Annotated in this window: 57 protein-coding genes and 1 tRNA gene (1 of these 58 only partly in view); 50 read left to right on the top strand and 8 right to left on the bottom strand. The window is 63.3% G+C overall.

Translation table 11 applies throughout. The features are described 5' to 3' along the window. The 41 genes from ACODSD_RS20510 to ACODSD_RS20310 form a co-directional block, all read left to right on the top strand. Window positions 1–543 carry the 3' portion of a flagellar hook-basal body protein gene (locus ACODSD_RS20510; RefSeq protein ID WP_488878178.1) on the top strand. The gene continues 138 nt to the left of window position 1, outside the view, so the window shows 543 of its 681 coding nt (coding positions 139–681); the start codon falls outside the window, past its left edge; it ends in the stop codon at window positions 541–543. 15 nt (window positions 544–558) lie between these two features. Next, a complete protein-coding gene (flgG, locus tag ACODSD_RS20505) occupies window positions 559–1,338 on the top strand; it encodes a flagellar basal-body rod protein FlgG (protein ID WP_166451307.1) in 780 nt (259 codons plus the stop codon). Then, on the top strand, window positions 1,338–2,261 hold the full coding sequence (flgA, locus tag ACODSD_RS20500) for a flagellar basal body P-ring formation chaperone FlgA (protein ID WP_488878177.1): 924 nt from the start codon (window positions 1,338–1,340) through the stop codon (window positions 2,259–2,261). Before flgG ends, flgA begins: the two co-directional genes overlap by 1 nt. 30 nt (window positions 2,262–2,291) lie before the next feature. After that, a complete protein-coding gene (locus ACODSD_RS20495; protein ID WP_486636608.1) occupies window positions 2,292–3,416 on the top strand; it encodes a flagellar basal body P-ring protein FlgI in 1,125 nt (374 codons plus the stop codon). A 14-nt stretch (window positions 3,417–3,430) separates the two neighbouring features. Continuing rightward, the gene (locus ACODSD_RS20490) at window positions 3,431–3,772 is read left to right on the top strand and encodes a flagellar basal body rod protein FlgB (protein ID WP_166451304.1); all 342 of its coding nucleotides are present in this window, start codon (window positions 3,431–3,433) and stop codon (window positions 3,770–3,772) included. Beyond that, on the top strand, window positions 3,773–4,216 hold the full coding sequence (locus ACODSD_RS20485; protein WP_488878176.1) for a flagellar basal body rod protein FlgC: 444 nt from the start codon (window positions 3,773–3,775) through the stop codon (window positions 4,214–4,216). Continuing rightward, window positions 4,213–4,491: a flagellar hook-basal body complex protein FliE gene (fliE, locus tag ACODSD_RS20480; RefSeq protein WP_488878175.1), complete on the top strand. Its 279-nt coding sequence runs from the start codon at window positions 4,213–4,215 to the stop codon at window positions 4,489–4,491. The genes ACODSD_RS20485 and fliE overlap by 4 nt, the downstream gene beginning before the upstream one ends. Before the next feature lie 180 nt (window positions 4,492–4,671). After that, on the top strand, window positions 4,672–6,054 hold the full coding sequence (gene fliF, locus ACODSD_RS20475; RefSeq protein ID WP_253314311.1) for a flagellar basal-body MS-ring/collar protein FliF: 1,383 nt from the start codon (window positions 4,672–4,674) through the stop codon (window positions 6,052–6,054). Beyond that, window positions 6,054–6,593: a hypothetical protein gene (locus tag ACODSD_RS20470; protein ID WP_488878174.1), complete on the top strand. Its 540-nt coding sequence runs from the start codon at window positions 6,054–6,056 to the stop codon at window positions 6,591–6,593. Before fliF ends, ACODSD_RS20470 begins: the two co-directional genes overlap by 1 nt. Continuing rightward, window positions 6,586–7,269, top strand: coding sequence for a FliH/SctL family protein (locus tag ACODSD_RS20465; RefSeq protein ID WP_488878173.1), 684 nt, complete (start codon window positions 6,586–6,588; stop codon window positions 7,267–7,269). Before ACODSD_RS20470 ends, ACODSD_RS20465 begins: the two co-directional genes overlap by 8 nt. Next, entirely contained in the window at window positions 7,266–8,588 is a 1,323-nt protein-coding gene (locus ACODSD_RS20460; protein WP_488878172.1) for a FliI/YscN family ATPase, read from the top strand. The genes ACODSD_RS20465 and ACODSD_RS20460 overlap by 4 nt, the downstream gene beginning before the upstream one ends. Beyond that, window positions 8,589–9,026, top strand: coding sequence for a flagellar FliJ family protein (locus ACODSD_RS20455; protein ID WP_488878171.1), 438 nt, complete (start codon window positions 8,589–8,591; stop codon window positions 9,024–9,026). It abuts the gene before it with no gap. Next, a complete protein-coding gene (locus ACODSD_RS20450; RefSeq protein WP_488878170.1) occupies window positions 9,023–9,700 on the top strand; it encodes a hypothetical protein in 678 nt (225 codons plus the stop codon). The genes ACODSD_RS20455 and ACODSD_RS20450 overlap by 4 nt, the downstream gene beginning before the upstream one ends. 2 nt (window positions 9,701–9,702) lie before the next feature. Beyond that, window positions 9,703–10,119, top strand: a complete 417-nt coding sequence (locus ACODSD_RS20445) for a flagellar hook assembly protein FlgD (RefSeq protein WP_166451295.1) — start codon at window positions 9,703–9,705, stop codon at window positions 10,117–10,119. Then, window positions 10,116–11,309: a flagellar hook-basal body complex protein gene (locus ACODSD_RS20440; protein WP_253314305.1), complete on the top strand. Its 1,194-nt coding sequence runs from the start codon at window positions 10,116–10,118 to the stop codon at window positions 11,307–11,309. Before ACODSD_RS20445 ends, ACODSD_RS20440 begins: the two co-directional genes overlap by 4 nt. Beyond that, complete coding sequence (locus ACODSD_RS20435) at window positions 11,306–12,091, top strand: FliM/FliN family flagellar motor switch protein (protein ID WP_488878169.1); 786 nt, start codon at window positions 11,306–11,308, stop codon at window positions 12,089–12,091. The genes ACODSD_RS20440 and ACODSD_RS20435 overlap by 4 nt, the downstream gene beginning before the upstream one ends. Beyond that, window positions 12,088–12,405 carry a FliM/FliN family flagellar motor switch protein gene (locus ACODSD_RS20430; protein ID WP_253314303.1) on the top strand — a complete coding sequence of 106 codons (318 nt, stop codon included), beginning with the start codon at window positions 12,088–12,090 and terminating at the stop codon, window positions 12,403–12,405. The genes ACODSD_RS20435 and ACODSD_RS20430 overlap by 4 nt, the downstream gene beginning before the upstream one ends. A gap of 5 nt (window positions 12,406–12,410) precedes the next feature. Next, a complete protein-coding gene (locus tag ACODSD_RS20425) occupies window positions 12,411–12,824 on the top strand; it encodes a flagellar biosynthetic protein FliO (protein WP_488878168.1) in 414 nt (137 codons plus the stop codon). 5 nt (window positions 12,825–12,829) lie between these two features. Then, window positions 12,830–13,543 carry a flagellar type III secretion system pore protein FliP gene (fliP, locus tag ACODSD_RS20420; protein WP_235084191.1) on the top strand — a complete coding sequence of 238 codons (714 nt, stop codon included), beginning with the start codon at window positions 12,830–12,832 and terminating at the stop codon, window positions 13,541–13,543. Window positions 13,544–13,549: 6 nt separating this feature from the next. Then, a complete protein-coding gene (locus ACODSD_RS20415) occupies window positions 13,550–14,266 on the top strand; it encodes a sigma-70 family RNA polymerase sigma factor (RefSeq protein WP_253314301.1) in 717 nt (238 codons plus the stop codon). A gap of 257 nt (window positions 14,267–14,523) precedes the next feature. Continuing rightward, on the top strand, window positions 14,524–15,105 hold the full coding sequence (locus ACODSD_RS20410; protein ID WP_474455801.1) for a flagellar basal body L-ring protein FlgH: 582 nt from the start codon (window positions 14,524–14,526) through the stop codon (window positions 15,103–15,105). A gap of 28 nt (window positions 15,106–15,133) precedes the next feature. After that, window positions 15,134–15,727 carry a hypothetical protein gene (locus ACODSD_RS20405; RefSeq protein WP_486636618.1) on the top strand — a complete coding sequence of 198 codons (594 nt, stop codon included), beginning with the start codon at window positions 15,134–15,136 and terminating at the stop codon, window positions 15,725–15,727. A 27-nt stretch (window positions 15,728–15,754) separates the two neighbouring features. After that, window positions 15,755–16,132 carry a hypothetical protein gene (locus ACODSD_RS20400; protein WP_488878167.1) on the top strand — a complete coding sequence of 126 codons (378 nt, stop codon included), beginning with the start codon at window positions 15,755–15,757 and terminating at the stop codon, window positions 16,130–16,132. Next, the gene (locus ACODSD_RS20395) at window positions 16,132–17,271 is read left to right on the top strand and encodes a tetratricopeptide repeat protein (protein ID WP_253314298.1); all 1,140 of its coding nucleotides are present in this window, start codon (window positions 16,132–16,134) and stop codon (window positions 17,269–17,271) included. The genes ACODSD_RS20400 and ACODSD_RS20395 overlap by 1 nt, the downstream gene beginning before the upstream one ends. Before the next feature lie 726 nt (window positions 17,272–17,997). Next, a complete protein-coding gene (locus tag ACODSD_RS20390; RefSeq protein WP_488878166.1) occupies window positions 17,998–18,522 on the top strand; it encodes a fimbrial protein in 525 nt (174 codons plus the stop codon). Next, on the top strand, window positions 18,503–19,297 hold the full coding sequence (locus ACODSD_RS20385) for a fimbrial biogenesis chaperone (RefSeq protein ID WP_488878165.1): 795 nt from the start codon (window positions 18,503–18,505) through the stop codon (window positions 19,295–19,297). Before ACODSD_RS20390 ends, ACODSD_RS20385 begins: the two co-directional genes overlap by 20 nt. A gap of 10 nt (window positions 19,298–19,307) precedes the next feature. Further along, complete coding sequence (locus ACODSD_RS20380; RefSeq protein ID WP_488878164.1) at window positions 19,308–21,884, top strand: fimbria/pilus outer membrane usher protein; 2,577 nt, start codon at window positions 19,308–19,310, stop codon at window positions 21,882–21,884. Beyond that, entirely contained in the window at window positions 21,860–23,308 is a 1,449-nt protein-coding gene (locus ACODSD_RS20375; protein WP_488878163.1) for a fimbrial protein, read from the top strand. The genes ACODSD_RS20380 and ACODSD_RS20375 overlap by 25 nt, the downstream gene beginning before the upstream one ends. Next, window positions 23,298–24,065, top strand: a complete 768-nt coding sequence (locus ACODSD_RS20370; RefSeq protein ID WP_253314294.1) for a fimbrial biogenesis chaperone — start codon at window positions 23,298–23,300, stop codon at window positions 24,063–24,065. The genes ACODSD_RS20375 and ACODSD_RS20370 overlap by 11 nt, the downstream gene beginning before the upstream one ends. A 112-nt stretch (window positions 24,066–24,177) precedes the next feature. Further along, complete coding sequence (locus tag ACODSD_RS20365; protein ID WP_227107123.1) at window positions 24,178–24,780, top strand: HD domain-containing protein; 603 nt, start codon at window positions 24,178–24,180, stop codon at window positions 24,778–24,780. A gap of 111 nt (window positions 24,781–24,891) precedes the next feature. Further along, on the top strand, window positions 24,892–26,226 hold the full coding sequence (gene hemG, locus ACODSD_RS20360) for a protoporphyrinogen oxidase (protein WP_488878162.1): 1,335 nt from the start codon (window positions 24,892–24,894) through the stop codon (window positions 26,224–26,226). Window positions 26,227–26,263: 37 nt separating this feature from the next. Then, complete coding sequence (locus tag ACODSD_RS20355) at window positions 26,264–26,998, top strand: substrate-binding periplasmic protein (protein WP_488878161.1); 735 nt, start codon at window positions 26,264–26,266, stop codon at window positions 26,996–26,998. A 137-nt stretch (window positions 26,999–27,135) separates the two neighbouring features. After that, the gene (gene glyQ / locus ACODSD_RS20350) at window positions 27,136–28,026 is read left to right on the top strand and encodes a glycine--tRNA ligase subunit alpha (protein ID WP_107798300.1); all 891 of its coding nucleotides are present in this window, start codon (window positions 27,136–27,138) and stop codon (window positions 28,024–28,026) included. Window positions 28,027–28,070: 44 nt separating this feature from the next. Next, complete coding sequence (locus tag ACODSD_RS20345; protein ID WP_227107127.1) at window positions 28,071–28,496, top strand: surface-adhesin E family protein; 426 nt, start codon at window positions 28,071–28,073, stop codon at window positions 28,494–28,496. A gap of 14 nt (window positions 28,497–28,510) precedes the next feature. Then, window positions 28,511–30,571, top strand: a complete 2,061-nt coding sequence (gene glyS, locus ACODSD_RS20340) for a glycine--tRNA ligase subunit beta (RefSeq protein WP_488878160.1) — start codon at window positions 28,511–28,513, stop codon at window positions 30,569–30,571. 48 nt (window positions 30,572–30,619) lie between these two features. Continuing rightward, window positions 30,620–31,165 (top strand): D-glycero-beta-D-manno-heptose 1,7-bisphosphate 7-phosphatase, encoded by a 546-nt coding sequence (gene gmhB, locus ACODSD_RS20335; RefSeq protein WP_019103520.1) that lies wholly within the window; start codon window positions 30,620–30,622, stop codon window positions 31,163–31,165. 26 nt (window positions 31,166–31,191) lie between these two features. Beyond that, window positions 31,192–31,968: a lysophospholipid acyltransferase family protein gene (locus tag ACODSD_RS20330; RefSeq protein ID WP_107798303.1), complete on the top strand. Its 777-nt coding sequence runs from the start codon at window positions 31,192–31,194 to the stop codon at window positions 31,966–31,968. Next, the gene (locus ACODSD_RS20325; RefSeq protein WP_227107131.1) at window positions 31,928–32,638 is read left to right on the top strand and encodes a M48 family metallopeptidase; all 711 of its coding nucleotides are present in this window, start codon (window positions 31,928–31,930) and stop codon (window positions 32,636–32,638) included. The genes ACODSD_RS20330 and ACODSD_RS20325 overlap by 41 nt, the downstream gene beginning before the upstream one ends. Before the next feature lie 19 nt (window positions 32,639–32,657). Next, window positions 32,658–33,038, top strand: a complete 381-nt coding sequence (gloA, locus tag ACODSD_RS20320) for a lactoylglutathione lyase (protein ID WP_107801660.1) — start codon at window positions 32,658–32,660, stop codon at window positions 33,036–33,038. Between the two features lie 114 nt (window positions 33,039–33,152). Further along, on the top strand, window positions 33,153–33,401 hold the full coding sequence (locus ACODSD_RS20315) for a hypothetical protein (RefSeq protein WP_253314291.1): 249 nt from the start codon (window positions 33,153–33,155) through the stop codon (window positions 33,399–33,401). Beyond that, window positions 33,402–34,811 carry a sodium:proton antiporter gene (locus tag ACODSD_RS20310; protein WP_107798304.1) on the top strand — a complete coding sequence of 470 codons (1,410 nt, stop codon included), beginning with the start codon at window positions 33,402–33,404 and terminating at the stop codon, window positions 34,809–34,811. Between the two features lie 58 nt (window positions 34,812–34,869). Here the strand turns inward: ACODSD_RS20310 and ACODSD_RS20305 are convergent, their stop codons facing one another. Further along, window positions 34,870–36,972 carry a multicopper oxidase family protein gene (locus tag ACODSD_RS20305; protein ID WP_488878159.1) on the bottom strand — a complete coding sequence of 701 codons (2,103 nt, stop codon included), beginning with the start codon at window positions 36,970–36,972 and terminating at the stop codon, window positions 34,870–34,872. A gap of 225 nt (window positions 36,973–37,197) precedes the next feature. On the opposite strand from ACODSD_RS20305, the gene mpl reads away from it, so the two are divergent. Next, window positions 37,198–38,586 carry a UDP-N-acetylmuramate:L-alanyl-gamma-D-glutamyl-meso-diaminopimelate ligase gene (mpl, locus tag ACODSD_RS20300; protein ID WP_488878158.1) on the top strand — a complete coding sequence of 463 codons (1,389 nt, stop codon included), beginning with the start codon at window positions 37,198–37,200 and terminating at the stop codon, window positions 38,584–38,586. 127 nt (window positions 38,587–38,713) lie between these two features. On the opposite strand, the gene ACODSD_RS20295 is transcribed toward mpl, so the two are convergent. Continuing rightward, window positions 38,714–39,625: a LysR family transcriptional regulator gene (locus tag ACODSD_RS20295; RefSeq protein ID WP_488878157.1), complete on the bottom strand. Its 912-nt coding sequence runs from the start codon at window positions 39,623–39,625 to the stop codon at window positions 38,714–38,716. A 94-nt stretch (window positions 39,626–39,719) separates the two neighbouring features. On the opposite strand from ACODSD_RS20295, the gene ACODSD_RS20290 reads away from it, so the two are divergent. Continuing rightward, complete coding sequence (locus tag ACODSD_RS20290) at window positions 39,720–40,697, top strand: MBL fold metallo-hydrolase (protein WP_488878156.1); 978 nt, start codon at window positions 39,720–39,722, stop codon at window positions 40,695–40,697. A gap of 275 nt (window positions 40,698–40,972) precedes the next feature. On the opposite strand, the gene ACODSD_RS20285 is transcribed toward ACODSD_RS20290, so the two are convergent. The 3 genes from ACODSD_RS20285 to aceA all read right to left on the bottom strand — a co-directional run bounded on the left by ACODSD_RS20285 (window position 40,973) and on the right by aceA (window position 44,875). Then, window positions 40,973–41,527, bottom strand: coding sequence for a flavodoxin family protein (locus ACODSD_RS20285; protein ID WP_107798306.1), 555 nt, complete (start codon window positions 41,525–41,527; stop codon window positions 40,973–40,975). Between the two features lie 121 nt (window positions 41,528–41,648). Continuing rightward, window positions 41,649–43,322 (bottom strand): 2-isopropylmalate synthase, encoded by a 1,674-nt coding sequence (leuA, locus tag ACODSD_RS20280; protein ID WP_488878155.1) that lies wholly within the window; start codon window positions 43,320–43,322, stop codon window positions 41,649–41,651. 254 nt (window positions 43,323–43,576) lie between these two features. Then, window positions 43,577–44,875 (bottom strand): isocitrate lyase, encoded by a 1,299-nt coding sequence (gene aceA / locus ACODSD_RS20275; RefSeq protein ID WP_488878154.1) that lies wholly within the window; start codon window positions 44,873–44,875, stop codon window positions 43,577–43,579. 462 nt (window positions 44,876–45,337) lie between these two features. On the opposite strand from aceA, the gene grpE reads away from it, so the two are divergent. From grpE to ACODSD_RS20245, 6 genes are all read left to right on the top strand, one after another. Then, window positions 45,338–45,886 (top strand): nucleotide exchange factor GrpE, encoded by a 549-nt coding sequence (grpE, locus tag ACODSD_RS20270; protein WP_107798307.1) that lies wholly within the window; start codon window positions 45,338–45,340, stop codon window positions 45,884–45,886. Between the two features lie 116 nt (window positions 45,887–46,002). After that, window positions 46,003–47,934 (top strand): molecular chaperone DnaK, encoded by a 1,932-nt coding sequence (gene dnaK, locus ACODSD_RS20265; RefSeq protein WP_107798308.1) that lies wholly within the window; start codon window positions 46,003–46,005, stop codon window positions 47,932–47,934. 143 nt (window positions 47,935–48,077) lie between these two features. Beyond that, window positions 48,078–49,208 (top strand): molecular chaperone DnaJ, encoded by a 1,131-nt coding sequence (gene dnaJ / locus ACODSD_RS20260; protein WP_488878153.1) that lies wholly within the window; start codon window positions 48,078–48,080, stop codon window positions 49,206–49,208. Window positions 49,209–49,483: 275 nt separating this feature from the next. Then, on the top strand, window positions 49,484–50,995 hold the full coding sequence (locus ACODSD_RS20255; protein WP_488878152.1) for an alanine/glycine:cation symporter family protein: 1,512 nt from the start codon (window positions 49,484–49,486) through the stop codon (window positions 50,993–50,995). A 153-nt stretch (window positions 50,996–51,148) separates the two neighbouring features. Beyond that, complete coding sequence (gene hemB, locus ACODSD_RS20250; RefSeq protein WP_107798311.1) at window positions 51,149–52,153, top strand: porphobilinogen synthase; 1,005 nt, start codon at window positions 51,149–51,151, stop codon at window positions 52,151–52,153. Window positions 52,154–52,214: 61 nt separating this feature from the next. Continuing rightward, window positions 52,215–52,406 (top strand): hypothetical protein, encoded by a 192-nt coding sequence (locus ACODSD_RS20245; RefSeq protein ID WP_488878151.1) that lies wholly within the window; start codon window positions 52,215–52,217, stop codon window positions 52,404–52,406. On the opposite strand, the gene ACODSD_RS20240 is transcribed toward ACODSD_RS20245, so the two are convergent. From ACODSD_RS20240 to ACODSD_RS20230, 3 genes are all read right to left on the bottom strand, one after another. Then, a complete protein-coding gene (locus ACODSD_RS20240; RefSeq protein ID WP_488878150.1) occupies window positions 52,403–53,182 on the bottom strand; it encodes a DODA-type extradiol aromatic ring-opening family dioxygenase in 780 nt (259 codons plus the stop codon). The two genes, ACODSD_RS20245 and ACODSD_RS20240, sit on opposite strands and share 4 nt — an antisense overlap. Window positions 53,183–53,329: 147 nt before the next feature. Beyond that, window positions 53,330–53,470 (bottom strand): hypothetical protein, encoded by a 141-nt coding sequence (locus ACODSD_RS20235; RefSeq protein ID WP_158274229.1) that lies wholly within the window; start codon window positions 53,468–53,470, stop codon window positions 53,330–53,332. Window positions 53,471–54,029: 559 nt separating this feature from the next. Beyond that, the gene (locus tag ACODSD_RS20230; RefSeq protein WP_488878149.1) at window positions 54,030–55,013 is read right to left on the bottom strand and encodes a recombination-associated protein RdgC; all 984 of its coding nucleotides are present in this window, start codon (window positions 55,011–55,013) and stop codon (window positions 54,030–54,032) included. Between the two features lie 94 nt (window positions 55,014–55,107). Here ACODSD_RS20230 and ACODSD_RS20225 point away from each other — a divergent pair. Then, window positions 55,108–55,184: transfer RNA gene (locus ACODSD_RS20225), tRNA-Pro, on the top strand. Window positions 55,185–55,320: the final 136 nt, after the last annotated feature.

The raw sequence follows: 55,320 nt of genomic DNA, 5'->3' as shown, positions 1-55,320 counted from the left end.
GGTGCGCTGGCGGATGGGCGGCAAGGCGCGATGAGCCGTACGGGTTCCGATTTGGATCTGGCGATAGAGGGTCCCGGTTATTTCTCCGCGCAGGATAACGGTGGCGCTTACCTCAGCCGCGGCGGCGCGTTGCGGCTGGACAGCCGAGGCAGGCTGGTGCTGGCCCAATCCGGCATGCCGCTGGAGGGGGAGCAGGGGGAGATCTTTCTGCAGCCGGGCGCTTTTCGCGTGGCTGACGATGGTCAGGTTTTCCAGAAGGAGCTGGCGGTGGCCCGCATCAAGCTGGTTTACCCGGCCAAGGACGCGCGGCTGGAGGCCGCCGGCAACGGCTTGTACCGGGTCAGCGGAGCCATGGTCGATCCCAAGGACTTGGGCGGCCCGGGCCGTTTGCGACAGGGTTTTCTGGAAATGTCCAATGTGAACTCCACGCGGGAAATGGTGGAGTTGATGGAGGCGACCCGCCATTTCGAATCGGTGCAGAAGGCGGTGCAAGGCATGGACGCGGTGTGGGACAAGGCGCTGCGCAGCTTGGGCGAGTTTTAAGACGAGGACGGAATCGTGATTGATGCATTGTATGTGGGCGCCACCGGCATGGCGGCGCAGCAAGGCGGTTTGGAGGCGGTGGCCAATAATCTGGCCAATATGAACACGCCGGCTTACAAGCGTTCGCAAGCGGTGTTCGAGGATCTGGTCTACCGCGAATCCGCGCGGCAGACGCCGGCTCAGGGCGAAACCGCCGGCGCGGCCTATTTGGGCCTGGGCACGCGGCTGAGCGCGGTGGAAAAAGTGTTCAGCCAGGGGGATTTGCGGCCGTCGGAGTCGGAGTTCGACGTTGCGCTCAATGGCGAGGGTTTTGTCGCCGTCGGCAACCCGGACGGCAGCCAGCTGTTCAGCCGCTTGGGTTCGTTGCGGGTGGGCGAGGACGGTTTGTTGCAGCTGCGCAGCGGTCAGCCGCTGGAGCCCGCCATTACGCTGCCGCGAGACGCCCGCGGCCTGCGGGTGGCCGAGGACGGCCGGGTTTCCGCGTTGACCGAGGACGGCAAGACGCTGGACGTCGGCCGGATCGAGTTGGCCATGTTCAATAATCCGGCCGGGCTCAAGCCGGTGGGAGAGGGCCTGTATCAGGCGACCGAGCAGTCCGGCGCCGCGCAGATGGGGCTGGCCGGGGAAGAGGGGCGCGGCAAGTTGGCGCAGAAATACCTGGAAGGCTCCAATGTGAAGATGGCGGACGAACTGGTCAGCATGATGCTGGCCCAGCGCGCGTTTGAAGCCAATTCCCGCATTATCCAGGCCGCGGACGAGATGCAGTCCATCGTCAACAATTTGCGGCGCGGCTGATGAAGCGAGCCGCGCTGCTGGCGGTGTGGGCGGCGTCGATTCCGGCTCAGCCGCTAACGGCGCGGAGCGCGCTTGAAGTGGAGGGCCGCAGCGTCAACCTGGCTCAGGCGTTGGAGGGGGAGGTTCCCGCTGCGTTGCGGCGCGCGCTGGAGGCGCGGCCGCTGGCCACCGGCCTGAAGGCCGGAGAAACCCGGACGCTGGGGCGCGCGCAGTTGTTGAGCGCGTGGCGGATGGCGCTGGGAGTGGAGGCGGAGCGCTGGCCGGTACGGTTGCCCGAGCGGCTGACGGTTACGCGCGCGGGCGGAGAACCGGCGGCGCCTGCGCTGGCCAAGGAGGCGGAGCAGGCTTTGCGCGCTGGGTTGGCCGGCGAGTGCGAGCGTTTGGAGCTTCAGCCTGAGCGGAACGAGATCAAAGCGCAGCTGCCGGCTCAAGGCGTCCGCCTAGCAGCGCGTTTGCCCGCCGAGCCCGCTCTGGCGAGACGGATGGCGGTGTGGCTGGATGTGTTTGAAGGACCCGAGTTGTACGGCAGTTGGCCGGTTTGGTTTCAGGTGAGTTGTTTGCGGCCGGTGTATCGCGCCAGCCGGGCGGTGGCGAAAGGCGAAGCCTTGTCCGCGGCCAATGCCGAGCAAACGCTGGCGGACTGGACGGAAGCAAGGCCGCTGTCCTCTTTGCAGGGCATGGCCGCCGCCAGGGACCTGGCAGCGGGAACGGTGCTGCGGCTGGCGGACGCCAGGCCGGCGGCGCGGGTGCGCAAGGGAGAGCGGGTGTTGGCTCGTTTGAGCAGCGGGGCGATCCGTTTGGAAGTGGGCGCGGAAGCCTTGGGCGACGGCGCCATCGGGCAGCTGGTTTACGTCAGACGGGAGCGGGATCAATCCGTGTTCAAGGCCATCGTCGTGGCTGACGGCGTGGTGGATGTGTTGTGACAACAGGCGGCCTGGCAGGGTCGAGCGGAAATGAATAAGAGAACATGGTGCTTGCGGGTGTTGCAAGGCGGCGCGTTGCTGGCGCTGACCGTTGCGCTGGCCCAGGCGGGCGAGCGTATCAAGGACTTGGGCCGCTTCAATGGCTGGCGTGACAACCAGTTGATCGGCTATGGCCTGGTGACGGGCCTGGCGGGGAGCGGCGACAGCGCGCGCAGCCAGATGACCCAGCAATCGCTGGCCAACCTGCTCAAGCAGTTCGAGGTCAATCTAGGGCCGGACCAGGTCAATAGCCGCAACGCGGCGGCGGTGATGGTCACCGCCAATATGCCGCCCTTGCTGGAGCCCGGCGCGCGAGTGGACGTCACCGTGACGTCCATCGGCGATGCCCGCAGCTTATTGGGCGGCAGTTTGCTGCAGACGCCGCTGAAGGGCGGCGATGGCCAGGTCTACGTGCTGGCGCAGGGGGCGCTGTCGGTTGGCGGCTACCGTTACGACAGCAATGGCAACCGGGTGCAGAAAAATCATCCCACGGTAGGACAGATTCCAGCCGGCGGCATTGTGGAGCAGGCTGTGGCCACCCGCTTCATCCGCAACGGCATGGCCGAATTTCTGCTGTCCGCGCCGGACTTCACCACGGCCGAGCGCATTGCGCGGGCGATCAATCAGAAGCTGGGCGGCAATCTCGCCAGCCCGCTGGGGGCCGGCAAGGTGGGGATTCGGGTGGACGCGGCTTCGGCGGCGGGCACGACCAGCCTTTTGAGCCGGATCGAAGCGATCGAGGTGACGCCGGACGACCGCGCGCGGGTGGTGGTGAACGAACGCACCGGCACTGTGGTGGCGGGCGGCAATGTGATGCTCTCCGCCGTCACCGTGGTACATGGCGACTTGAAAATATCGGTGGAAACCGATTATCTGGTGTCGCAACCGCCTTCGCTGTTTGGCTCCGCGCGCGACGTGCGGACAACGGTGGTGCCGCAGACCCGCGTCGCGGTCCAGGAAAAGCCCTTGCCGGGGATCAGCCTGAAAGGCAATTCCACCATCGCCGATCTGGTTGCGGCGCTCAATCGCATTCAAGCCAGTCCGCGCGACGTGATCGCGGTGTTGCAGGCGGTCAGAACCGCCGGCGCGCTGCGCGCGGAACTGGTCATTCAATAAGGGAGGAAGGGGCAATGCAAATCGCTTCGCTTGGCGAAACCGTCTCGCGCTCACTGGACGGCCTGGTGCTGCGGCAGCAGGTCATCGCGCAGAACATCGCGAATCTCAATACCCCCGGTTATACGCCGCTGCGCGTGGACTTCGAATCCGCCTTGCAAGGCGCGGAGGGCGCCGGGCCGCGCATTCTGCCGGATCGGCGTCCCGCGATTGCTCCCGGAGCGGCGGGTTCCGCCGCGGAGTTGAGCCACCAGGTGTCGCAGCTGGCGGATACCACGCTGCGTTACCAGACCCTGATCAAGGGCATCAATAAGCAACTGGCCATCATGCAGTTGGCGATTTCGGACGGGAGGCGCTAAGTGGCCGGGCTTTGGGAGTCGCTGGCGATCAGCCAGAGCGGCATGGACGTGGAGCAGCTGCGGGCGGAAGTAGCTGCGCGCAATATCGCCAACGCCAATGTGGCGGCGGCGCCGGGCGCGCCGCTGGCCAAGCCCTTGCGGGTGATGACCCAGCCGGTGGGCGCGCAGTTTGGCCAGGCGCTGGCGCGGGCGGAGGCCGGCTTGCCTCCGCCTGGGGGCATCCGCGCCGTGGTGGTGGAGTCCGACGCGCCGGCCCGCAAGGTGTTGGAGCCGTCCAGCCCCCTGGCCGACGCGCAAGGCTATGTGCAATACGCCGGCGTGAACACTTTGGAAGAGATGTTTACGCTGACCATGGCGGTTCGGTCTTATGAAGCGAATGTGACCGCGTTCAACGCGGGGCGCTCGATGATGCAGAAGGCGCTGGAAATTGGAGGCAAACAATGATTGAGGCCATTGCCGGCAGCGTGCTGGCGGATTCTCTGTCCGTCGCGACGGCCAAGCCCTTGGCGCCGACCGGATTTGAAAAAGTGCTGACCCAGTTGGAGAAGTCCGAAAACAGCCTGGGCGGCTTGCTCAACGATGTGGCGACCGGCCAGGCGGGCAGCTTGCACCAGGTGATGTTGCGGATGGAGGAGACCCGCATGCAGTTCGAGCTGTTCATGCAGGCGCGCAACAAGGTGCTGGACGCTTATCAGGAAGTGATGAGGATGCAGGTGTGACGAGCGGTTTAGGACCGATACGATCTGCTGCGCGTCGTCTTAACGTTGCGCGGTGAATACATCTTCGGAGTGTTCATTGATTTGATGTCAACTCCGCTTCCTCTGCTGTTTTCGCCTGGTCTCGCTCAAGTTCGCGAGATCGTAAACAGCGATATGGATATTTGATTGGATAGGCGAGAGATGGTCGATTTTTTCAAGGCGCTGTGGCAGCGCTCTTCGGGCGCGGGGCGCGCCCTCCTGGTGGCGGGCGCGCTGGCGGCGGTGGCGTTGCCGGCCGGTGCGTTCTGGTGGTCCGGGCGCGTCGATTACCAGGTGTTGTTTGCCGATCTGGACGCGCGCGACGCGGCCAGCGTGGTGGCTGCGCTGGAAAAGCAGAAAACGCCCTATCAGCTGACGGATGAAGGCAAGACCGTCCAGGTGGAAAAGGATTTGTTGTACAAGACCCGGATGAAGCTGCTGGGCGGCGGCCTGGATCTGAAGAGCTCGGTGGGCTTCGAGCTGTTCAACAATGCGGAGTTCGGCGTGACCGAGTTTGCGCAAAAGATCAATTATCTGCGCGCGCTGCAGGGCGAGTTGGCGCGCACCATCATGGGCTTCGACGAAGTTCAGAATGCGCGCGTTCACCTGGTGTTGCCGGAGGGCGGAATGTTGCGCAAGCGTGGCGCCAAGGCCAAGTCTTCGGTCTGGGTGACGCTGAAAGGCGGCAAGAGCCTGCAGCAGGAGCAGGTCAGCGGCATCCAGCGGCTGGTCGCGGCTTCGGTGCCGGACCTTGACGCCGCCGCGGTGACGGTGCTGGACCAGCGCGGCGTGGCCTTGTCGGCGCGCGCGCAGGACGAAGAAGGCGTGGCGGGCATAGACGCCGGCTTGCAGTTGAAAAAGGAAACCGAAGCTTATTTGGCCGACAAAGTGAGCCGCATTCTGGATACGGCGCTTGGGCAGAACCAGGCGGCGGTCAGCGTGGATGTGGCCTTGGATCTCTCCTCGCACAAGCTGACGCGCGAGTCGGTGATCGGCGATGGTTCGGACAAGGGCATCCTGGTTCGCCGGAAAGAGCAATGGCAGGACGGCGATGCTTCGCGGCTGGCGCCGTCGTCGGCCGGGGGCAATAAATCCCTGGACGCGGAATACCAGGTTGGCCGCGAGTTGCGGCAGACCAGCAGCGGCGGCGGGGCGGTCAAGCATATCAGCGTCGGCATCGTGACCAATACCAGCTTGTCCGACGCCACGGTGGAGCGGCTGCGCGAAGTGATCTCCATGGCGGTGGGACTGGATAGCGGCCGCGGCGACGGCATCGCTTTTTCCGTGATGGACAATGTGACCCCGGTGGCGGCGACGCAGGCGGCGGAGGCCGTGCCGGCTTCGCCCGCCCGCCAAAAAGAGCAAGGCGTCGGCGAATGGGTCTTGTGGGGCGGCGCGGCCATACTGTTGGCGCTGGGCTTGATCGGCGGCGGTTTGCTGCGACGCAGAACGACTGCGCGCACGCTGACGGAGTCCGAGCGCGAACGCTTGCTGCGGCAGGTGCAGCGCTGGCTGGCGGCGGAGCAGGCCGGAGGCGGCAAGTGATGGGGCAGGAGAGTTTGCGGGCCGCCTTGGCGGTGTCCGCGCTGCGGCCCGAAGAGCGGACTTGGCTCGAATCCCGGTTGACGGAGGAGGAGCGCGTTTTGCTCGGCCAGGCGCTGGAGCAATTGGACGATAGGCCGTTGACCGAACAGGCGGATGAACTGGAGCCGCCGGCGTCTTCTGCCGGCGCGGATCTGTTGAACCGCGGCGCGGAGCCCTTGCTGGAGGTTCTGCTGGCCGAGCCGGTGTGGATGCTGGCGGCGCTTGGGCATGCGCTGGGCGCGGAGCAGCGCGGCAAGCTTCTGAACGCGGCTCAGGATGCGGAAGCCTGGCGCGGGCGCATTGACAGCCTGCGCCGTGAGTGGTCCGGCGGAGAGACGCAAGCGGCGCCGGCTTTGCGTGAAGCCATGCGGGAGCGCTTGCAAGCGTTGACGGCGGCGGTGCCGGAGCGGCCTTCGGTGCGTTCGGCCGGCATGGAGCAGGCTCCGACCGGCTTGGGTTTGAGGCTGCGGGCCTGGTTGGGGAGGCTGCGCCATGAGTGAGATCCTCCGTAATCCCGGCATTCGAGAAAGCGCGGATTCGGCCGCCGCCCCTGAGCGGCCGCGTGCGGATTCGGCGCCTTCCCAGGCGGCTCGGCAGCCGGCGCTAGAAGAGATCCAGGCCATGCGCGAGCGCGCGACGGCGGAAATCGACGCCGCGCGCGCCAAATGCCAGGCCGAGTGCGAAGAGCTGCGCGCCGCGGCGCGCCAGAAAGGGTATCGAGAGGGCATGGCGCAGGCCGAGGCCGAATCGCTCCGCGTGCGCGAGGCGCTGGGCGCTCAGGGCAAGGCCTTGCTGGCCGCCTTGGGCGGCGTCCGCGAAGCGGTGCACGAGGAGGTGGAGTGCATGCTGTCGCCGCTGCTGCTGGAGGCGCTGGCGCGCATGATAGGCGAGATGCCGCTGTCCGCCGAGCTGGCGCGTTCCTGCGTGCGTAACGCCTTGAGCGAGGCGGCGGGACGCGAACCGGTGCGAGTGCGCCTCCATCCGGCCGATGCGGCCTTGCTTGCGGGCGACGATGCGGCGTTGAGCGAGGTGGGCCGAGAGGTGAGCGTGGTGGCGGACGCCAGTCTGGACGGGGGCGGCTGCATCGTTGAAACCCTGCATGGCGATATCGATGCACGCATGACCACGCAGATGGAGCGTTTGCGCCGGAGCCTGCAAGAGGCCAGAGCGCGATGACGCCCGGACTTGAGCAATTGCGAGCGGCGATCCACGCCTCCGATCTGGTGGAACGCGTGGGCTACGTCAGCCGTAAAGTCGGTCTGTTGGTGGAGTCTTGCGGACCCGCCGGCATTGGCTTGGGCGATCTGTGCCATATCGAGCTGGCCGGCGACAGACCGGCGGTGTTGGCCGAAGTGGCCGGCCTGGATCGGGACCGCTTGCAGTTGCTGCCCTACGGCCCGGTGGACGGCCTGCTGCTGGGCGCTCGAGTGGTGTCCGCCGGACACGCGTTTTCGGTGCCGGTGGGCGATGCGCTGCTGGGGCGGGTGGTGGATGCGTTTTGCCGGCCGCTGGACGGCAAGGGAGAGATCGAGTTTGCCGGGCGAAGGCCGGTGCGCAGCGCGCCGATTCCGGCGTTGGGCCGCAGCCGGATCAACCGGGTGATGGAAACCGGCGTCCGGGCGATAGACAGCATGCTGACCATAGGCTACGGGCAGCGGCTTTCCATCATGGCGGGCAGCGGCGTGGGCAAAAGCACGCTGCTGGGTATGCTGGTTCGCAATTGCGCGGCCGACGTGGTGGTGGTGGGCCTGATTGGCGAGCGCGGCCGCGAAGTGCTGGAGTTTATCGAGGAAAGCCTGGGCGAGTCCGGGCTGGCGCGTTCGGTGCTGGTGGTCGCCACCGCCGACGAGCCCGCGCTAGTGCGCGAGGCGGCGGCCTTGAGCGCGGTGACGGTGGCCGAGCATTTTCGCGATCAGGGCCGCTCGGTGCTGTTGATCGTGGACTCGCTGACCCGCTATGCGATGGCCCGCCGGGAAGTGGGCCTGGCCATTGGCGAACCAGCCACCTCGCGCGGTTACACCCCATCGGTGTTCTCCGAGCTGGCCGGCATGCTGGAGCGCTGCGGCACGCGCAAGGAGGGCGGCTCGATCACCGGCTTGTTCACCGTTTTGGTGGAGGGCGACGATATTCACGATCCGGTGGCCGATAGCGTCCGCGGCATTGTGGACGGCCACATTGTGTTGTCGCGCGAACTGGCCAATGCCGGACATTTTCCGGCGATCGACGTGTTGGGCAGCGTCAGCCGTCTGTCGTCGGCGCTGGCCTCGGAGGACGAGCAAGACGTTATGAAGGCTTGCCGCAAAACGCTGAGCGTGCTGGCGGCGAGCAAGGACTTGCTGGAGTTGGGCGCCTATCGTCCTGGCGGCAATCCGGAGCTGGATCAGGCTTTGGAGCGCAAAAGCGGCTTGGAGGCTTTTTTGCAACAGGATACTCGGCAGCGCGAGGGCAGAGCGGTGGCGCTGACGAGTTTGGCCGCTGTGCTGCAAGGAGGCTAAATGACGGGTTTTCCTTACCGCCTGGAACCCTTGCTGGGCTTTCGTCAGTCATCATTGCAACTGGCGCGTCAGGCCTTGTCGGCGGCCGAGAGCCGTCTGGAGGCCGCTCGTCAGATTCTGAGTCGGGCGCAGGAGGACATGCGCGTTTGCGAACAGACCTTGGGCGTGTTGGCGGGCAACCCGCCCCTGTATTTGTCCGCCTTGAATTTCTTGCGGGAGCAGCGGCTGCGTTGCCAAGCGCTGTCGCAGGACGTGAGCGAGGCAGAGCGGGATTGGGTGCAGGCGCGGGCCGTTTTGCAGCATGCGCGCACGGAACTGAGGCAGGTGGAAAAACATAAAGAGCGTCATCGGCTGGCCGCGCGCGAGCGGGAGCAACGCAAAGTGTTCCGCGAGCAGGACGAGGCTTGGCTGCAACGCCGCAGGCAAGGAGGCGCATGAGCGTCATCGTGTTGGATGGAGAGCCGGCCGGCGCGCCGGCGCGTTCACGGCGCGAGGCGCCGGAGCCGCAGGCGGGCCGGCAATGGCAAAGACAGCTGGAGGCCGAACTGGCCAAGCACAGCGTGTGCCGGGCGATACGGCTGGGCGATGGGATGGACGCGAGCGCCGAATTGGCTGTCGAGGGCCGGCCAGGCTCCTTGCCAAATGAGGCCGAAGCCTTGCCTTGGATCGCCCCGCGCGGCGCCGAACCGGCCCCGAAGGGCCTACGCGTCGTGGACGCGGGAACGCCGGTCGCGATGGAGAGCTTAGGCTTGAAGGCGGTGGCGAAGGCGAGGGCAGAGGGTGGACAGGCGGCGCCGGTAAGGCCGGCTGCGGACGGCGGGGACGGCGCGGAAGCGCCGCTCGCCACGGAGGCGGCCTTGGACGTCGAGACGGCGGCGACGCTGAGAACTTGGTTGAAGCCCTGCAAGATTACGGTCTTCGCCGATCAGGGCGCAGTGCGGGTCTGGGTGAGGGATGCCAGGCTTGACGCCGGAGAAGCCGAGGCTCTGGGGCAACGGCTGGCTCGTCAGCTCCGGGACAAGGGAGGGCGGCTGGCGATGCTGGCCGTCAACGGCGCGGTGGTCTTCCAGGAAAACGCCGCAGGCGGCTTGCCTATTTTGAAACAGGGGTGAACATGGCAACTACAGGTTTGGGCATTTCGAGCGGCGGCAGCGTTGCGCAGACGAGGGGAATCACCCAGCAGGATTTTCTGCGGATTCTCTCCACGCAACTGACTTTCCAGGATCCGCTGAAGCCTATCGACAATCAGCAATTCATGGCGCAGATGGCGCAGTTCTCCTCCTTGGAGCAGACGAGGATGTCCAATGAAAAGCTGGATACCCTGCTGGCGCAGCAAGCGGCCAATCAATCCTTGGGGCTGATCGGCAAGACGGTGGAGGTGGCGACGGCGAGCGGCAACGTGCCGGGCCAGGTCACCACTATTTCCTTTGCCGGCGGCCAGCCCATGCTGACGGTGAAGTCCGCCAGCGGCGAACTGATGACCGGCGTGTCGCTGACCCAGGTGGCGCTGGTGCGCGGGAGCGCGACATGATCGATACCATGTTCGTCGGCTTGAGCGGGCTGCGCACCTTCCAGAAAGGCTTGTCCAATATCGGCAATAACGTTGCCAATCTGAACACGCCGGGCTTCAAGCGCACTTCGCTGCAATTCACCGACATGATGTACCAGTACGACACCCAGGGCGGCAATGGCGGCCAGCACGGCGTGGGCGTGAAGATAGGTTCCACGGTGACGGATTTCTCCTCCGGTGAGCTGCAAGCGTCGGCCAACCCTTTGGATGTCTCGGTGGACGGCGCCGGTTTCCTGGTTTCCAAGAACGGAAACCAGCTCAATTACAGTCGGGTGGGACAGTTTGAACTGGATCTGGACGGCGTGCTGAGTTCTCGGCAAGACAAATCGCGAATCCAGATGCTGGGGCCCAATAAGGAGTTGCAGGACTTCTCCATCGGCGCCTTGCGCAACCAGGCCGCCAAGCCGACCTCCACCATCAAGTTTGCGGACAACCTGTCCACCGGCGCGACCAACAGCAGCGTCGAAACCACGGTGTTCGACAAGGACGGGGTTGCGCGGCAGTTGAAGATCAGCTTCACCGGCACCGGCACGCCCCGCAATTGGAAGGTGGAGGTTCAGGACAAAGTGGCCTTGAGCACGCTGGGGAGCGGCGAGATTCGTTTTGACCCGGACGGCTCGCCGTCCTTTGGCTACAACCAGGTCTCGGTCCGTTTGAACACGCCCAGCAGCGGAGGCGGCATTCTGAAACTGTTCTTCGGCGAACCGGGCTCCATCTCGGACACCACCAGCCTGTCCGGCGGCACCTCGTCCACCATCCGCGTGGCCAGCCAGGACGGCTATGCGTCGGGCGCGTTGACCAAGCTGAGTTTCGATCAGGACGGCAAGGCGCAGATCAGTTACTCCAATGGGCAAACCGCGGTCGCAGGCAAGCTGGCGCTGGCCTGGTTCGCCCAGCCGGATCAGCAGTTGGAGCGCATTGGTTCCGGCTACTACCGCGCGCGTCCGGGACAGACGGCCGAGTACGGGGCGGCGGGCAGCGGCGTTTTCGGCAAGGTCGCGGCAGGCAAGGTGGAGCTGTCCAATGTGGAGCTGTCCGCCGAATTCAGCGACATGATGATCACGCAGCGCGGCTATCAGGCGGCGTCCCAACTGATTTCCGCCGCCAATGAAATGATGCAGCAGGCTCTGCAGATGAAGGGGGGGCGATGAGCGTTGCCCTGCCGTATCGCCTGTACACCGGCGCGGAGCTGGCGCAAATCGAGTCGCGCTTGCGCGAGCGGTGCTCGCATTGGCTGCGGGATTGGTCAATTGCGGAGGGCGAAGTCGACCTAAGGCTGCGCCCGGTCGCCTTGTCGGATCTGGCCGGCTTGGCGTGGCTGGATGGCGGCGAAGCGCTGCCGGCGATGGCGAACGATGCGGAAGCGGACGGTTTTTTCTCGGCCTTATGCCTTGGCGTGAAAAAAAGCCGCGCTGCGCTGGACGCGTCGAGCCTGGCCGGCCCGGTGCTGGACGCCGCCCGTCTGGCCTTGGGCCGTCAGCTGACCGCAGGAGACGAGGCTAGCCTTTACCGGGACAAAGCGGTGAGCGCGGCGGAGTTGTCGCCCCTGTATTCCGTGCTTGGCGCGCTGTGTCTGCAACTGAGCGCGGCGGGCCAGACATTGGCTGTGCTCTTGTCGCCGGAGCAGGCCGCGGGCTTGTTGCCGGCCAGGGCGCAGCCCGCGGCGTTGGAGCCGCTGAAGTTGAGGGATTTGCCGCTGGAACAGCTAGTGGAGCTGGAAGTGCGCGCCGCGCCGGCACGCCTGTCCTTGGCGGACCTGGAGTCCTTGCAAGCAGGGGATGTGCTTCGGCTGGATCAGAAGGCGGATGGATTATTTGAGCTTTGCCTGCCTGACGGCATGGCTTTAGGACGGGCGAAGTACGGTGTGGATCAGGGACGTCTGGCGGTGAAAGTCGTCCGACCGGCGCGGCCCATCAAAAAGAGTGAAACATGAGCAAGGAAGTTGAAATTTTCAATCCAGCCCCTTTGGACGCCAAGGCGGATGCGGCGGCGCAGGGTTTGCTGGGGGGCCGTCTTGAATTGCTGAAAGACGTGGAAGTTCGGTTGGATACCCGGATTGGCCGCTGCCAATTGAGCATCGCCGCACTGGACGCGCTGAAGGAGGGCGAGGTGCTGGCCCTGGACAAGACGCCGGGGGACCCGGTGGAGATCCTGCTGGGCGGTCAGGTGGTCGCGCGCGGCGCCCTGGTGGTGGCGGGCGACCATCTTGGCGTCCGCATCGAGCAGGTGGCGCGTTTTTCCGCGTGAACGGCATGATGAAGATGAAATACGCGTTTGCCCTGATAGTGTGCGTCCAAGGCGCGAGCGCGCTTGCCGGTGTGTGCGCAAGCGGGACTTCCGCGCCTGCTTGCGCGGTTTCGGCATCCGAGCCGGCGCGGGCTCCGCTGCAGTTTCGTCGTGATCCGCCGGCAAGCAGCGGCGGTCTGCTTGGCCCTTATGAAATATTGGGCGGTTTGGCGCTGATCGGCGCTGCGGCGTGTTGGTGGCGATTGCGTCGTCCGCGTTTTGGCCAAGCCGGGACCGGCGCGGATAGTCTGCGGGTGGTGGATAAATGCCGCTTGTCCGCCAAATCAACGGTGTATGTGGTCCAGCACCGCGACCGTGAAATCATGTTGGCGGAAAGCGAGCATGGCGTCACGGTGCTCAGGGATGAGTCCAGAGCATGAGAAAAATGCAGCAATGGATTTGGGCGCTTTGCTGGCTGCCCCTGGCGGCCAACGCCCAAACGCAAATGGTGGACGTGGCGCTGAACGGCGCAGGCGTCAGTCAGGCGGTCAACATCGTGCTGGCGTTGACCTTGGTGGCCTTGCTGCCGGGCATGATGGTGGCGATGACTTCGTTTACCCGCATCGTGATCGTGCTGTCCATGTTGCGGCACGCGATGGGCATGCAGGAAACCCCGCCCAATGTGGTGTTGATCATGCTGGCCGCGTTCCTGACCTTGCTGTCCATGGGGCCCACCTTCGAGAAGCTGGATCAGCAGGTGGTGACGCCCTTGTACCAGCAACGTTTGCCGGCTTCGTCCGCTCTGCGGCAAGGAGGCGTCATCATGAAGGAATACATGATAGGCCGGACTCGCGAGCAGGATATGAGCTTTGTGCTGAGCAGCGCGGGCAAGGACATGCCCGACAATGCCGAATCCATCAGTCTAGTGCATGTGGTGCCTGCCTTTCTGTTGAGCGAACTTAGGCTGGCCTTCCAAATCGGTTTCGTGATCTTCCTGCCTTTCCTTCTAGTGGACATCATCGTTTCCAGCGTTTTGATGGCGATGGGGATGATGATGGTGCCTCCGGTTTCCATTGCTTTGCCGATCAAGGTGCTGATGTTTGTATTGATCGACGGTTGGACGCTGGTGGCCAGGGCGGTGTTGTCCGGCGGCTCATGATCCGCGATGCCCGCCCTGAATTCGTCCTTGGATGCTGAGGCGCGCGATGTGCTCCAAGCCGCCGCCGCCTCAGCCGAAGCCCGAGCCGCTTTGGTGGAGGCTCATCAGCCCTTGGTGCGCATTCTGGCTGCGCGGATTTATGCGCGGCGGGTGGGGGACAGTTACGAGTTTCACGATGTGTTCCATTGGGGGGTGATAGGGCTGCTGGAGGCGATTGACCGTTATCGTCCCGAATGCGGCGTGGCGTTCAAGACCTATGCCGAATATCGGATTAGGGGGGCGATCTTGGATCAGCTGGCGCGAACGTCGGAAGTGGCGAGCCAAGCGTCCGCGCGCCGGAAAGCCTTGCAGGAGCGGGTTGAGGCGATGGAGCCGGATGCGGCGGAACCCTTCGATATTTTGCGGGAGCTGTCGGTGGGGCTGGCCATCGGTTTCATGCTGGAGGACAGCGGGATGTATTTGGCCGAGCCGGAACCGGCGTCCGAGGATCTGGCCTACCGTTCGCTGGAGTTAAAGGAAACGAAGCGGGACTTGTTGGCCGGCTTGAGCGGGGTGCCGGACAAAGCGCAAAAAGTGCTGCGATTGCACTATCTGAACGGGGTGCCGTTTTCCGAGATCGCTCAGCTGATAGGGCTGAGCAAGGGGCGGGTTTCGCAGTTGCACAAGGAAGGCTTGGCCGCCTTGCGCGCCAGCCTGTCTTCGGCGAAAGAGAGGGAGGCCTGATAAAGATGCGTGAGGCGCCTAAACTTTTCCGCCGCGGACGAGATAAGACTGTTACAGGCGTGTGCTGTCGAGCGGTAGAGACGAGCCCTTGGTTTCGCTTGCTGCGGATGGACTGCCGTCCAATTGAAAGACCGATTATGTCTTGTTGTGCCAGAATAATGTTGTTGTTTACCGTCTTGTCCGCGCTGGGCGGATGTGTAGCAACGCCCAAGCCATTGGTTTCCGGGCCGACCAGCGCGGATCCCGCGCCTGTTCCCATGGCGCAGACCACCCCCGGCAGTCTGTATCAGCCTGGCCGTTATCGTTCCTATTTCCGCGACGATGTGCCGTCCCGCGTTGGCGACAGCCTGACGGTGGTGATTCAGGAGCGCGCCAGTTCCAGCTTGTCCGAAGAGGCCAGAGGCAGCCGGGATACTCGGCTAGGCAACGAGATCGGAGTGGAAATGGACGCTCCCGCAATCAACCGGATGTTTGGCTGGTCCCCGGGAAAGAAGTCCTTGTCCGGCGAACTGAGCGCCTCCGGCGGCGAGAAGATGGATGGCCGAGGCAGCCGCAACAACAGCAGCAGTTTTACCAGTTCCATCTCAGTGACCGTGGTGGGGATTCTGGCGAACGGATATTTGCGGGTGAGCGGTGAGAAGCAGGTCCAGATAAACGAGGATAGCGAGCAGATCCGGCTGTCCGGGACAGTCAATCCTCGCGACATCCTGCCTGGCAACCTAGTGTCCTCCACCAAGGTCACGGATGTTCGATTGGAGCAGCAGACCGCCGGTAATCAGAGCTTGTTCGCCAAGCCCGGCTGGCTGACTCGTTTTTTCATGAGCGTGCTGCCGTTCTGATGCGGCGATGTGTTGAAATGGAGTACTAATGGATTACGCGGTATTGGATCAGGAAGAGCTTTTTCAGTTGGCTTTGCAAGCGATGGAAAGCCAGCAACATGCGGAAGCGGTGGCGCTGCTGAAGCAGGGGGTGAGAAACGATGGCGAAGATGCCCGCCTGCGTTACTTGCTGGGAGCGGAGTATGCGCAGATCGGCTTGTTTGACCGCGCGGTGGTCGAAATGGAGCAGGCGGTGGCTTTGCAGCCGGGGCTGGTGATGGCGGTTTTCCAGTTGGGCCTGTTGCATTTGACGCAGGGGCAGCCGGACCGGGCCGAGCAAGCGTGGCAAGGGCTGGGCGAGTTGGCGGAGGATCATCCGCTGCAACTGTTTCGCCAAGGCCTGCTGCATCTGATCCGGGATGAGTTTGCCGATTGCCGGGAGCACTTGACGCGAGGCATCGCGGCCAACCAGGCCGCGCCCATGCTGAACGAGGACATGCGGCGGATTCTGGCGCAGATCGATGCCCAGCAGGGCGCCGGCTCTGAGGCGCCGATGGTGGAGGCCGAGCCGGCCGCGGGCGCCTCGGCAGGCAACTTGCTGCTGCGAGGGTACGCCTCCAGCGGAGACGATAAGCTACATTGATGCGGGTGTTTGGCTGGAATTGAACCGATGGAGCCGATAGACAAAGCCAGTATTTTACAGCGCTTGTTGGCCAGAAACCGATCGGTAGAGGGCCAAAGGCCGGCCGGATCAAAATCCGCGCCGGCGGCCGGCACGGCCAAGGCTGCTGGTAGCGCCGACGTGCGTCGACAGATTGCCAAGCAGTTGCGGGCGATCGATCCAAGCTGGCCCGATGCGGAGTCGCGCGTGCTGGAAGTGCATGTGCGCGCTTTGCTTGCGGAAGAGTTTGGCGCCGGCGCGGCAACGGATCCGGCTTTCGGCGGCTTGGTGGCGGATGTGGCTGCGGCCCTTCGTCAGCACCCCCAATATGAAAAGCTGGCCGCGTACTTGCGGCAGCAATTGCAAGAATCCCATAAGCAAGCATGATGACCGAACCCAATCAGCGATTAAGCCAATTACAGGCTTATCTAGCGGCCGATCCGGCCAATCCTCATTTGCTGCTCGAACTGGCCGATCTCCATTTGCAGGCCGGCAGCCTGCATGAGCATGAAGCCGCTCTGCGGCAATTGTTCGCGGCGGCGCCGGGACACTTTGGCGGCCGCTCCTTGCAGGGCGTCGCCTTGATGCGGCAGGGACGTCTTGACGAGGCGGTGGCGGTGTTCCAGGCCTTGCGGGACGAAGCTTGGGAGGAGCCCGCCTTATTCTACAACCTGGCCTACGCGCTGATGTTGCAAGGGCGTTATGAGGAGGCGGAGCCCCAAGCCGCCAGAGCGTCCAAGAGTTTGGCGCTCTTGCCTCAAGCCGGCCCCTTGCATGTCCGCGCCTTGCACTTTTTAGGCCGGCTGGAGGATGCGGTTGTAGCGGCGGAAACGGCTTTGCGGCAGTTTCCTGAGCACCTGAGTCTGTATGGTTTGTTGGCGACCTTATATCTGGATCAAGAGAATCTGGCCGCTGCGGAACGCATCGCTCGTCAAGTCTTGGAGCTTTCGCCTTCCGATCCGGATGCGGCGACAGTGTTGGGCATGTTGGCCTTAAGCAAGCAGGACCTGACCGTCGCAAGCCCCTTGTTGCGGCAGGCCTGCGCCAGCAAGCCGAATTCAGGCCGGGCGCAGATGGGGCTGGGTCTGGTTTCCATGCTGGAAGGCAAACTGGATGAGGCGGAGTCCAGCGTGGCTCAAGCACTGCGTTCGATGCCGGGGCATGTGGGCAGTTGGCATGTGCTGGCCTGGTGTCGAATCTTGAGCAATCGACCTGCGCAGGCCAAGGAGGCTTTGCTGGAAGCCTTGCGGCTGGATAGGAACTTTGCCGATACCCATGGCGGCCTCGCCATCGTCGCGATCATGGAGGGGCATTTGCAAGAAGCCCAGCAGTCCGCCAGACGGGCTTTGGGACTGAACCCCGACAGCTTCCCCGGCCAATATGCGCAGAGCTTGTTATTGCAGTCCGCGGGCCAGGCCGAACAAGCCAGGCTCATTCATGAGCGCTTGTTGAATAGCGCGGTATTGCCTGATGGCACCAAGCTTAGTGAAGCGGTGGCCAGAGCGATGGCCTTGTCGTCGTTTTAAGAGCCTGTCCAAATTTCTCAGCCGCAAGGTTTTGTCTCGCTCTTGCGCGTGAGATCGTGAACCGGTTCGACATGTAGTGTCAGCTTGCTTGATGGTTGTCTTGCTGTTGTAGATAGCTGGGATTAGTTGTATGGCATGGCCCCTTGTCCTCTTGGCGGGACAAGGGGTTTTTTGTTTTTATAAACTCTCCTGCCAGGCGTGGCGCTTGACATGATGTTCTCTGAAGTTTTGATAGGTTATTTTGTGAAATGGATAGGGTGTTAGCTGTTAAGGATAGTATTAAAACATAACACTGTCTGAGATGAATTCATTAGGAGGGGGCGCTCATGGCCTTGGAGATGTCAGAGCCAAGCTCGGTTCGAAAACACTGATGTGGCGCAAGATATGGCAATACTGGCTGAGCGGACGGCGCATATTGCCTGGATGGCACCCATGTAAGCAGGGGACTGTGTTGGTGGTTTTGGTTATCTATAAATAGATCCATTATGTAATTTTTGAGAATATTCTGCTTGTTATGAATATATTAATTTTATCATTATTGTAAATTCGTTTTTGGTAAATGCGTTTGCGTTTTTTTTGTGTCGCCATGATTTTTTTAGGAAAAATCCTATTTGTCCGTTTAGGGGGGCTAAGTACAATCGGCCTGTCTTTATTTTGGGCTCGATTAAAAGGATTTTCGGCGAGTTTGAAATTGAAGATATTTAAATATCAATGGAGAGTCGTTTCATGAAAAAGATCGTCGTTTTGGCCAGTTTATTTCTGCCGGCTTTAGCGCTGGCGGATAACACCATCAACTTCCAGGGCGAAGTGTCCTCGCAAACTTGCAAGGTGGATATCAACGGCAATGAAAGCAGCCCGCTGGTTCTGTTGCCGACGGTGCCGACGACCAGCCTGAGCGCGTTGGGCGCGGTGGCGGGGCAAACCGACTTCACCATCCGCCTGACCGGTTGTGAAGCGGCGCCCAGCGGCGGCACCGAGATCAAGACCGTGTTTGTCGCCAACAGCCTGACTAAGGACGGCAATATCGGCAACGTCGGCACCGCCAAGAACGTTGCTCTGCAATTGCTGGATCCCGCGATCACGCCGGATGCTCCGTTCAACCTGACCGGCGGTTACAAGGCGTCCGGCCTGGTATTGAAGGAAGGCGAAACCAAGGCCGAGCACAAGTTCGCCGTCCGCTACTACGCCGAAGGCGCCGCCACCGCAGGGTCGGTGCTGGGCAGCGTACAGTATGCGGTTTCCTACTTGTAAACCTAGCGGCAGTCAGCCGGAGCGCGGCGCGTTTAGCGCCGCCGCGCTCCGGCGCGCACTGCTGCCGGGGCTGATTCTGCTGGCGGCGTGGCCGGCGGCCTGGGCCAGCGTGGTGCTGAACAACACCCGCATCGTTTATCCCGGCCAGGCTCGCGAGAGCAGCATTCAGTTGAGCAATGAAGACGCCACGCCCAATGTGGTCCAGGTCTGGCTGGATTCCGGCGACGTGGACTCCACGCCGGAGCACGCTACGGCGCCGTTCGCCGCCACGCCTTCGGTGTTCCGCATGGAGCCCAAGGCGGGTCAGACCGTGCGGTTGGTGTTCGACGGCAGCGAGCTGCCGCAGGACAGGGAGTCGGTCTACTACTTCAACATGCTGCAGATCCCGTCGGTCACCGGCGAGTTCTCGGAGCAAAACAAGATGCTGGTGATGCTGCGCAGTCGGCTCAAGCTGTTTTATCGCCCGGCGGGCATTCAGGGCCGGGTTGAGCAGGCGCCGGAGCAACTGCGTTTCTCCTTGCAACGCCAGGGCCGCGCATGGCAATTGGTCGCGGACAACCGCAGCGGCTACTACCTGTCGCTGATGGGCGGCCAAGTGATGAGCGGCGGCAAGGCCCACGCTTTCAAGGCGGACATGCTGGCGCCGTTTTCCCGAGCCAGTTGGCCGGTATCGGGGCTGACGCAGACCAGCGCGCCGCTCTCCGTGCGTTTTAAGCATGTCAATGATTACGGCGGCGTGAACGAAGTCGAGTCCGCCGCCGTGGCAGCGGAGTGATTCCCCGGATATGACTTCAACTTCCTATCGCGGCCAGTGGCTTCCTGGTCTTCCCCCCATGCTGGCCGCCGGCGCGGTCTGCCTGTCGCCTGGCTTGGTCTGGGCCGAGCCGGGTACGGCCGAGGCCGCGCCGGCGCTCTTGGCTTACCGTTTCGACAAGCGGCTGCTGCAAGGCAACTCGCTGGCGGACGACATCGAGCGCTTCAACAAGCCCAGCCAGGTAGACCCCGGCGAGTACCTGGTGGATGTTTTCGTCAACAACACGTTTTACTCTCGCCAAACCGTGAGCTTCCGGCGCGAGGAAGACCACCCCACGTCCGCTTGTCTGGATCGGGCTTTCCTGATCAAGGCCGGGGTCTTGCCCGAAAGCTTGCCGCCGGACGAGGAGGACGCGGCGGCGTGTTGGCCGCTGGCGCTGCGCATTCCCGGCGCCGGCAGCGAGTTCGACCTGCCGCGGCTGCGTCTGAATCTGTCGGTGCCGCAGGCGGCGATGAAACGGCTGCCGCGCGGCTACGTGGCGGAAGAGGATCTGGACGTCGGCGCGGCCATCGGCTTCCTCAACTACGACGCCAACAGCTACCGCTCCAGCACCGGCGATATCAGCAACACCTATCACTACGTTTCCGCCGACGCCGGGGTGAACCTGGGGCTGTGGCGTTTGCGCCAGCAATCCAACTACAGCAGCGGCATGGCCGGAGGCGGACGCTGGAATCATATCCGCAGCTATGTGCAGCGCGCCTTGCCCGCCCTGCAGAGCGAGCTGACGTTAGGAGACAGTTCCACCGGCGGCAGCCTGCTGAGCGGGCTCAGCTATCGCGGCGTGCAGCTACGCAGCGACGACCGGATGCTGCCGGAAGCCGTGCGCGGCTACGCGCCGGTGGTGCGGGGCGTGGCGGACACCAACGCCAGGGTGGTGGTGCGTCAGGGCAAGCAGGAAATTTATCAGACCGTGGTGGCGCCCGGGCCCTTCGTGATCGACGATCTGTTCCCCACCAGTTATCAGGGCGACCTGGAGGTGGAGGTGACGGAGGCGGACGGACAGGTGAAGCGTTTCACCGTGCCGTTTGCCGCGGTGCCGGGATCGATGCGGCCGGGCCAGACGCGTTACAGCCTGACGGTGGGCCAGCTGCGCAATACGCTGGAAGACAAGCCGGTGTTCGCCGATTTCACTTATCAGCGCGGCGTCAGCAACGCCTTGACCGCCAATATGGGCGCGCGGGCGGCGTCCGATTACGTCGCGCTGCTGGGCGGGGCGGTGTGGGGGTCTCGCTACGGCGCCTTGGGCGCGGACGCCACATTGTCGCGCTCCCGCGACAGCGACGGCAGCCAGATCCACGGCTGGCGCGCGGCGCTGACTTACAGCCACACCATCCAACCCACCGCCACGTCCATTACTTTGGCGGGTTATCGCTACTCCACTCGCGGCTACCGCGATCTGGTCGACGCGCTGGGCGCGCGCGAAGCCTATAAGCAGGGCCGGACCTGGAACTCCGGCAGCTTCCAGCAGCGCAACCAGTTCACCGTCAGCGTCAACCAGCGGCTGGGCGATTACGGCAGCCTGGGACTGTCCGCCGCGATCAGCGATTACTACAACGGCAAGGAGCGGGACACCCAGCTGCAACTCAGCTATCAGAACCAGTTCCGTTCCATCAGTTACGGGGTATCGGTGGCGCGCCAGCGCATGGGGCAGTCGCAAGACGGCGGCTCCAGATTTCAGCCGCTGGACAGCGGACGGGTGCGCAATACGGTGATGTTCAATCTATCCATGCCCTTGGGGAAGGTCCGGCGCGCGCCGATGTTGGCGGCCTCGACCAGCCGCAGCGACGGTGAAAACAATCTGCAACTGTCCTTGAGCGGCACCGCGGACGAGGCGCAGACGGTCAGCTACGGTGTCAACGTGTCGCAGACCTCGCAAAACAGCGCCACCGCATTGGGCGGCAATGTGCAAAAGCGTTTCCCGCTGGTCACCGTGGGCGGCAGTTATTCGCGCGGACGCAATTTCACCCAAACCGGCGCCAGCGCGCGCGGCGCGGTGGCGGTGCACCGCGGCGGCGTGACCTTCGGCCCCTATCTGAGCGAAACCTTCGGCCTGGTGGAAGCGCCGGGCGCCAAAGGCGCGGAAGTGCGCTACGGCATGGGCGCCAAGGTGGACCGCGCCGGTTACGCGCTGATCCCGTCGCTGACCCCTTACCGTTACAACGACGTGTCGCTGGACAGCAAGGGCCTGGCCGATGGCGTGGAGCTGCAAGGCGACCAATTGCGCACCGCGCCTTACGCCGGCGCGGCGGTCAGGCTGAAGTTCGCCACCCGCCGCGGCCAGGCGCTGTTGATCAAGGGGCGGCTGGCAAACGGCCAGGCCCTGCCCATGGGCGCGATGGTGTACGCGGAAGACGGCTCCAATATCGGCATGGTGGGCCAGGGCGGGCAGGCCTATGCGCGGGTGGCCTCCCGCAAGGCGCGCCTGCTGGTGAAGTGGGGCAAAGAGGCGGACAGGCAGTGCGCGCTGCCGTATGAACTGGCCGGCGACGCGCCAAGCCGGCCGATTATCCGCCTGGAGGCGGAGTGCGCGCCGCCGCTCAAACAATGAGGACCAAGATGAAATTTCAAACTGACGCCGCGGCGCGGAGGCATGGCGCGGCGGCCTTATTGGCCCTGCTGCTGGGAGGGTTGTGGAGCGCGCAGGCGGAGGCCGCGTGCTATCGCGTGTCGCGCGCCGCGCCGTCGATCAATCCCAACGATGTGGATTATGTTGAACCGGGCAAGGGGGTGGTACGGTTGTGGGAGGGCGCGCGAGACGATGCAGGGCAGCAGGCGATGGCGATGACCCTCAATATCAATAACGAGATATTCCAGCCTGACGGCACCTTGTTGGGCAGCAAGGTGTTGAGCATTTACGACTTGGGTTTCGGCAATATCGGCGGCTATACGCCGGAACAAGTGCTATTCCGTTGCACGAAAGAAGAAGAGGGAAAACTGTTTGAATACTACTCGACCAATGGCGACAACGAATGGGCCGGCAGGGATGAGGTGGGCAGCGCCATCGGGCTGGCGGATTCTTACCGTACGATGCAGCGCGGGCTGATTTCGCGAGTGACCAATCTGAATACCGGAGAGCATGCGACGCGGAAGTGGAAACGCCGAGCATTGAAACTGACGGCTGAAGACATCGATTCACAGAAGTGGCTTCTGATCAAGGTCAAGCATTTCAGCAACTACAAGGTGGAGTTTTTCAAATACAGCGAGGCGAAGGGCTATCCGGATATAGTCTGGCAGGATAGCGAGCTTGGCCAGAGCTGGGTAAATAGCCAGCCGATAGCTTACAGCGCGTTTCAAGGCGGCGGCTGGTCGCCAGGTTTGTTTATAGGCGCCGATCACATAAACAATTGGTCCGGTTTCTACAACGCCTGGCCCGGCGCCATCAACCCGTATAACACCGTCAAGATCCGCAGAACCGCCAGCTGTCGGGTGGAAATGGTGACGCCGGTGGTGCTTTTCCCGTCCATCAGCGCGGTTGAGATGGAGAAGGGCGGGCAACGTACGCTGCCGATCGAGATCAACCTGCAATGCCAGACGGGCTCGCCGGCCAATATCGGCCTGTCCGGTTTTCAAAGCGGAACCAGAACGGGACAGACGGCGATGGGGGTGTTGGTGCAAGCCGACAATTACCAAGCGGCCTTGAAAGAAGGCTTGGGCGCCCCCGGCGGTAGTGGGGTCACGCATCTGCTGTCCGACGGTTACGGGGTCAACCCCGCCGTGGCCACCGGCGTGGGCGTGGCCTTGAGCCGGCCGGGCGGCCAGCGCTTGAACCTGTTGAGCAATGAGCTGATCACCGGCGGCGGAGCCCCAGACGGCTGGTATCCGGTGTTGCAGGACGCGGAAGCGACGAGTAACCAGAGCGGTCTGACCCATTACCGTGCCCGGATGAGCGCGACGCTGATCCGCCTGCCGGGCAAGAAGGTCAAGCCGGGTTCCTTGAACGCGACCGCGCAAGTGGTGGTCCGTGTCCAGTAGCGCATGGGCGCGCTGGAGCGCGGGCGGTCTGTTGTGCCTATTGTGCGGCAGCAGTTGGGCCGGGCTGATGGCGGAGTCGACACGGGTGGTGTTCGAGGCCGGCGGCGCCGAGCAATCGCTGCAACTGGTCAATCTCAACCCCTATCCGGTGGTGGTGCAGGCCTGGGTCGACGACGGTCATTTGGAGTCCGGCCCGGACGCGGCCGGAGCGGCGGGCGCGGCGGTGATGCCCATTCCGCCTATCTTCCGCTTGAACCCGAAGGGACAGATCAGTCTGCGCCTGCTCGCCACCGGCGTGCCCTTGCCCGTGGATCGCGAGTCGCTGTTCTGGTTGAACCTGTACGAAATCCCTCCGGCGAGGACGGATTTGCCGGCGGATGCGCAGACGCTGACCGTCACGCTGCGGACTCAGATGAAGGTTTTGATGCGGCCGGCCAAGCTGCCCGTCTCGGTTGAGGACTTGCCGGAGCAACTGCGTTTCACCCTGGAGCAGCGGACGGACGGTCCGCGTGTGCGCATCGACAACGCCAGCCCTTATTACGCCACCTTCCGCGCGCTGGAGCTGGCCTGCGCCGGGGCGCCGGCGCAGCCATTGGCGGCGGAGATGGTGGCGCCCTTAACGGCGGAGACGCTGGCCTTGGATTCGTCCCCGTCCTGCGCCGTCGAGCAGGCGGAAGTCCGTTTTTTGTTGGTGGGCGACGATGGCAACCCCGTGGCGGGCAAGGCGGCCCTGGCTTCGAGCGTCAGCGGTTCCTGATGGATGTTTATGAAAATAGAGTAGAATTGAAATGGTTTTGATCGTTTTGGCATTGTCGGGCCGACCCTGGCGCTGAGCCGGAACGCGAGCCGCCGCATCCACAGGAGCCGTGATGACGAGTAATGCCGCCTTAAGCCAGAGCATCCAGTTTTTCCTTGAACTGGATAAATTGAAAGAAGTGATCCGCAAAAACTGGATCGCTTCGCAGCAGAGGCGGGAAAACTCCGCCGAGCACAGCTGGCAGGTGGCGATGCTCGCCATGGCCTTGCAACCGCACGCCAACGAGCCGGTGGCGCTGGACCGAGTGGTCAGGCTCTTGCTGGTGCACGATGTCGGCGAAATCGTCGCCGGCGACGTCAGCGTATTCGACCGAGGAGAAGGCCCTGAGGAGAAAGAGGCCGAACGCGCCGGCGCGGCTCAGGTGTTCAACCTGCTGCCGCAGGCGCAGGCGGAGGAAATGTTGGCTTTGTGGGACGAGTTCGAACAAGGCTTTACCGCGGAGGCGCGTTTCGCCAATGCGATAGACCGGCTGGCGCCGGCCTTGTTGAACCTGCACTCCGACGGCAAGGGCTGGAAGGAGCAGCAGGTGCGCAAGTCCCAGGTGCTGGAGCGCGTGATGCCGGGGGTCAGGCAGGGCTGCCGCGCCGCGGCCGGATGGCTGGAGCAGGCCTTGGAGCAGGCCGAGCAACGCGGCGTGTTCCCGCCGGAACGCTAGGCCGGCGCGCCGGCTTGCGGCGGATCAATTGGCCGGCCGGCGTCTTGCCGCATACTGTCTTCCATCGAGGGCCGCCGCTAGGCGGCCTTTTGGCTTTGAGGGGGACGGGAAATGATTGCGGTGATCGGCGGGGGAATGTCCGGCCTGGCCTGCGCCTGGCAGTTGCGCCGGCGCGGCGTGGACGCGGTGGTGTACGAGGCGTCCGACCGGGTGGGCGGCAAGGTGCTGAGTCTGGACCTGGCGCCGGGCTTGATGGAGGCGGGGCCCAATACTTTGCTGGCGGACGAGGCCTTGTGGCAATGGCTGCTGGAGCTGGGACTGACGCCCTTGGCGCCGGCGGCGGGGCCGCAGCGGCGCTTCGTGCTGCGGCACGGCCATTACCGCGCCTTGCCCGACGGTCCCGCCTCCCTGTTGGCCGGCGGCTATTTCAGCCCGGGCGCCAAATGGCGGCTGTTGAGCGAGCCTTGGCGCCGCCCCGCCGAGCCGGGCGCGTCGGAAACGGTGGCGGCCTTTTTTCGGCGCCGCTTGGGCGAGGAGGTGCTGGCCACTCTGGTGGACCCGTTCATCGGCGGCGTGTTCGCCGGCGATCCGGAAGAATTGCTGATGAGGGAATGCCTGCCCGCATTGGCGGCGGCGGAGCGGGAGGCGGGATCGCTGGCCCTGGGCATGTGGCGGCGCTGGCGGCGCGGCGAGATCCGGCGCAAGCGGATGTGCACGCTGGCGGGCGGGCTGTCCAGCCTGGCGGAGCGGCTGGCGAGAGATCTGGACGTGAGGCTGGGCTGTCCGGCGCTGGCGCTGGAACGCGCGGGCGAGGGCTGGCGCTTGTGGACGCCGCAGGGGCCGCAGCCGGCCAGCGCGGTGGTGCTGGCTTTGCCGGCGCCGCAGGCGGCGCGGCTGCTGGAACCCTGCGAGCCGGAATGGGCGCGGGCCTGCGCGGCGCTGCCCTATGCGCCGCTGACCGTGGTGGCCACCGTGGCGGCGGAGCGGACGCTGCGCCGGCCGCTGGAGGGTTTCGGCGGCTTGCACCCGGCCAGCGAGCAGGCTTTGGCCTTGGGGCATTTGATGTCCAGCCGGATTTATCCGCATACGGCGGCGCCCGGCTCGCGCTTGTTGACCAGCTTCATCGGCGGCCGTCGCCAGGCGGAGTTGGCCGCTTTGCCGGATCAGGCCTTGTTGCGGCGCTTGAACCTGGAGCTGGCGCGCCTGTTCGGCCTGGAGGGCGAACCCTTGAGTCAGCGCATCGTGCGTTGGCCGCAGGCGCTGCCGCAGGGCACGGCGGCGATGGCGGCCTTGCGGCCGCTGGCGGCGGCCGCGAGCGAGCGCGGCCTGCATGTCTGCGCCAACTGGCTGGACGGGGTGTCGCTGCCGGACTGTCTGGCCAAGGGGCGGGCGCTGGCAGATCGGCTGGCGGCGCAGGCTTTGCATTGCCGCGGATCCGGCATATAACAAATCGTCGCGGACAGCGGGACGAAAGGAGAGGCCGATGCGGGCGAGTCTAGGGATGACGGCTGCTGGGGCCTGTCTGCTGGCGGCGGGCGCGGCGGCGCAGGCCCCGATCAAACTGTGCGGGGTGGAGTGGCAGCCGTTCAGCTATGTGAAGAACGGCAAGGTGGATTCCGGCATCAGCCACGACGTGCTGCAAGAGGCCTTCCGCCGGATGAAAGTGCCGGTGACGATGGAGGCCGCGCCTTGGGAGCGTTGCCTGCGCGGCGTCAAGACCGGCGACTACGACGCGGTGATAGATAATGAAGTGGCCGCTCAGACGCCGCGCTTCAAGAACGTCTATTCCAGCTATCCGGTGGCTTTGTGCGTCAAGCGCGGCTCGCCGGTCAAATCCTTCGACTGGAAACTGGTGCAAGGCCAGGCGGTGGGCATGGTGCGCGGTTATACCTATACGTCGAAGATTCTGAACTATCCCAACTGGAAGCTGGAGCCGAGCAACGACGAGGATCAGCTGTACGCGATGCTGACCGGCGGCCATCGTCGGTTCGTCTTGTGCGATGTGTGGGGCGCCTCCCTGCGGCCGAACGTGGAGATCTTGCAGCCGGTGATAGACCGCACCGATCTGTCGCCCAATTTCAGCGCCCGGCAGGCGGCGCTGGCGGCCAGGCTGGACGCGACGATAGGCGATCTGATCCGCGACGGCAGCGTGGAGCGCATCTACGCCAAATACACCCAGCGCAAGTTCCGGGATATGGTGCCGGCGGCGGGCAAATGAGGGCGCCGCAGCGCGAGGCGGGCCGGCGCGAGGGCGTTTCGCCGGCCTTTTTGATTTGCCGCCAACGGCTTGGCTTTGCGCGGGGGGCGCTAGGCGGTAGAATCTGCCTTTGACTTTTCACTTTGCTTGCCACCTCTATGCTTACCTTCCAGGAAATCATCCTCACGCTCCAGCACTATTGGAACCGCCAGGGCTGCGCCTTGCTGCAGCCTTACGACACCGAAGTGGGCGCGGGGACTTCCCACACCGCCACCTTTCTGCGGGCGCTGGGGCCGGAGCCGTGGAACGCGGCCTATGTGCAGCCGTCGCGCCGACCCGCGGACGGTCGTTACGGCGAGAACCCCAACCGCCTGTTCCAGCATCATCAATTCCAGGTGGTGCTGAAGCCGGCTCCGTCCAATATCCAGGAACTGTATCTGGGTTCCTTGAAGGAGCTGGGCCTGGATCCGACGGTGCAGGATATCCGCTTCGTCGAGGACGACTGGGAAAACCCGACCCTGGGCGCCTGGGGCCTGGGCTGGGAAGTGTGGCTGAACGGCATGGAAGTGACCCAGTTCACCTACTTCCAGCAAGTGGGCGGCCTGGACTGCAAGCCGGTGCTGGGCGAGATCACCTACGGTCTGGAGCGTCTGGCCATGTATCTGCAGGGCGTGGAGAACGTCTACGACCTGATCTGGACCCATCTGCCGGACGGCCAGCCGGTCACGTACGGCAATGTGTTCTTCCAGAACGAAGTGGAGCAGTCCAAGTACGCGTTCGAACACAGCAACGTCGAGCTGCTGTTCCGCCAGTTCAACGACTACGAGGCCGAGGCCAAGTCGCTGCTGGAGGCCAGCCTGCCGCTGCCGGCCTACGAGATGATTCTCAAGGCCGGGCACACCTTCAACCTGCTGGACGCGCGCGGCGCGATCTCGGTGACCGAACGCGCCACCTATATCGGCCGCATCCGCACCCTGTCCCGCGGCGTGGCGCAGGCGTATTACGACGCCCGCGAAGCGCTGGGTTTCCCGATGTGCCGGCAGGCCTGAGCTTGGCTTGCCGCCCCGGCCGTTTCTTGACAGAGGGAATGCGCATGAAGGCCTTTTTCGCATGTCTGTGCGCCGCGCTGGCGCTGCCGGCGCAGGCCGAGCCCGCCGCCGACTGGGTGGCGTATCAGGACGGCAAGGCGCTGCAATTGGCGATAGACGGCAATTCGCTGTGGCTGGGGCAGGACGGGCTGGTGCACTTCGTCAACCAGGAACGGTTCGACAAGATCCAGTACGAGAAAAGCTACAAGCTGAAATTCAATATCCGCCGCAGCGTAGGCTACGCCGACTGCGGCAAGTACCAGTACGTGTTTGTCAGTTCCGATTATTTCGATCGCAACAACAAGCACCTGTTCTCAACCCTGTTTCCAGTGCCGCGTCACGCCTGGAAATGGCAGCCCGTGTATAACGGATCGGTCGCCGACGCCATGATGAAGGTGATCTGCGAAGCCGCCGGGGCCGCCAAGCGTTAAGTTTTAGAGTGAATATGAACCAGACATTGCTGATTGAGCTGCTCACCGAGGAGCTGCCGCCCAAAGCGTTGGAAAAGCTGGCCGCCAGCTTTGCCCAGACCATAGGCGACGAACTGAAAAAGATGCAGTTCGCGCCGGCCGACGCCGAAGCGACGGTCTACGCCTCGCCGCGCCGCCTGGCGGTGCAGCTGGCCGATGTGGCCGCCTTGCAGCCGGACCAGAAGATTAGCCGCAAGGGCCCGGCCGTGGCCGCCGGCATGAAAGACGGCCAGCCCACGCCGGCGCTGGCCGGTTTCGCCCGCTCCTGCGGCGTGGACGTGTCCGCGCTGTCCACGATGAGCGACGGCAAGCAGGACGTGTACGTCTACGAGAGCGTCAAGCAGGGCCAGCCGCTGGCCGCGGTGCTGGCCGATGTGGTGGCCTTGGCGCTGAAAAAGCTGCCGGCGCCCAAGCTGATGCGCTGGGGCAGCCTGGACGTGCAGTTCGTGCGTCCGGTGCACGGCCTGATCATGCTGCACGGCGACGCGGTGGTGCCGGGCGAGGTGCTGGGCCTGCAAAGCGGCCAGCGCACCCGCGGCCATCGCTTCCTGTCCGAGGGCGAAGTGACCGTGGCCAACGCCGACGCCTACGCCCGCACCCTGCATGAGTCCGGCAAGGTGGTGGCCAGTTTCGACGCGCGCCGCGAACTGATCCGCCACAAGCTGGCCGAGGCCGCCGCCCGCCTGAACGCCACCATCGCCGCGCCGGAGGCCTTGTTCGACGAGGTGACCGGCCTGGTGGAATGGCCGGTGGTGCTGGAAGCCGGCTTCGAGGCCGAATTCCTGCGCGTGCCGCAGGAATGCCTGATCCTGACCATGCAGCAGAACCAGAAATACTTCCCGCTGCTGGACGCCTCCGGCAAGCTGATGAACCGCTTCCTGCTGGTGTCCAACCTGGAAACCGCGGACCCGTCCTTCATCGTCGGCGGCAACGAGCGCGTGCTGCGCGCGCGCCTGTCCGACGCCAAGTTCTTCTTCGAACAGGACCAGAAGGCGCGGCTGGACAGCCGGCTGCCGCGTCTGGCCAATGTGGTCTACCACAACAAGATCGGTTCGCAGCTGGAGCGCGTGGAGCGCTTGCAGAGCATCGCCGGCGCCATCGCCCATGAGCTGGGCGCCGACGCCGCGCTGGCCGCCCGCGCCGCCTACCTGGCCAAGGCCGACCTGGTGTCCGGCATGGTGGGCGAATTCCCCGAGCTGCAGGGCGTGATGGGCATGTATTACGCCCAGTTCGACGGCGAGCACGCCGAAGTGGCCGCCGCCATCGAAGGCCATTACCACCCGCGTTTCGCCGGCGACACGCTGCCGGAAGGCAAGATCGCCACCGCGGTGGCGTTGGCGGACAAGCTGGAAACCATCGTCGGCATCTGGGGCATAGGCCTGATCCCCACCGGCGACAAGGATCCGTTCGCCCTGCGCCGCGCCGCTCTGGGCGTGGTGCGCATGGCGCTGGACGCGGATCTGGACCTGAAGGCGCTGCTGAACATCGTCGCCGCGGCCTTCCCGGCCGGCAAGCTGTCCGCCAGCGTGGCCGACGAGGTGTTCGGCTTCATGATGGACCGCCTGAAGAACTTCCTCGCCGCCGATTACAAGGGCGACGAGATCGACGCGGTGCTGGCGCTCTCGCCCAGCCGGCTGGCGGAAGTGCGCGCGGTCTTGTCCGCCGTGGCCGCTTTCAAGGCGCTGCCGGAAGCGGCCGCGCTGGCCGCCGCCAACAAGCGGGTGAAGAACATCCTGAAAAAGGCCGAAGGCGAAGTGGGCGCGGTGAATCCGGCGCTGCTGGGCGAAGCGGCCGAGCAGGCGTTGTTCGCCGCCGTCGAGCAGTTGGCGCCGCAGGTGGACGATAAGTTCGCCGCCCGCGACTTCGCCGCCGCGCTGACTCAGCTGGCCTCGCTGCGCGCGCCGGTGGACGCCTTCTTCGACGGCGTGATGGTGATGGCGGACGACGCCGCGGTGCGCAACAACCGCATCGCCTTGCTGGCGCGTCTGGCCGGCTTGTTCAACCGCGTGGCGGACATCTCGCTGCTGGCGGAGTAATCCGATGGGGCGGCCGCGGCCGCCCCGGCGCTCTGGACGGGGAAAACCGTGAAACTAGTGATACTCGACCGCGACGGCGTGATCAACGAAGACCGCGACGATTTCGTCAAATCGCCGGCGGAATGGGTGCCGATCGAACACAGTTTGGAGGCGATCGCCAATCTGACCCAGTCCGGTTGGCGCGTGGTGGTGGCCACCAATCAATCCGGCATCGGCCGCGGCCTGTTCGACATGCAGGCGCTCAACGCCATGCACGAGAAGATGCATAGGCTGGTGGGCCAGGCCGGCGGCCGCATCGACGCGGTGCTGTTCTGTCCGCACGGCCCCAGCGCCGGCTGCGACTGTCGCAAGCCGCTGCCGGGCATGGTGCTGGAGATCGCGGAGCGCTTCAATGTGAAGCTGGACGGTTTGCCGCTGATCGGCGACAGCCGGCGCGATCTGGAGTCGGTGGCGGCAGTGGGCGGCCTGCCCATCCTGGTCAAGACCGGCAAGGGCGCCAAGACGCTGGCCGACGGCGAACTGCCGGCCGGCACCCTGGTGTTCGACGATTTGTACGACGCCGCGGAATATCTGATCGATTCCCGCGAACGTTGATTTCAGAAAAGGATAGTGTTCCAAGCATGCTGAGTTTATGGCTTCGTAACCTGCTGTACTGGCTGGTGCTGATGATCGTCACGCCGCTCTTCTTCTTCCTGCTGCTGCTGTCCGCGCCGCTGCCGCGCCGCGCGCGCCATGTGTTCGGCGTCAGCTGGGCCTTGAGCCTGCTGTGGATGCTGGAACACGTGATCGGCCTGAAATACAAGGTGCTGGGCGCGGAAAACCTGCCTGAGCAGCCGTCGGTGATCTGTTCCAAACACCAGTCCGGCTGGGAAACGCTGGCCTTGCAGAAGATCTTTCCGTGGCAGGTGTACGTGGCCAAGCGCGAATTGACCTGGATTCCGGTGTTCGGCTGGGGCCTGGTGCTGATGAACCCCATCATCATCAACCGCTCCGACCGCGCCAACGCCAACCAGCGCCTGCTGGAGCAGGGGCTGGAGCGCAAACGCCACCGCTTCTGGATCACGGTGTTCCCGGAAGGCACCCGCACCAAGCCGGGCGTGGCGGGCAAATACAAGCTGGGCGCGGCGCGCATGGCCAAGCAGTTCGACATGCCGCTGGTGCCGGTGGCGCACAACGCCGGCGAATTCTGGCCGCGCAACGCCTTCCTGAAATACCCCGGCGAGATCACCGTGGTGGTGGGCAAGCCCATCGTGCCGAGCGAAGAGCTGGGGCCCGAGGCGATGATGAAGGAAGCCGAGCAGTGGATTGAGGCGCGCCAGCGCGAGATCGGCGGCGTCGGCCCGTTCGCGGACGCGGATGAAAAGCGCAAACGTCTGGCTGCGTCTGCCGCTGCCTGACGGCGAGGTGGACGTGGTGCTGACCCGGCGCCCGCGCAAAAGCGTGGGCATACGGGTCAGCGCGGGCCGGGTGGAGCTGGTCGCGCATCCGGCGGTCAGCGCCGCCCGTCTGCGCGAAGTGCTGTTGGAGCGCCGCGACTGGATCGCCGGCCATGTGGCGCGGCAAAGGCAGGCGCGGCGGCAAGCCGAGGATCTCAGCCAACTGAGTTGGCAGGGTCAGGCTCTGCCCATCGTGCTGGCGGCCGGCGTGCGGCGCACGGCCAGGCTGTCGGCGGAGGGCTTGATTGTTACCGGTATCGTCGAGGGCGACGCGGCCGCTTTAAAGCAGGCGGTATGCCGTTTCTTCAAACGAGAGGCGGCCTTGCGTTTTCCGGCGCGGATGGAGGCACTGGCGCGCGCCTGCCGGCGCCGGCCCAGCGGCCTGCAGCTGTCGTCGGCGCGCACGCGCTGGGGCAGCTGCACCGCGGCCGGGGTGATCCGGCTGAACTGGCGCTTGCTGCAGGCGCCGCCGGCGGTACTGGATTACGTGATCGCCCATGAGCTGGCCCATCTGGAACACATGAACCATTCACCGGCGTTCTGGGCGGAGACCGCGCGCCTGTACCCGGACTGGCAGGCGGCGCGGCGCTGGTTGAAGCTGCACGGCGCCGGGCTGTTCCATTTTGATTGATGAATTAAGGAGAGTGATGATGCGTTTACTGCACACCATGCTGCGAGTGGGCAATCTGGAGCGCTCGCTGGCGTTTTACCAGGAAGTGCTCGATATGAAATTGCTGCGCCGCCAGGATTATCCGGACGGCCGCTTCACCCTGGCCTTTGTCGGCTACGGCGCGGAAGAAGAGCAGACGGTGCTGGAGCTGACCCACAACTGGGACACCGAATCCTACGAGTTGGGCAACGCTTACGGCCACATCGCCATCGAAGTGCCGGATGCTTACGCCGCCTGTGACATGGTGCGCGCCAAGGGCGGCAAGGTGACGCGCGAAGCCGGTCCGATGAAGCACGGCACCACGGTGATCGCCTTCGTCGAAGACCCGGACGGCTACAAGATCGAATTCATCCAGCGCTGAGGCGTTCGTCTCCGCAGACAAGGCCGACGGCGTAGCGCCGCCGGCCTTGTTTCATCAAATGCTTAATTAGCGTGGCAATCTCGCAAAAACACTTGCTTCCGATACCGGTTTTCCTTGTCCGGACTGCCCGAGTTATGGGACGATGTAACGCTTTGTAACCGTTTGGGCCTAAATCAAGCGCGCCGCTTCCGCGCCGCGCGGATGCATGCCGGCCTGACTGGGAAGCGTCAGCGCAAGGGCATCCGGCTGCTCTTGCGCTTCAACAATATCGCCGGAATCCATACTTTGCATAGCCTGTCCAAGCTCGTCTTGAAGCAGGCGATGGCGCTTTTATCAATGGGCGTCATGCCCTCGGGAAGATAAATGACCAAAACACTCTTGAGCGCCGCCGCGCTGGCCCTGCTGCCGGCGCTGGCGCAAGCCGCCGAACTGGACGGCGCCACGCTGAGCCTGGCCTGGGGGCTGCCGTTCGCCGGCATTCTGCTGTCCATCGCGCTGTTCCCCATATTCGCGCCGGGCATCTGGCACCATCACTTCGGCAAGATCACCGCGGTGTGGACCGTGCTGTTCCTGGCGCCCTTCGCCGTGTCTTACGGCCTGGGCACTTCGACAGCGTTGATCGTCCACGCGCTGTTCGGCGAATACATACCCTTCATCGTGCTGCTGTTCTCGCTGTACACCGTGTCCGGCGGCATCCTGGTGTGGGGCTCCTTGCACGGTTCGCCCAAACTCAACACCGCCATTCTGGCGATAGGCACGGCGCTGGCCTCCATCATGGGCACCACCGGTGCGGCGATGCTGCTGATCCGCCCCCTGCTGCGCGCCAACGAGAAGCGCAAGCACAATGTGCACGTGGTGGTGTTCTTCATCTTCCTGGTGGCCAATATCGGCGGCGGTCTGACCCCGCTGGGCGACCCGCCGCTGTTCCTGGGCTTCCTCAAAGGCGTCAGCTTCGGTTGGACGGTGCAGCATATGGCGCTGCCGGTGTTGGTGTTGTCGCTGGCGCTGCTGGCCATTTTCTACGCGCTGGACAGCTATTTCTTCAAGAAGGAAGCGCAGGCGGGCGCGCTGCCGGAAATCGACCGTTCCAAGGACAAGCCGATCAAGCTGCACGGCAAGCGCAATCTCTTCCTGCTGGCCGGCATCGTCGGCGCGGTGCTGATGTCCGGCGTTTGGAAGCCGGGCGTGGTGTTCGACATCATGGGCACCCCTGTGGAGTTGCAGAACATCGTCCGCGATCTGGCGCTGATCGGCCTGGCCTTCGCCTCGCTGTGGATCACGCCCAAGCAGGTGCGCGCCGGCAATGAATTCAACTGGGATCCCATCCTGGAAGTGGGCAAGCTGTTCGCCGGCATCTTCATCACCATCGGTCCGGTGATCGCCATCCTGCGCGCCGGCGCCGACGGCCACCTGGCCGGCCTGGTGCACATGGTGTCCGACGCCAACGGCCAGCCGGTCAACGCCATGTATTTCTGGATGACCGGCATCCTGTCCAGCTTCCTGGACAATGCGCCCACCTATCTGGTGTTCTTCAACCTGGCCCACGGCGACGCCCAAGTGCTGATGGGGCCGATGGCGGACACCCTGCTGGCGATCTCCATGGGCGCGGTGTTCATGGGCGCCAACACCTATATCGGCAATGCGCCCAACTTCATGGTCAAGGCCATCGCCGAGCACCGCCATGTGAAGATGCCGAGCTTCTTCGGCTATCTGGGCTGGTCCTGCGTCATCTTGCTGCCGCTGTTCGTGCTGATGACGCTGATTTTCTTCTGAGTCGGCCGTCCTTCGGTAAAAAAGCCCGCTGTCGCGGGCTTTTTTCATGGCGGGCCGGTCAGTGATGGCCGAGGGCGGTGCCGCCCCTGCCGTCCGGCAGCGCGATGCGAATATTCTGCATCATGCCCTGGTCCTCGTGATCCAGGATATGGCAATGCAGCACGAAGTCGCCGATATAGCGCTGATAGCGGGTGCGGATGGTGATCGTGTAGCGGCCGGCCGCGGCAATTTTCGGATCATTGCTGGCTTCGATGTTTTTCACCCACAGAGTGTCTTTCCAGACGTTTCTCAGGCCGCTGTATTGCGTATCGCCCGGGTCCATCGAATCCGGCGCGCCTTCCGCGCTAATGTCCTTGCCCTTGGGGTCTACTATCTTGACGATCTGGAACGGGTTGACGTGGATATGGTAGGGGTGGCTGACGAAGTCGGAGCGCAGCGTCCACTCGTCCACGCCGCCCAGCTTCAGGGTGCGGTCTATGCGTTCGCCGGCATAGGGTTTGCCGTCCACCTGGAAGAAGGCGGCGCCGGGTTGGGACACGTCGATGTTGAACGTCAGCGTCTGGGTCCCCGTCACTTCCTGGGGGCTTATGTCCGGATGCGGCACAAAGCTGCTCAGCTTCATCCCGTTGCGCAGTTCCGCGCTGACCTTGGTGGCGACGGCGGACGGAAAGTGGGCGCGGGCGGCGCCGATCAACACCTCCTGCAACGGACGCGAAGCCTGGCCGGGCGCAACGTCCACCACGCCCAGCAAGCGGGCCGACGGCGCCGAGCGGTCTATGGTGCTGCTGACCTTGACGTCGTTGATCAGGCAGTATTTGCCGGAGCTGGGGAAGGACACCAGAGCGTCCCAGCGATAGCCGGGCTGGAACACCACGCTCTTGCGGGTTTGCACCTTGCCCATGGTCAGGCCGTCTGCGGCGATCAAGGGCAGGTCCAGCTCCGTGCCGCTGCTGCAATAGCGGGCGACGTAATCGTCCATCTGCCTGGCGAACAGGCCGGCCAGCGGCGGCGCATTGTCGCTGAGGCGGCGTAGTTTCAGGTTGATGGTGTCGCGCACGCCGGCGTGCACCATTCTCCAGCGTTCCACGTCGCCGGCCCGCGCCTGGGCCATCTTGCCCAAGACCACGCCGTTGATGCTGGTGTAGCGGCCGGACTCTTGCCAGGTCTTGGGGCCGAACTGGTCGTAGCCTTCTATGCCGCCCACGTCGTCGCCGTCGCAGCGATAGCGTTGGTCCTCCTCATTGGGCGGGGTGGCGGTGTTGCCGTAGGTCTTGATCATGCCCTTGTATTGTCCGGCCTTGAAGCGGCAGGCGTACTGGATCTGCTGAAACACCAGCACCCGTTCTCGGAAGTTGACCCCGGCATAGGGCCGCAGCAGGGTGTCGATGTCGCCGTTCTGTTGCTGGGTGGGTTGCCGCGTGCCGCGCACGATCAGCGCGCCGGCCATGCCGCTGGACACTTGCAGCGCGGTGGAGCCGTGGCGATGGGTGTGATACCAGAAGGTGCCGGCCGGGTGGTCGGGCGGAATGTTGTACTCGTACTGGAAGCTGACGCCGGGATTGATGGAGATCAGCACATTGTCGCTATTGCCCGCCGGATTGATCCAGAGCCCGTGGGTATGCAGATTGGTGCCGTTGAAACAATGGGGCTGGTTGCCGCTGCCGCCCTGGTCGGTACAGCTGGGGTCGCGGATGGGCTTGCCGTCGGCGTCGCGGTTCAGCTTGTTGTTCAGGCCGATGCGCACGGTTTGTCCGGGGTAGACCTCGATCAGCGGGGCGATGAAGGGCGTGGCGCTGGGCTGAGAGGATGCCGGCGTCGCGACCGGGCTGAGCGCGCCGGGCAGGTAGCTGCGCAGCGCGACCTTGTCGTAATGGATCTGCCCGGGGCGTTCCAGCGAAGGATTGCGAATCCAGCCGTAGCGATAGCGGATGTCCAGATCGTAGGCGACTTCGCGCGGGGCGGCCTGCGGCTGGTCAAGCTCCAGCGGCGCGCGGAGCAGGGCGGCGGTATTGAGCGCGCCGGCGGGCTGAGCGGTCGGGATAGCCAGCAGCCGCGGCGGGTTGTCTATCTGCGGGAGGTCTTCGCCGTGGCCGGGCGCCGCGAGCAGCAGCGCGGCGAGGCCCAGCGGAAAGGGAGCGAAGCGAGCTTTGAGCATATTCATCTTGGTCTCCGAATTGGCGTGTTTGCCCATGAACAGTTACAGGGCGGCCAATTCAGCCTAGTTCCAGATCGACGCCGTTTAAGCTGAATGTCATGTTTTGTCGGACGGGCCTGATCCGAAGGACAGGCGCGGCCGGCCGCGCCCCGGCTTGCGAGCCCGGATGTCGGCGGCGGCCGCTTTCCGGTATGCTTGCCGTTTTGCCGTTTCAATACGCTGAACCGAACTATGCACATCCATATCCTGGGCATTTGCGGCACCTTCATGGGGGGCATCGCCGCTATCGCCAAACAGGCCGGTCACAAGGTCACCGGCTGCGACGCCAATGTTTACCCGCCGATGAGCACCCAGTTGGAAGCCATGGGCATCGAGCTGATTCAGGGCTTCGGCGCGGAGCAGGCCGATATTGGCGCGGACATCTTCGTGGTGGGCAATGTGGTGACGCGCGGCAAGCCGCTGATGGAGGAAATCCTCAACCGCGGGCTGCCGTATATTTCCGGCCCGCAGTGGCTGGCGGAAAACGTGCTCAAGGATTTGTGGGTGCTGGCGGTGGCCGGCACTCATGGCAAGACCACCACCAGCTCGATGCTGGCCTGGATACTGGAGGACGCCGGCCTGGCGCCGGGCTTCCTGATCGGCGGCATTCCGCAGAACTTCGGCGTGTCGGCGCGCCTGCCCGGCGCGCCGCGTCAGGACGCGGCCAGCGTCAGTCCCTTCTTCGTGATTGAGGCCGACGAATACGACACCGCCTTCTTCGACAAACGTTCCAAATTCGTCCATTACCGGCCGCGCACCGCGGTGCTGAACAATCTGGAGTTCGACCACGCCGACATCTTCGCCGACCTGGCGGCGATAGAAACCCAGTTCCATCACCTGGTGCGCACGGTGCCGGGCCAGGGCCTGATCGTCAGCAACGGCCGCGAGGCCAGCCTGGATCGGGTGCTGGAGCGCGGCTGCTGGACGCCGGTGGAGCGCTTCGGCGCGGACGCCGGCTGGCAGCTGGGCGCGGCGGAGGCCAACGGCCACTTCGACGTGCTGCTCGACGGCCGGCTTCAGGGCCGGGTGCGCTGGGATCTGATGGGCGAACACAACCGTCTGAACGCGCTGGCGGCGATCGCCGCCGCCCGCCATGTCGGCGTGGCGGTGAGCGGCGCCATCGACGCGCTGTCGCGCTTCCAGAACGTCAAGCGGCGTATGGAAGTGCGCGGCGTGGCGGCCGGCGTCACGGTGTACGACGACTTCGCCCATCATCCCACCGCCATCGCCACCACCCTGGCCGGCTTGCGTCACAAGGTGGGCGGCGAGCGCATCTTGGCGGTGCTGGAGCCGCGCTCCAACACCATGAAGCTGGGCACGATGAAGGCGGCGCTGCCGGCCTCTCTGGCCGACGCCGATCTGGTGTTCTGCTCCGCCGCCAGTCTGGGCTGGAATCCCGGCGAGGCCTTGGCCGAGCTGGGCGAGCGCGCGCAGACCTTCAACGATTTCGACGCGCTGCTGCAAGCGGTGGCCGCCGCGGCCCGCCCCGGCGACCATGTGCTGGTGATGAGCAACGGCGGTTTCGGCGGCATTCACCAGAAGCTGCTGGAGCAACTGGCCGCGCGCGGGGCGCAGGCATAAAGAAAGGGGTACTGGTTTCCTTTGTCTTGGCGCGAGAGATCGTAAATATGTTTTTAGAACTTGTTTACGATCTCTACGGTAAAGCCCCAGCGTTCGTTCAGTAGCCGAGGTGTATTGAAGGTGTTGATCATTCCTGAAGCAGCTCGGTAATTTGGCGGCGCAGCCATATCTGTGCGGGATCGCCATGAGTTCGTTCGTGCCAGATCATCGACAGAGAAAACATATCGACCTTCAGTGGTAACTCCACCAGTTCGAGTGGGGCGCATTGCGCCATGTGGGAGGCCAGCCGCCTGGGCAGGGAGAGCACCAGATCGCTCTCCGCCACGATCATTGGAGCAACCAAGAAGTGTGGCAGGCGCACTGCGACTTGGCGGCTCTTTCCTTGGCTGGCGAGAGCAGTATCGATCATGGCATTTCCCTGCCCGGTGATGGTGACTACCACATGGGATTGTGCAGCGAACTTCGCTAGCGTCAGTTGGGAAGACAGGATCGGGTGGCCGCGTCGAACCACGCAGACTAGGTCCTCGTCGTAGAGCCAGCGTCGATAGAATCCTGCAGGCAGTTGCCCGTCCTCGAACACGCCCAGAGCAATATCCGCATCTCCCTGGCCAACGGAGCTGATGTTGTTGCCGTTGGGGGCAGGGACTTCCAACTTTACCCCAGGCGCATCTTTTTCGATGTGTCCAACCAGTGTGGGCAACACTATTAAAGCGATGTGATCGAGACACGCGATGGTGAAGCGGTGCTGCGTAGTGGATGGCTCGAATCGCGGAGGTGCCACGATGATGCGGACATCTTCCAGCACTCTTGTCACGAGCGGCTCCATGGCCAGCATTCTAGGTGTGGGCTCGACGCCGTTCGGTGTACGAATGACCACCTTGTCTTTGAACAGCAGGCGTAATCGGCCCAGCGCGCGGCTGGCCGCAGGCTGACTCAAATTCAGCTTGGCACCTGCTCGGGTGACGTTGCGTTCACGCAGCAACGCGTCAAGGAACTTCAGCAGGTTCAGGTCGATAGAACTGATATCCGATTTTTGCATATATAGGTTTCACTTCATGCATTTGACGAATGATATGTCAGTGTCGACAATGGTGCCACGTTGAAAAAATCACCGACAAATAGAGGCTGTCACTATGAAACGATATCCATTGTTGATAGCTATCTTGGGATTGGCTTTGATGGCTCCGGTACTGCCTTCTTTCGCCAGCACACCAAGCGAGCACGAGGCTGCCATCAAGCAGCTCCCCAGCGTGTACCGGCTAGCGCTGGGCGACGCCAGGGTCACTGCACTGTCGGCCGGAACCGTGGATTTGGACTTGCATAAGCTATTGCAGGGCGCCGCACCGAAGCGTATCGACCAGCTTCTGGTGCGAGGCTTTCTGGAGAATCCGGTGCGGACGTCGATCAACGTCTTCTTGGTTGAAACCGGCGGGCGTCGCGTGCTTGTCGACACAGGAAGCGGCGAATTGTTCGGAGGCAATGTCAGCCGATTGATGGAAAGTCTGACGGTGGCAGGTGTCCAACCCGATCAGATTGATGACATTCTGATTACCCATGCCCACCTCGACCATATCGGCGGGCTGGTGCTGGGGGGGGAGGCTGTCTTCCGCAATGCGACCATACACATCAGCGAGGCTGACCTGGCTTTCTATCTGCAGCCGGTACGTTCCTCGGTGCCTCATGCGGATGCTGGGTCGTCAGAAATTGCCGAGAAAATGCTGCGTCCCTATGTCAATGCAGGAAAAATCAAACTATTCTCAGGCGCGTCCGAAGTGGTGCCCGGCATCACTGCAACCGTGTACAGAGGCCATACGCCAGGCAGTGCGGTTTTTACACTGGAGCGCGAGAACAAGAAGATCCGCTTTGTGGGAGACATGATTCATTCCACCATCCAGTTTGATGACCCAGCGCTTACAATCGGTTTCGATACGGATTCTTCGCGGGCTCGGACCGTACGCAAGCTGTTTTTCGCCAAGACCGCCTCTGAACGGTCCCTGATGGCCGGCCCCCATCTGCCCTTTCCCGGCATTGGTCACCTCCGGAAATCGGATGGAGGATATGTCTGGGTGCCTGTTCACTATGATGATCGTCCGTTGGCGCTTTTGCCATAGAGGAGGTTCCAAGTTTTTCATGGAGCCTGTTGCTAAGCCAAGCCAGAGGGGGTGTTTCCCTCTGGCTTGGGATGCTGCGCTCGTCTAGATTGCGGACTTTTGCCATCTCGCGGGCATCATGAAAAACTTTGAACAGGAGCTTAGAGCCTGTTCAACGTCTCATGAGCAAGAGTGGGACAGGGCGAAAACGGCTGAAGACGCGGAATGTCAAGTGGTCCATGAATATTCGAGCCTGTACTCGTCTTGATGAAACACAGTAGGTTTTGAACAGGCTGTTAGCCGCGCAATTTGGCGGCAATGCCGGCCACGCGCTGGCCATAGGCCTTGGCGGTGTCCAGATCGCCTTGCGGGATTTCGTCGACGCTGGCGTCGGACGGGGATTGCACCAGCAGGCCCACCGAGCCGCCCAGATTGTTGATGTCCTCGCGGCTGGCGTTCTTGGCGTTGCTGGGCAGCAGGCCCAGGCTGACCCACAGACCGCCGTGCTGGGACGCCAGGGTTTGCAGATAGATCAGCGACACCTGCTTGTCGCCGTTCAGGCTGGCGCTATTGGTGAAGCCCCCGAACACCTTGTCCTGCCAGCCGCGGGTGAACCAGACCTTGGAACTGGCGTCGGCGAATTTCTTGAACTGCCAGCTCGGGCTGCCCATATAGGTGGGCGAGCCGAAGATGATGGCGTCGGCGCTGTTCAGCAGATCCCAGGCGCCGGCGGGCAGATTGCCCTCGGCGTCGATGGCCAGCAACTGCGCACTGGCGCCGGCGGCGACATGCTGGGCCACTTGCTGGGTGTGACCGTAACCGGAGTGATAAACAACGACGACTTTTGCCATGACGGGCCTTTCATATTGCCGTGAATGAAGAAAGGCCTGCCGCGCGGCAGGCCTTTGCCCAGTATTGGCGATGATGAAGAATTGAAAAAGCGCCGCCGGATGAATTAATTATTTAGTTGAATTAAACAATCCCATCGGCTTGGCCTGTCCTCAGCGTTGCCCGGTTGAGGCCGGCCATGACCGCGCGGATGGCGGCGCGGGGCACATCGTTGTCCTCGGCTGCCGCGTATAGACTGAATCCATCTTGGAACATGAGCCGGATATAACAAATGGCGCTGGCGTTGGCTCCCGCGCCGAGAGCATGCTCATGGTAGTCCTGTACTTGCAGCGTTTCGGGCAAGGCGGCGAGCAGGGCGCTGATCACGCCATTGCCGCTGCCCTCCAAACGCAAGGATTTGCCTTGATGCACGGCCTCCAGTTTGAGCCGAACCAGGCCGGAAGACTCGCTTTCCAATTGGTGGCTCAGATAGCGCCAGCTTTGTTCCGATGGGAGGTAGGTTTGGCGGAACAGGCGATAAAGCTGCTGAGGAGCCAGTTCTTTGCCGCTGCTGTCGGCGGCTTCTTGCGCCAGTCGACTGAAGTCCTGCTGCAGCGCGCGCGGCAGTTGCAAACCGTAATGGCGTTCCAACAACCAACTGATTCCTCCCTTGCCTGACTGGCTGTTGACGCGAATCACCGCCTCGTAGCTGCGTCCGACGTCAGCTGGATCCAGAGGCAGATAGGGTACGCGCCATGGCGCTTCGGCCCGCTGCCGGGCGAATCCTTTCTTGATGGCGTCCTGATGGGAGCCGGAAAAGGCGGTGTAGACCAATTCGCCAGCGTAAGGATGACGAGGGTGCACGGCTAATTGGAGGAAGTCCTCCACTTGCCGACGCACGCTGTCTATATCCGAAAAATCCAGCCGGGGTGCAATGCCCTGGCTGTAAAGATTGAGCGCAAGCGTCAAAAGGTCGACATTGCCGGTACGCTCCCCGTTGCCGAACAAACAGCCTTCGACCCGCTCGGCTCCGGCCAGCAGCGCCAGTTCGGCTGCGGCAACCCCGGTGCCACGGTCGTTGTGTGGATGCACGCTGAGAATCAAGCTGTCCCGGTGTGGTAAACGGCGGCTCATCCACTCGATCTGGTCTGCATAAGTGTTGGGCGTGGACATTTCAACCGTGGCCGGCAGGTTAAGAATCATCTTGGCCTGTGGACTTGGCTGCCAGGCGTCGATGACCGCACAGCAAATCTCCAGTGCAAAGTCGGGTTCGGTGGCGGAGAAGGTTTCCGGCGAATACTGGAAAACCCACTCGGTTTCCGGCCTTGCCGCGCACAAGGCTTTGATCTGAAGGCAGCCGTCCACCGCCAAGCGGATAACCCCCTCTTGTTCCAGGCCGAAGACCTGCTCGCGCCAGATCGGCGCGCTGGCGTTGTAGAGATGGACGATGGCGCGCCGAGCGCCGCGCAAGGACGCCATGGTGCGGTCGATCAAGTCTGGCCGGGATTGGGTGATGACCTGCAGGGTGACATCGTCCGGGACATGGCCGTCTTCGATCAGCAGGCGAACGAAGTCGAATTCGGTTTGCGAGGCGGCGGGGAAGGCGACTTCAATCTCTTTGAAGCCACAGCGCAGCAATAAATGAAAGAAGCCTAACTTCTGCCGGATGGACATCGGCTCTGCCAGCGCTTGATTGCCGTCTCTCAGATCGGTGCTGAGCCAGATCGGAGCCTGCTTGGTTTGGCGGTTGGGCCATTGCCGGTTGGGCAGGGGCCAGGATTGAAAGGCCGTATAGCGGGTACTGGGATCTATCAGCATGAAAGCTCCTTCTTGGCAGGGCGCATCGTGACGCTTTTCAAAATCATGCTGACATAAAGTCTGTTATAGCGGGGTTTGTAATGCAGTGCTCTAATATTTCTAGGAAAATACTGGACGATACGTCTATTTTTGCAGTGTTTGAGTGATTTTATTCTACTTATTGTAGAAATGGCTGTGGCTTTTTTGCAGCGCAGCAGCTGGCAAATAAAAACGCCCACGGATGTGGGCGTTTTCCCGGCGTGAACGGCGGCGGTTTAGTGGAACTGCTCTTCCTCGGTGGAACCGGTCAGCGCGGTGACGCTGGACTGGCCGCCCTGGATCACGGTGGTGACGTCGTCGAAGTAGCCGGTGCCCACTTCCTGCTGATGGGACACGAAGGTGTAGCCGCGTTCGCGAGCGGCGAACTCCGGCTCCTGCACTTTCTCGACATAGGCGGACATGCCGCGGGCAACGTAATCTTGCGCCAGGTCGTACATGTTGTACCACATATTGTGGATGCCGGCCAAAGTGATGAACTGGTACTTATAGCCCATCGCGCCCAGCTCGCGCTGGAATTTGGCGATGGTGGCGTCGTCCAGATTCTTCTTCCAGTTGAAGGACGGCGAGCAGTTGTAGGCCAGCAGCTTGCCCGGATGCTTGGCGTGCACCGCTTCGGCGAACTTGCGCGCGAACTCCAGATCCGGAGTGCCGGTCTCGCACCAGACCAGATCGGCGTAGTCGGCGTAGGCGATGGCGCGGCTGATCGCCTGCTCCAGACCCTTCTTGGTCTTGTAGAAGCCTTCGGCGGTGCGCTCGCCGGTCAGGAAGGGGCGGTCGCGCTCGTCGCAATCACTGGTCAAGAGATCGGCGGCTTCGGCGTCGGTGCGGGCGATCACCAGGGTGGGCACGCCGTAGACGTCGGCGGCCAGACGCGCGGCGATCAGCTTCTGCACCGCTTCCTGGGTCGGCACCAGCACCTTGCCGCCCATGTGGCCGCACTTCTTCACCGAGGCCAGCTGGTCCTCGAAGTGCACGCCGCCGGCGCCGGCGCGTATCATCGCCTTCATCAGCTCGTAGGCGTTCAGCACGCCGCCGAAACCGGCTTCGGCGTCCGCCACGATGGGGGCGAAGTAGTCGATGAAGCCGGCGTCGCCCTGGGCCACGCCCTTGGAATGCTGGATTTCGTCGGCGCGGGTGAAGGCGTTGTTGATGCGTTCCACCACCTTGGGCACCGAGTCAACCGGATACAGCGACTGGTCCGGATACATCGCGGAGTATTCATTGTTGTCTGCGGCCACTTGCCAGCCGGACAGATAGATGGCCTTGACGCCGGCCTTGACCTGCTGCATGGCCTGACCGCCGGTCAGCGCGCCCAGACAGTTGATGTACGGCTCGCTGTGGAGCAGGGCCCACAGCTTGTCCGCGCCGTTGCGCGCCAAGGAGTACTCAATCTGCAACGAGCCGCGCAGGCGCTCCACATCGGCGGCGCTGTAGCCGCGCTTGATGCCTTTCCAGCGGGGATTCTCGTTCCAGTCTTTCTGGATGGCTGCAATGCGTTGTTCGCGAGTCGTCATGCTAAAACCCTTCTCGATACGTTTCTGTGCGCGCCGGCAGACGCCGGCGTCCTCATTAAGCGATCTGGCTATCCGGTTTTTCCGGATTTTCTTGCGGTCGGCCCTCATGGGGCCGGCTCGGCATGTCCGCCGTGTCAGCCTTGCGGATAGCGGCTGTTCGGGCGGAGCACTTGCGGGTGTGGCTCAATTATTAGCACAAATAAAAACGCTTGTGTGCAGTGCAGCACAAAGAAAATGTTTGATTTTCAAAAGCTAACAGCAACTTTCCTAAAACGAATATTGCGACTCGCTCAAGCGTTTGCTTTTAGAAAATAAAAGTCCGCAAACGCACATCTGGGTTTGGGACGCCTAGGATGACGGTCTGAAGCCGTTCAGTCGTTCTCAGGGCTTGAATTCCGCGACGAAGCCCCTACCTTGAGTCGGGACTATTCGTACCGCTGAATCCAAATCCGAGGAATCGCCATGCAGGACAAGCAAAACATCGCGGCAGACGCCGTGGACAATGACAATATCGACGCGACGGTGGCGGAGCAGGCCGTAGAGCAAGAGCTGAGCGCGGAGCAACGCATCGCCGCGCTGGACGCGGAAGTGGCCGAACTGAAGGACGCGCTGCTGCGCGCCCGCGCCGATCTGGAAAACCAGCGCCGCCGCGGGCAGGAAGACGTGGCCGCCGCGCACAAATACGCAATCTCCAAGTTCGCCGGCGAGCTGGTGTCGGTGAAGGACTATCTGGAAATGGCGCTGCTGGACCAGAGCGGCCAGATCGACACCCTGAAGATGGGCGTGGACATGACGCTGAAGCAATTGGTGTCCGCCTTCGACAAGGCGCAGATCAAGGACATCGCTCCCCAGGCCGGCGACAAGCTGGACCCGCATCAGCACCAGGCGATGAGCGCGGAAGAGGCCGACGCCGAACCCAACACCATCGTGCGCGTGATGCAAAAAGGCTACCAGATCTCCGATCGCGTATTGCGTCCGGCCATGGTCGTGGTCGCCAAGGCAAAAGCATAAAAAAGGGCGGCGTGCTCCTCTTGAAATAATGGGCATAGCCAATACCTATTGAGACAACAGGCGGTCGCTATCGAACAAATGGCCGCTGAAACGAATTGAGATAAAGGAACTTCGACATGGGTAAAATCATTGGCATCGACTTGGGCACCACCAACTCCTGCGTATCGGTCGTGGAGGGCGGCGCGCCCAAAGTGATCGAGAACGCCGAAGGCGCTCGCACCACTCCGTCCATCATCGCCTACATGGACGATGGCGAAATCCTGGTCGGCGCGCCGGCCAAACGCCAGGCGGTGACCAACCCGCGCAACACCATTTACGCCGCCAAGCGCCTGATCGGCCGCCGCTTCGAAGACAAGGAAGTGCAGAAAGACATCGACCTGATGCCTTTCGAAATCCTGAAAGCCAAGAACGGCGACGCCTGGGTCAAAGTGCGCGACCAGGAACTGGCTCCGCCGCAACTCTCCGCCGAAGTGCTGCGCAAGATGAAGAAGGCCGCGGAAGACTATCTGGGCGAGGAAGTGACCGAGGCGGTGATCACCGTGCCGGCCTACTTCAACGACAGCCAGCGTCAGGCCACCAAGGACGCCGGCCGCATCGCCGGTCTGGAAGTGAAGCGCATCATCAACGAACCGACCGCCGCGGCGCTGGCTTTCGGCCTGTCCAAGCAGGAAGGCGACCGCAAGATCGCGGTGTACGACCTGGGCGGCGGCACTTTCGACGTGTCCATCATTGAAATCGCCGACGTGGACGGCGAGCACCAGTTCGAAGTGCTGTCGACCAACGGCGACACCTTCCTGGGCGGCGAAGACTTCGACCAGCGCGTGATCGACTACATCGTGACCGAGTTCAAGCGCGAACAGGGCGTGGACCTGAAGAACGACGTGATGGCGCTGCAGCGTCTGAAGGAAGCGGCGGAAAAGGCCAAGATCGAGCTGTCCAGCGCGACTCAGACCGAAGTGAACCTGCCCTACATCACCATGGACGCCACCGGCCCGAAACACTTGGCGATGAAGATCACCCGCGCCAAGTTCGAAAGCCTGGTGGAAGACCTGGTCGAGCGCTCCATCGAGCCGTGCCGCGTGGCGCTGAAGGATGCCGGCCTGTCGGTCAACGAAATCTCCGACGTGATCCTGGTCGGCGGCCAGACCCGCATGCCCAAGGTGCAGGAAAAAGTTAAGGAGTTCTTCGGCAAGGAGCCGCGCAAGGACGTGAACCCGGACGAAGCCGTGGCCGTGGGCGCCGCGATCCAGGGTTCGGTGCTGTCCGGCGACCGCAAGGACGTGCTGCTCTTGGACGTGACCCCGCTGTCGCTGGGCATTGAAACCCTGGGCGGCGTGATGACCAAGCTGATCCAGAAGAACACCACCATCCCGACCAAGGCGTCGCAGGTGTTCTCCACCGCCGACGACAACCAGACCGCGGTGACCATCCACGTGCTGCAGGGCGAGCGCGAGAAGGCTTCCGCCAACAAGAGCCTGGGCCAGTTCAATCTGGGCGACATCCCGCCGGCGCCGCGCGGCATTCCGCAGATCGAAGTGGAATTCAACATCGACGCCAACGGCATTCTGCACGTGTCGGCCAAGGACAAGGCTTCCGGCAAGCAGGCCAACATCACCATCCAGGCTTCTTCCGGCTTGTCCGAAGCCGAGATCCAGCAAATGGTGAAGGACGCCGAGGCCAACGCCGAGGAAGACAAGAAGCTGCACGAGCTGGTGACCGCCCGCAACCAGGCGGAAGGCCTGATCCACAGCGTGAAGAAATCGCTGGCCGAGCACGGCGACAAGATCGACGCCGCCGAGAAGGCCAAGATCGAAGACGCGGTGAAGGCGGCCGAGGAAGTGGCCAAGAGCGAAGACAAGGCCGAGATCGAAGCCAAGACCGAAGAACTGGCCAAGGCCAGCCAGAAGCTGGGCGAAATCATGTACGCCCAGGCTCAGCAGGCTGAAGCCGGCGCCCAGCAGGGCGGCGCGGACGCTCAGGCCGGCAAGCAGGAAGACGGCAACGTCGTCGACGCCGAGTTCGAAGAAGTGAAGAAAGACAAGGCTTAATCGCCAGCCGATGTCTTGACGCCTGATGACCGGGCCGGGCCCGCCGGAGTGTTCCGCGGCCCGGACCGGTCATTGGCGTATGGTGGCCGGCCGCGCTAGGGGGCTTGCTTCCCGAGCCGACTGAATTTGAGAGAGACAGGAACATGTCCAAGAAAGATTACTACGATGTGTTGGGCGTCAACCGCGACGCCTCCGACGACGACATCAAAAAGGCTTACCGCAAGCTGGCGATGAAGTATCACCCGGACCGTAATCCGGACAGCAAGGAAGCGGAAGAGAAGTTCAAAGAGGTCAAGGAAGCCTACGAGATTCTGTCCGACAGCCAGAAGCGAGGCGCTTACGACCAGTTCGGCCATGCCGGCGTGGATCCGCAGGCCGGCGCCGGCGGCGGCGCGGGCTTTGGCGGTTTCGGCGACTTCGCCGACATTTTCAGCGATATCTTCGGCGGCGGCCGCTCCGGCGGCGGCGGCGGAGGCGGGCGTTCCAACGTCTATCGCGGCGCGGACCTGCGCTACAACATGGAAATCTCGCTGGAAGAGGCGGCCCGCGGCTGCGAGAAGCAGATCCGCATCCCTTCGCACGAAGAATGCGAAGTCTGCCACGGCAGCGGCGCCAAGCCCGGCACCCAGCCCAAGACCTGCTCCACCTGCGGCGGTCACGGCCAGGTGAGGATGAGCCAGGGCTTCTTCTCCATTCAGCAGACTTGCCCCACCTGCCACGGCACCGGCAAGCAGATTACCGATCCCTGCACCAGCTGCCACGGCGCGGGCCAGAAAAAGACCAACAAAACGCTGAACGTGAAGATTCCGCCCGGCGTGGACGAGGGCGACCGCATCCGTCTGTCCGGCGAAGGCGAGCCGGGCCAGAACGGCGGACCGTCCGGCGACCTTTACGTGGTCACCCACATCAAGCCGCACGCGGTGTTCCAGCGCGACGGCATGGACCTGCATTGCGAGATGCCGATCTCCTTCTCCACCGCGGCGCTGGGCGGTGAAGTGGAAATCCCGACGCTGGACGGCATGGCCAAGGTCAAGATCGCGGGGGAAACCCAGAGCGGGCGCGTCTACCGCTTGCGCGGCAAGGGCGTGAAAGCGGTGCGCGGCACCGATTACGGCGATCTGCATTGCCATGTGGTGGTGGAAACCCCGGTCAAGCTGACCGAACGTCAGAAAGAGCTGCTGCGCGAATTCGACGCCATCAGCCAGGGCGACGTGGCCACTCACAATCCGCGCTCCAAGTCCTTCATGGACAAGTTGAAGGATTTCTTCGGTTAAGACGTCTCTCAGCGGCCCTCGCGGTCGAGGACGACAAAACGGCAAGCGCGCGCTTGCCGTTTTTTTTGTTGAAACATAAATATTTTTGGTGGTCAACTATTTTTGAGTAACTTGTTGTAATGAGCGATTTTTTAAAGTGAATTATCTGGAGGGTTCCGGTATCCGGCCTTATCTTGGTGGGGCTCCGGAACCCCGCTCCGGAGCGAAAACATAAAAATTATCCGGGCCACCCTGCATCAGCGCGGTGAGCTTGGCTTCGCTCAAAGGAGAATGTCATGGAAGATTTGGTCAACGCCGTCAACGGCGTCATCTGGAGCCCGGCGCTGATTTACCTGTGTCTGGGCGTGGGTCTTTACTTGTCCGTGCGTACGCGTTTCCTGCAATTGCGCCACTTCCGGGAAATGCTGCGCCTGATGTTCAATACCGAGAGCACCGCCAGCGGCGTGTCCTCGTTCCAGGCGCTGGCGATGACGCTGGCCGGCCGCGTCGGCACCGGCAATATCGCCGGCGTCGCCACCGCGATCACTTTCGGCGGCCCGGGCGCCATCTTCTGGATGTGGATGGTGGCCTTCCTCGGCGCCAGTTCGGCCTTCGTCGAATCGACGCTGGGCCAGGTCTACAAGGAAAAGATCGACGGCCAGTATCGCGGCGGCCCGGCTTTCTACATCGAGAAGGGCCTGGGCTTGAAGTGGTACGCCTGGCTGTTCGCCATCACCACCATCATCGCCACCGGCGTGTTGTTGCCGGGCGTGCAGGCCAATTCCATCGCCGCCTCGCTGAACACCGCCTTCGGCATCGCGCCCACCGTCACCGCGGCGGTGCTGGCCATCATTCTGGGCTTCATCATCTTCGGCGGGGTCAAGCGCATCGCGCTGTTCGCCGGCGCGGTGGTGCCCTTCATGGCCTTGGGCTACATCATCGTGGCCTGCGTGATCATCGCCTTGAACATCGAGCAGCTGCCCGGCGTGATGGCGCTGGTGCTGAAAAGCGCGTTTGGCATGGAGGCCGGTTTCGGCGCCATTCTCGGCCTGGCCATCCAGTGGGGGGTGAAGCGCGGCGTGTATTCCAATGAAGCCGGCCAGGGCACCGGCCCGCACGCCTCCAGCGCCGCGGCGGTGTCGCATCCGGCCAAACAGGGCCTGGTGCAGGCCTTTTCGGTCTATATCGATACTTTGTTCGTTTGCTCCGCCACCGCCTTCATGCTGCTGATCACCGGCCAATACAATGTGCAGGGTCCGGAAGGCCAGGCCATGTACACCGGCATCGCCGGCGTGGCGGCGGGGCCGGGTTATGTGCAGATCGCGATGGAAAGCATCATGCCGGGCTTCGGTTCCATCTTCGTGGCGCTGGCGCTGTTCTTTTTCGCCTTCACCACCATCGTCGCCTACTACTACATCGCCGAAACCAATATCGCCTACATCAACCGCAAGATTCAGCTGCCCTGGCTGAGCTTTGTGCTGAAGATCGCCTTGATGGCGGCAACGGTGTACGGCACGGTCAAGACCGCGGATCTGGCCTGGGGTCTGGGCGATATCGGCGTCGGCCTGATGGCCTGGCTCAACATCATCGCCATCGTCTTGATGCAAAAACCGGCGCTGGCCTGCCTGCGGGACTATGAGGCGCAGAAAGCGCGCGGCCTGGACCCGGTGTTCCATCCGGAAGCGCTGGGCATCGTCAACGCCGCCTACTGGGAAGGACGGCGCGCGGAGGATAATCTGGCCGCGGAATTGGCGGCGCAGGCCGGCAAGGCCGCGGAGGAAGGCGAGCTGGCGCCGCGCAAGCGCTGAGCTCAGGAGGGCGCGGACGGCGGCCGGTTTCCGGCGCTGTCCGCAAAGCCGGCGTGCAAAATCCAGAACACTCTGTTTTGCCGGCCGGCATCCGCTGCGGGTCGGCGGCAACTGGCGTACAATGGCCGGGCTAATCCTTCTAATGGAATTGTCATGATTTTCGCCAATCGCTATTTTCCCGCCACCCGCATGCGCCGCATGCGCAAGGATGAATTCTCCCGCCGCCTGATGCGTGAAAACGTGCTGACCGCCAACGATCTGATCTATCCGGTATTCGTGATGGAAGGGCAGAACCGGGTGGTGGAAGTGCCGTCGATGCCGGGCGCGCCGCGCCAAACGCTGGACAAGCTGCTATACACCGCCGAACAGGCGCTGGAACTGGGCATCCCGATGCTGTCGCTGTTCCCGGTGATCGAATCGGGCAAGGACAATAGCGCGCAAGAGGCCTACAACCCCGAAGGCCTGGTGCCGACCGTGGTGCGCGAATTGAAGAAACGCTTCCCCGAGCTGGGCGTGATGACCGACGGCGCGCTGGACCCGTACACCATTCACGGCCAGGACGGGGTGATGGACGAGAGCGGCTATGTGCTCAACGACGAAACCACCGAAATCCTGATCAAGCAAGGCCTCTGTCATGCGGAGGCCGGCGTGGACATGTTCGGCCCCTCCGACATGATGGACGGACGCATCGGCGCGATCCGCGAGGCTTTCGAGGAGGAAGGCTTCATCCACACCAAGATTCTGGCGTATTCGGCCAAGTACGCGTCCGGCTTTTACGGCCCCTTCCGCGACGCTTTGGGTTCGTCCGGCAATCTGGGCAAGGCCGACAAGAACAACTACCAGATGGACCCGGCCAATCTGGACGAAGCGATCCAGGAAGTGGCGCAGGATCTGGAAGAGGGCGCCGACGCGGTGATGATCAAGCCGGGCATGCCCTATCTGGACGTGATCCGTCGAGTGAAAGACACGTTCCGGGTGCCGACCTTCGCCTATCAGGTGTCCGGCGAGTACGCGATGTTGAAGGCGGCCTTCCAGAACGGCTGGCTGAACGAGGAAAAGTGCATGCTGGAAAGCCTGATCGCGTTCAAGCGCGCCGGAGCGGACGGCATCCTGACCTATTTCGCGCTGGACGCGGCGCGTTTGCTGCGCCAACGCTGAGCGCAGGCGGACAAGCCATCGCGCCCCGGCTCAGGCCGGGGCGTTTTGCATGGGAGCGGACATGGATTTGATGCATTCCACCCTGTTCTGGATTCTCATCGCCGCCGCGCCGGCGGCGACGGCGCTGGGCATTCTGATCCGGCTGTCCCGGCGCGAGCCGCCGCCGGATCTGCCGCCCGGGGTCAAGCCCTTGGGCTGGGACGACGAAGACAAGGAAGGCGACGACAAGGCGCCGCCGGCGGCGGGCGGCTAGTCGAAGCGCCAGCTGGCCATGGACAGATTGCCCATGCGCCAGTCGTCGTGCAGCTTGAGCGCGGGCGCGCCCGGGGTGCCGGCGCCCAGCGCCACCCACAGCGGGGCGATGTGTTCGTCGCTGGGATGGTTGTGGCGCGGATAGGGCGCTTGCTGCAGCCAGTCGGCCAGCGTGTCCCGGGCGTCGTTCAGCAACTGCTGGTCCAGCCAATCGCGGAAGGCCAGCGCCCACGGCGCCGGCGCCGAGCCTTCCGGGGCCAGCGCGCGCAGATTATGGGTGTAGCTGCCGGAGGCGATGATCAGGACGCCTTCGTCGCGCAGCGGGCGCAGCGCCTCGCCTATGCGCATCAGTTCAGCGGCCGGCGCCTGATGCGGCAGCGACAGATTGACGATGGGGATGTCCGCCTGCGGGTACATCAGCATCAGCGGCGTCCAGGCGCCGTGATCCAGTCCGCGTTGTTCGGTGCTCTGCGCCGGCAGTCCGGCGGCGGCGAACAATTCGTGCAGGCGCGCGCAGAGCTGCGCATCGGTGCGGGCCGGGTAATTCAACTGGTACAGGGCCTCGGGAAAGCCGTAGAAGTCGTGGATGGTTTCCGGATTTGGCTTGTGGTTGACCACCAGGCCGCGGGTTTCCCAGTGCGCGGAAACGATGACGATGGCGCGCGGGCGCGGCAACTCCGTTCCCAGCTGGGCGATGAAATGGCGGCTTGGGCTGTCTTCCAGCACCAGGGTGGGGGCGCCGTGCGAGATGAACAGCGCAGGTAGGCGAGTAGTCATGGCTGAAGCTTTCATTCAAGTGATGGCTTCAGCTTAAGCCACGGCGATTCTCTGATAAACCGCAGTTTATTGGCTTTATTGTTTACTCGTTGGAAACAATTTGGCGATGCGGCGGCTCGTCTTGCAAAGGGACGGCCTACTCCGGTTTTAACTCAATCCGCCAAGCAGGATGGCACAGCCGGCAATGAAGATGAGGACGCCCATGATGCGCCGCCAGTTACGCTTGCTCTGCCTGTCGCTCAATGGCTGCCGTTTCAACCTTCTCAGCTGTTGTCGATACATGGTCATTTGACGCTCCTATATTTGAATGATAATCATTCTTGTTTGAATGTCAAAATAAACGCTCGCGCAGGAGCGGCCGCTGTGGCGGAAGGCTTGAAACGGGGGCGTTGAAGCCGTGGGCCGGAGCGGAGGGGAAAGGCGGAATCCTTCGCTCCGTCAGGGGGCCGTAAGGCGGTATCAGGGCTTTGTTGGCCGTTCTTATTGCAGCCAGGCGAAGCCGGCCCATACTTCCAGCCAGAGCGCTTGCCAGTCGAATGTTTTCATTGCGATCTCTCTTGCTAAGGTATGCGGAGTATCGCTCAAGGCTTTGTATTTGTTAAATTGATTGTTTTTGCTTTCTTCTTAGCTGATTGCTATGAGGCTTGCGAACGGAGCGATGAAGAGCCGCCCCCGCAAGCGTGAAGCGCTTGCGGGGGCGGGAAGGCTCGGCGAGCCGGTCCAAGTCTCGCTCGTCAGAGCGAGACAAGGCCTTGCGGTCAAAGAGTTGGGGGGCGCACGCTGCATGCGAGCATGTGGCACTCGCCGTGCTTCGCCTCGGCGCGCGCGGCGAGCATCGAACCCTCTCTTAGTCCCAGGGCACTTCCGCCGAGTTTTCGTCGACGACGGCGGGCTGCTTGTCCTGCGACGGGGCGACAGCCGCCGGGCTGGTCGCTTCTTCCAGGCCGCCCAGCGCGGCGACCAGCGCGTCCACCAGTTCGCCCAGTTCTTCGCTCATCAAGGTGAAGGTGGCTTCGAACAGGCTGTCGCGGTCATCGCCGGCCTGGCTGGCTTCGTCTTGCAGCAGGTCCAGGAACTGCAGCCGCTTCAGCTGCAGCATATCGGTCAGCTGGAAGCGGATCTTTTCCTGCCAGATCAGGCCAACCCGGGTCACTTGCTTGCCGGTGGCGATGTGCTGGCGGATCTCGTCCGCGGTCAGGTCGATGCGCGCGCAACGCACTACCGCGCCGTTTTCGCCGCTGTCCTTGAGCTCGCAATCGGAATCCAGCTCAAAGCCGGCCGGCGCCTCGCCTGCCGCCAGCCAGTCCGTCATCGCGGTGTGCGGGGCGATCTTGGTGCGCGGCAGCGCGGCGGGGAAGGGCGGCAGCGCTTCGCGCAGCTTGGAGACCAGCGCCTCCGCCTTGCTGGCGGCTGCCGAGTCCACCATCAGCCAACCGCGGCGGGTGTCCAGATAGGCGCTCATCCGACTGCTGCGCACGAAGGCGCGCGGGAGCAGGTCGTCGGTGATCTGCTCTTTCAGGGCCAGTTTTTCCTTGCGGCCCACCTTGCGCAACTCCTTGTCTTCTATCTCGGCGACTTTCAAATCGACGAAGTCGCGGATCACCGAGGAGGGCAGCACTTTGTCCTCGCGGCGCAAAGACACCATCTGGCAGCCGCGCACGGTGTAGACCGGCGCCTCCAGGTGGCCGGCGGCGGGCACCCAGCCCTCGCTGAACCAGTCCAGTCCCATGCAATGCTGGAATGGACGCTTCTCCAGCGCGGCGGAAAGCTGTTCGTTGTTAGGGGCGTCGTCTTGATTCAAACGGTAAAAAGATAGTTGCCTAAACCACATATTTGTTCCATAATGCGCGTCCTCTGATGCCACAGATTGTACCGCAGCCAAGACAGCAGCGGGGTGGTTTTCGGACAAGCTTGAAGATGGTCGTCGGAGTGTAGCTTAGCCTGGTAGAGCGCTACGTTCGGGACGTAGAGGCCGGAGGTTCGAATCCTCTCACTCCGACCAGTCAATTAGAAAAAGCTTGTCAGAAAGCATCGGATGTAGTAAATTTCTGCTCCTCGGCGCTTGGCGCTGAAGGCAGTAAAACGGAGTGTAGCTTAGCCTGGTAGAGCGCTACGTTCGGGACGTAGAGGCCGGAGGT

Source organism: Chromobacterium sp. FG22 (assembly GCF_057809415.1).
This window is presented reverse-complemented; position numbering and strand designations above follow the sequence as displayed.

Coding starts and splice junctions, on each gene's coding strand:
- flgA (WP_488878177.1), top strand. CDS start 1,338: ATGAAGCGAGCCGCGCTGCTGGCGGTGTGGGCGGCGTCGATTCCGGCT.
- ACODSD_RS20495 (WP_486636608.1), top strand. CDS start 2,292: ATGAATAAGAGAACATGGTGCTTGCGGGTGTTGCAAGGCGGCGCGTTG.
- ACODSD_RS20490 (WP_166451304.1), top strand. CDS start 3,431: ATGCAAATCGCTTCGCTTGGCGAAACCGTCTCGCGCTCACTGGACGGC.
- fliE (WP_488878175.1), top strand. CDS start 4,213: ATGATTGAGGCCATTGCCGGCAGCGTGCTGGCGGATTCTCTGTCCGTC.
- fliF (WP_253314311.1), top strand. CDS start 4,672: ATGGTCGATTTTTTCAAGGCGCTGTGGCAGCGCTCTTCGGGCGCGGGG.
- ACODSD_RS20470 (WP_488878174.1), top strand. CDS start 6,054: ATGGGGCAGGAGAGTTTGCGGGCCGCCTTGGCGGTGTCCGCGCTGCGG.
- ACODSD_RS20465 (WP_488878173.1), top strand. CDS start 6,586: ATGAGTGAGATCCTCCGTAATCCCGGCATTCGAGAAAGCGCGGATTCG.
- ACODSD_RS20460 (WP_488878172.1), top strand. CDS start 7,266: ATGACGCCCGGACTTGAGCAATTGCGAGCGGCGATCCACGCCTCCGAT.
- ACODSD_RS20455 (WP_488878171.1), top strand. CDS start 8,589: ATGACGGGTTTTCCTTACCGCCTGGAACCCTTGCTGGGCTTTCGTCAG.
- ACODSD_RS20450 (WP_488878170.1), top strand. CDS start 9,023: ATGAGCGTCATCGTGTTGGATGGAGAGCCGGCCGGCGCGCCGGCGCGT.
- ACODSD_RS20445 (WP_166451295.1), top strand. CDS start 9,703: ATGGCAACTACAGGTTTGGGCATTTCGAGCGGCGGCAGCGTTGCGCAG.
- ACODSD_RS20440 (WP_253314305.1), top strand. CDS start 10,116: ATGATCGATACCATGTTCGTCGGCTTGAGCGGGCTGCGCACCTTCCAG.
- ACODSD_RS20435 (WP_488878169.1), top strand. CDS start 11,306: ATGAGCGTTGCCCTGCCGTATCGCCTGTACACCGGCGCGGAGCTGGCG.
- ACODSD_RS20430 (WP_253314303.1), top strand. CDS start 12,088: ATGAGCAAGGAAGTTGAAATTTTCAATCCAGCCCCTTTGGACGCCAAG.
- ACODSD_RS20425 (WP_488878168.1), top strand. CDS start 12,411: ATGATGAAGATGAAATACGCGTTTGCCCTGATAGTGTGCGTCCAAGGC.
- fliP (WP_235084191.1), top strand. CDS start 12,830: ATGCAGCAATGGATTTGGGCGCTTTGCTGGCTGCCCCTGGCGGCCAAC.
- ACODSD_RS20415 (WP_253314301.1), top strand. CDS start 13,550: ATGCCCGCCCTGAATTCGTCCTTGGATGCTGAGGCGCGCGATGTGCTC.
- ACODSD_RS20410 (WP_474455801.1), top strand. CDS start 14,524: ATGGCGCAGACCACCCCCGGCAGTCTGTATCAGCCTGGCCGTTATCGT.
- ACODSD_RS20405 (WP_486636618.1), top strand. CDS start 15,134: ATGGATTACGCGGTATTGGATCAGGAAGAGCTTTTTCAGTTGGCTTTG.
- ACODSD_RS20400 (WP_488878167.1), top strand. CDS start 15,755: ATGGAGCCGATAGACAAAGCCAGTATTTTACAGCGCTTGTTGGCCAGA.
- ACODSD_RS20395 (WP_253314298.1), top strand. CDS start 16,132: ATGACCGAACCCAATCAGCGATTAAGCCAATTACAGGCTTATCTAGCG.
- ACODSD_RS20390 (WP_488878166.1), top strand. CDS start 17,998: ATGAAAAAGATCGTCGTTTTGGCCAGTTTATTTCTGCCGGCTTTAGCG.
- ACODSD_RS20385 (WP_488878165.1), top strand. CDS start 18,503: ATGCGGTTTCCTACTTGTAAACCTAGCGGCAGTCAGCCGGAGCGCGGC.
- ACODSD_RS20380 (WP_488878164.1), top strand. CDS start 19,308: ATGACTTCAACTTCCTATCGCGGCCAGTGGCTTCCTGGTCTTCCCCCC.
- ACODSD_RS20365 (WP_227107123.1), top strand. CDS start 24,178: ATGACGAGTAATGCCGCCTTAAGCCAGAGCATCCAGTTTTTCCTTGAA.
- hemG (WP_488878162.1), top strand. CDS start 24,892: ATGATTGCGGTGATCGGCGGGGGAATGTCCGGCCTGGCCTGCGCCTGG.
- ACODSD_RS20355 (WP_488878161.1), top strand. CDS start 26,264: ATGCGGGCGAGTCTAGGGATGACGGCTGCTGGGGCCTGTCTGCTGGCG.
- glyQ (WP_107798300.1), top strand. CDS start 27,136: ATGCTTACCTTCCAGGAAATCATCCTCACGCTCCAGCACTATTGGAAC.
- ACODSD_RS20345 (WP_227107127.1), top strand. CDS start 28,071: ATGAAGGCCTTTTTCGCATGTCTGTGCGCCGCGCTGGCGCTGCCGGCG.
- glyS (WP_488878160.1), top strand. CDS start 28,511: ATGAACCAGACATTGCTGATTGAGCTGCTCACCGAGGAGCTGCCGCCC.
- ACODSD_RS20330 (WP_107798303.1), top strand. CDS start 31,192: ATGCTGAGTTTATGGCTTCGTAACCTGCTGTACTGGCTGGTGCTGATG.
- ACODSD_RS20325 (WP_227107131.1), top strand. CDS start 31,928: ATGAAAAGCGCAAACGTCTGGCTGCGTCTGCCGCTGCCTGACGGCGAG.
- gloA (WP_107801660.1), top strand. CDS start 32,658: ATGCGTTTACTGCACACCATGCTGCGAGTGGGCAATCTGGAGCGCTCG.
- ACODSD_RS20310 (WP_107798304.1), top strand. CDS start 33,402: ATGACCAAAACACTCTTGAGCGCCGCCGCGCTGGCCCTGCTGCCGGCG.
- ACODSD_RS20305 (WP_488878159.1), bottom strand. CDS start 36,972: ATGAATATGCTCAAAGCTCGCTTCGCTCCCTTTCCGCTGGGCCTCGCC.
- mpl (WP_488878158.1), top strand. CDS start 37,198: ATGCACATCCATATCCTGGGCATTTGCGGCACCTTCATGGGGGGCATC.
- ACODSD_RS20295 (WP_488878157.1), bottom strand. CDS start 39,625: ATGCAAAAATCGGATATCAGTTCTATCGACCTGAACCTGCTGAAGTTC.
- ACODSD_RS20290 (WP_488878156.1), top strand. CDS start 39,720: ATGAAACGATATCCATTGTTGATAGCTATCTTGGGATTGGCTTTGATG.
- ACODSD_RS20285 (WP_107798306.1), bottom strand. CDS start 41,527: ATGGCAAAAGTCGTCGTTGTTTATCACTCCGGTTACGGTCACACCCAG.
- leuA (WP_488878155.1), bottom strand. CDS start 43,322: ATGCTGATAGATCCCAGTACCCGCTATACGGCCTTTCAATCCTGGCCC.
- aceA (WP_488878154.1), bottom strand. CDS start 44,875: ATGACGACTCGCGAACAACGCATTGCAGCCATCCAGAAAGACTGGAAC.
- grpE (WP_107798307.1), top strand. CDS start 45,338: ATGCAGGACAAGCAAAACATCGCGGCAGACGCCGTGGACAATGACAAT.
- dnaK (WP_107798308.1), top strand. CDS start 46,003: ATGGGTAAAATCATTGGCATCGACTTGGGCACCACCAACTCCTGCGTA.
- dnaJ (WP_488878153.1), top strand. CDS start 48,078: ATGTCCAAGAAAGATTACTACGATGTGTTGGGCGTCAACCGCGACGCC.
- ACODSD_RS20255 (WP_488878152.1), top strand. CDS start 49,484: ATGGAAGATTTGGTCAACGCCGTCAACGGCGTCATCTGGAGCCCGGCG.
- hemB (WP_107798311.1), top strand. CDS start 51,149: ATGATTTTCGCCAATCGCTATTTTCCCGCCACCCGCATGCGCCGCATG.
- ACODSD_RS20245 (WP_488878151.1), top strand. CDS start 52,215: ATGGATTTGATGCATTCCACCCTGTTCTGGATTCTCATCGCCGCCGCG.
- ACODSD_RS20240 (WP_488878150.1), bottom strand. CDS start 53,182: ATGACTACTCGCCTACCTGCGCTGTTCATCTCGCACGGCGCCCCCACC.
- ACODSD_RS20235 (WP_158274229.1), bottom strand. CDS start 53,470: ATGACCATGTATCGACAACAGCTGAGAAGGTTGAAACGGCAGCCATTG.
- ACODSD_RS20230 (WP_488878149.1), bottom strand. CDS start 55,013: ATGTGGTTTAGGCAACTATCTTTTTACCGTTTGAATCAAGACGACGCC.